Annotated in this window: 31 protein-coding genes and 2 pseudogenes (1 of these 33 running past the window's edge); 12 read left to right on the top strand and 21 right to left on the bottom strand. The window is 65.1% G+C overall.

Going from position 1 to position 41036, the window contains the following annotated elements; translation table 11 throughout:
* A pseudogene (locus JQ587_RS30355) lies at positions 1-1019 on the top strand (IS3 family transposase); the annotation flags it as partial.
* Between the two features lie 295 nt (positions 1020-1314).
* Here the strand turns inward: JQ587_RS30355 and JQ587_RS30350 are convergent.
* Positions 1315-5082, bottom strand: coding sequence for a vitamin B12-dependent ribonucleotide reductase (locus tag JQ587_RS30350; protein WP_212427789.1), 3768 nt, complete (start codon positions 5080-5082; stop codon positions 1315-1317).
* 763 nt (positions 5083-5845) lie between these two features.
* On the opposite strand from JQ587_RS30350, the gene JQ587_RS30345 reads away from it, so the two are divergent.
* Entirely contained in the window at positions 5846-6742 is an 897-nt protein-coding gene (locus tag JQ587_RS30345; RefSeq protein ID WP_212299606.1) for a DMT family transporter, read from the top strand.
* Here JQ587_RS30345 and JQ587_RS30340 read toward each other — a convergent pair.
* Positions 6739-7641, bottom strand: coding sequence for a LysR substrate-binding domain-containing protein (locus tag JQ587_RS30340; RefSeq protein ID WP_212427788.1), 903 nt, complete (start codon positions 7639-7641; stop codon positions 6739-6741). The two genes, JQ587_RS30345 and JQ587_RS30340, sit on opposite strands and share 4 nt — an antisense overlap.
* A 204-nt stretch (positions 7642-7845) precedes the next feature.
* Here JQ587_RS30340 and JQ587_RS30335 point away from each other — a divergent pair, with 204 nt between their 5' ends.
* Positions 7846-9027 carry an MFS transporter gene (locus tag JQ587_RS30335; protein WP_212299608.1) on the top strand — a complete coding sequence of 394 codons (1182 nt, stop codon included), beginning with the start codon at positions 7846-7848 and terminating at the stop codon, positions 9025-9027.
* Positions 9028-9088: 61 nt separating this feature from the next.
* On the opposite strand, the gene JQ587_RS30330 is transcribed toward JQ587_RS30335, so the two are convergent.
* From JQ587_RS30330 to JQ587_RS30320, 3 genes are all read right to left on the bottom strand, one after another.
* Positions 9089-11347 carry a CHASE3 domain-containing protein gene (locus JQ587_RS30330; RefSeq protein ID WP_212299609.1) on the bottom strand — a complete coding sequence of 753 codons (2259 nt, stop codon included), beginning with the start codon at positions 11345-11347 and terminating at the stop codon, positions 9089-9091.
* Complete coding sequence (locus JQ587_RS30325) at positions 11344-11757, bottom strand: response regulator (RefSeq protein ID WP_212299610.1); 414 nt, start codon at positions 11755-11757, stop codon at positions 11344-11346. Before JQ587_RS30325 ends, JQ587_RS30330 begins: the two co-directional genes overlap by 4 nt.
* A 408-nt stretch (positions 11758-12165) precedes the next feature.
* Complete coding sequence (locus JQ587_RS30320) at positions 12166-12792, bottom strand: BA14K family protein (RefSeq protein WP_212299611.1); 627 nt, start codon at positions 12790-12792, stop codon at positions 12166-12168.
* A 246-nt stretch (positions 12793-13038) separates the two neighbouring features.
* Between JQ587_RS30320 and JQ587_RS30315 the strand changes: the two genes are divergently transcribed.
* Positions 13039-13446, top strand: coding sequence for an NADH:ubiquinone oxidoreductase subunit NDUFA12 (locus tag JQ587_RS30315; protein WP_212299612.1), 408 nt, complete (start codon positions 13039-13041; stop codon positions 13444-13446).
* Between the two features lie 360 nt (positions 13447-13806).
* Here the strand turns inward: JQ587_RS30315 and JQ587_RS30310 are convergent, their stop codons facing one another.
* On the bottom strand, positions 13807-14493 hold the full coding sequence (locus JQ587_RS30310) for a DJ-1/PfpI family protein (protein WP_212299613.1): 687 nt from the start codon (positions 14491-14493) through the stop codon (positions 13807-13809).
* Positions 14494-14584: 91 nt separating this feature from the next.
* Here JQ587_RS30310 and JQ587_RS30305 point away from each other — a divergent pair, with 91 nt between their 5' ends.
* Entirely contained in the window at positions 14585-15523 is a 939-nt protein-coding gene (locus JQ587_RS30305) for a GlxA family transcriptional regulator (protein WP_212427787.1), read from the top strand.
* 323 nt (positions 15524-15846) lie between these two features.
* Here JQ587_RS30305 and JQ587_RS30300 read toward each other — a convergent pair whose 3' ends face one another.
* On the bottom strand, positions 15847-16851 hold the full coding sequence (locus JQ587_RS30300) for a bile acid:sodium symporter family protein (RefSeq protein ID WP_212427786.1): 1005 nt from the start codon (positions 16849-16851) through the stop codon (positions 15847-15849).
* Between the two features lie 213 nt (positions 16852-17064).
* On the opposite strand from JQ587_RS30300, the pseudogene JQ587_RS30295 reads away from it, so the two are divergent.
* Positions 17065-18116 (top strand): annotated as a pseudogene (locus JQ587_RS30295) (DUF2155 domain-containing protein).
* A 153-nt stretch (positions 18117-18269) separates the two neighbouring features.
* Here JQ587_RS30295 and aat read toward each other — a convergent pair.
* The 10 genes from aat to JQ587_RS30245 form a co-directional block, all read right to left on the bottom strand.
* Complete coding sequence (aat, locus tag JQ587_RS30290; RefSeq protein WP_212427784.1) at positions 18270-18950, bottom strand: leucyl/phenylalanyl-tRNA--protein transferase; 681 nt, start codon at positions 18948-18950, stop codon at positions 18270-18272.
* A gap of 62 nt (positions 18951-19012) precedes the next feature.
* Positions 19013-20128 carry a sensor histidine kinase gene (locus JQ587_RS30285; protein WP_212299618.1) on the bottom strand — a complete coding sequence of 372 codons (1116 nt, stop codon included), beginning with the start codon at positions 20126-20128 and terminating at the stop codon, positions 19013-19015.
* Positions 20125-20565 (bottom strand): response regulator, encoded by a 441-nt coding sequence (locus JQ587_RS30280; protein WP_212299619.1) that lies wholly within the window; start codon positions 20563-20565, stop codon positions 20125-20127. The genes JQ587_RS30285 and JQ587_RS30280 overlap by 4 nt, the downstream gene beginning before the upstream one ends.
* Positions 20562-22088, bottom strand: coding sequence for a sensor histidine kinase (locus JQ587_RS30275; protein ID WP_212427783.1), 1527 nt, complete (start codon positions 22086-22088; stop codon positions 20562-20564). Before JQ587_RS30275 ends, JQ587_RS30280 begins: the two co-directional genes overlap by 4 nt.
* A 106-nt stretch (positions 22089-22194) precedes the next feature.
* Complete coding sequence (gene accC / locus JQ587_RS30270) at positions 22195-23553, bottom strand: acetyl-CoA carboxylase biotin carboxylase subunit (RefSeq protein ID WP_212299621.1); 1359 nt, start codon at positions 23551-23553, stop codon at positions 22195-22197.
* 80 nt (positions 23554-23633) lie between these two features.
* Positions 23634-24122, bottom strand: coding sequence for an acetyl-CoA carboxylase biotin carboxyl carrier protein (gene accB / locus JQ587_RS30265; protein WP_212427782.1), 489 nt, complete (start codon positions 24120-24122; stop codon positions 23634-23636).
* 36 nt (positions 24123-24158) lie between these two features.
* Complete coding sequence (aroQ, locus tag JQ587_RS30260) at positions 24159-24626, bottom strand: type II 3-dehydroquinate dehydratase (RefSeq protein WP_212427781.1); 468 nt, start codon at positions 24624-24626, stop codon at positions 24159-24161.
* A 226-nt stretch (positions 24627-24852) separates the two neighbouring features.
* Positions 24853-25710 carry a DUF1236 domain-containing protein gene (locus JQ587_RS30255; protein WP_212427780.1) on the bottom strand — a complete coding sequence of 286 codons (858 nt, stop codon included), beginning with the start codon at positions 25708-25710 and terminating at the stop codon, positions 24853-24855.
* A gap of 220 nt (positions 25711-25930) precedes the next feature.
* Positions 25931-26698: a DsbA family protein gene (locus tag JQ587_RS30250; protein ID WP_212299625.1), complete on the bottom strand. Its 768-nt coding sequence runs from the start codon at positions 26696-26698 to the stop codon at positions 25931-25933.
* Between the two features lie 86 nt (positions 26699-26784).
* Complete coding sequence (locus tag JQ587_RS30245; RefSeq protein WP_212427779.1) at positions 26785-28185, bottom strand: M48 family metalloprotease; 1401 nt, start codon at positions 28183-28185, stop codon at positions 26785-26787.
* 188 nt (positions 28186-28373) lie between these two features.
* Between JQ587_RS30245 and JQ587_RS30240 the strand changes: the two genes are divergently transcribed.
* The 5 genes from JQ587_RS30240 to JQ587_RS30220 all read left to right on the top strand — a co-directional run bounded on the left by JQ587_RS30240 (position 28374) and on the right by JQ587_RS30220 (position 34014).
* A complete protein-coding gene (locus JQ587_RS30240; RefSeq protein ID WP_212427778.1) occupies positions 28374-29561 on the top strand; it encodes a pyridoxal phosphate-dependent aminotransferase in 1188 nt (395 codons plus the stop codon).
* Between the two features lie 91 nt (positions 29562-29652).
* Positions 29653-30210 (top strand): biotin transporter BioY, encoded by a 558-nt coding sequence (locus JQ587_RS30235; protein ID WP_212299827.1) that lies wholly within the window; start codon positions 29653-29655, stop codon positions 30208-30210.
* 84 nt (positions 30211-30294) lie between these two features.
* A complete protein-coding gene (locus JQ587_RS30230) occupies positions 30295-31629 on the top strand; it encodes a dicarboxylate/amino acid:cation symporter (RefSeq protein ID WP_212299628.1) in 1335 nt (444 codons plus the stop codon).
* A gap of 103 nt (positions 31630-31732) precedes the next feature.
* Positions 31733-31870, top strand: coding sequence for a hypothetical protein (locus JQ587_RS30225; protein ID WP_212427777.1), 138 nt, complete (start codon positions 31733-31735; stop codon positions 31868-31870).
* 38 nt (positions 31871-31908) lie between these two features.
* Positions 31909-34014 (top strand): tetratricopeptide repeat protein, encoded by a 2106-nt coding sequence (locus JQ587_RS30220; protein ID WP_212427776.1) that lies wholly within the window; start codon positions 31909-31911, stop codon positions 34012-34014.
* Here the strand turns inward: JQ587_RS30220 and JQ587_RS30215 are convergent.
* From JQ587_RS30215 to JQ587_RS30205, 3 genes are read right to left on the bottom strand one after another with little or no spacing between them, the layout of a single operon-like run.
* Positions 34011-35243: an NAD(P)/FAD-dependent oxidoreductase gene (locus JQ587_RS30215; protein WP_212299630.1), complete on the bottom strand. Its 1233-nt coding sequence runs from the start codon at positions 35241-35243 to the stop codon at positions 34011-34013. The two genes, JQ587_RS30220 and JQ587_RS30215, sit on opposite strands and share 4 nt — an antisense overlap.
* A 16-nt stretch (positions 35244-35259) precedes the next feature.
* Positions 35260-36474 carry an MFS transporter gene (locus tag JQ587_RS30210; RefSeq protein WP_212427775.1) on the bottom strand — a complete coding sequence of 405 codons (1215 nt, stop codon included), beginning with the start codon at positions 36472-36474 and terminating at the stop codon, positions 35260-35262.
* A gap of 59 nt (positions 36475-36533) precedes the next feature.
* Positions 36534-38030, bottom strand: a complete 1497-nt coding sequence (locus JQ587_RS30205; RefSeq protein ID WP_212427774.1) for an amidase — start codon at positions 38028-38030, stop codon at positions 36534-36536.
* Between the two features lie 210 nt (positions 38031-38240).
* Between JQ587_RS30205 and JQ587_RS30200 the strand changes: the two genes are divergently transcribed.
* Positions 38241-38921: a helix-turn-helix domain-containing protein gene (locus tag JQ587_RS30200; RefSeq protein WP_212427773.1), complete on the top strand. Its 681-nt coding sequence runs from the start codon at positions 38241-38243 to the stop codon at positions 38919-38921.
* A 71-nt stretch (positions 38922-38992) separates the two neighbouring features.
* Here JQ587_RS30200 and JQ587_RS30195 read toward each other — a convergent pair whose 3' ends face one another.
* Positions 38993-41036, bottom strand: the 3' portion of a protein-coding gene (locus JQ587_RS30195) for an Rne/Rng family ribonuclease (protein ID WP_212427772.1). It continues 1058 nt past the right edge of the window; the window shows 2044 of its 3102 coding nt (coding positions 1059-3102); its start codon lies off the right edge, out of view; it ends in the stop codon at positions 38993-38995.

Below are 41036 nucleotides of genomic sequence, written 5' to 3'. Positions count from 1 at the left end.
CAGCCGGCATCGGCGGCGTGGCGCCCCACCACGCAGGCGACGCCGATGTCGGCGGACCAGGCTTCGGAGATCGCCCGTCTGCGCCAGGAGAACGAACGGCTGCGCATGGAGCGCGACATTTTAAAAAAGTCGATCGCGATCTTCGCCGGAACCCGAACATGAGCTTCCGTTTCATCGAAGACCACCGCGACAGCTATCCGGTACGGCTGATGTGTGCCGTGCTCGAGGTCTCGCCGGCCGGCTATTATGCCTGGCGCGATCGCCCGGTGGGCGAACGGACAAAATCCAATGCCGCGCTCCTGGCCGAGATCCAGCAGGTCCATCGCGACAGCAGCGGACGCTACGGCAGTCCTCGCGTTCATGCCGCTCTGCGGACACAGGGACGCGGTGCCAGCCGCGGCCGGATCGAACGGCTAATGCGTCGATATGGCATTCGAGCGATCATGGCGCGACCCCGTCGGGTTCGCACCACTGACAGCCGTCACGACCTGCCGATCGCGCCGAACCTGATCGCGCGCGACTTCACGGCGGATGCCCCGAACCGGGTCTGGCTCGCTGATATCACCTACATCCCGACCGCGGAGGGCTGGCTGTATCTGGCGGCCGTTATGGATCTGTTCAGCCGAAAGATCGTCGGCTGGGCCATGCGGGATCATATGCAAATCGAACTCGCATCTGCGGCGCTGACGATGGCAATCCGCCAGCAACGCCCGCAGGCCGGATTGATCCACCACTCCGATCGCGGCGTGCAATATGCCTCACACGCCTATCGCAACGCTCTCACCGGCGCCGGCATCACCGCATCGATGAGCCGCAAGGCCGATTGCTACGACAATGCCCCGATGGAAAGCTTCTTTCATACCTTGAAGACCGAGCTGGTCCATCATCGCGACTACAACACCCGCGCCGAGGCCCAGCGCGATATCTTCGCCTTCATCGAGGGCTTCTACAACCGAACCAGGCTCCATTCCGCCATCGGATATATCGCCCCGATCGAAATGGAGCTAAAAGCAGCTTAAGCCCGTCCACTTTTTCGGGGGAAGATCAGAGAGATGATCCGACTAAGGGCATGCTGTCTTCGGAGGCCAGCCTTTGACCTAGTGGAGATCCTATCGCGATCCTTGGATGACGGATCATTGAGTTAAAGCGGATAAAGGTCCGGTAGAAACGAAAACCCCGCCGTCGCCGGCGGGGTTTTGTTTGTCTCGGACTAGGGGACCTACTTTGCCCGGATTAGGGACCAACTTATAGGGGACCAACTATGCCCGTCGCTGCAGTCTACTAACAACACAACACGCGCGGCGATCTACCGCCTCACGAACACCCCGTCGTGGAGCCGCAAGTATCGCACTTCATGCACGTGCCATTCCGCACCAGCGTGAAGTTGCCGCACTCGCTGCACATCTCGCCCTCGTAGCCCTTGGCCTTGGCTTCCGCGCGGCGCTCGGCCTTGGAGGGAGCCGCGACAGTTGCAGCGCTGCCGGCCTTGCTCCATTGGAGGGCCTCGAGCTTCTCCGTGGGGGAGAGGTCGTGGCTGGCTTCCTGCTTCAGGGCGACGGCGCCTTCGATGGCATCGCCGGCGCGGGCCGAGGCGCCATGGGAGGCGAGCGCGGTGACCTTGCTGCCGCCGGAGGGGGCGCTGTCGTTGCCTTGGGCGACCGCGGCGCTGCCGCCGCGCATCACGACGAGGTTGTCGGTGCGGGAGCGGGTGAGGCCGCGCGACACCAGCTTGGTCGCGTGGTTGGGCTCGTCCGGCTCCTTGCCTTCCTCGACGCCCTTGCCGAGCGCGTCGAAATTCGACTCGGTCGGATCGACATGGGCGAGATCGAAGCGCGACATGTAGCTGACCGCGAGCTCGCGGAAGACATAGTCGAGGATCGAGGTCGCGTACTTGATGCTGTCGTTGCCCTGCACGGGGCCCGCCGGCTCGAAGCGGGTGAAGGTGAAGGCGTCGACATATTCGTCCAGCGGCACGCCGTACTGGAGGCCCAGCGACACCGCGATGGCGAAGTTGTTGATGAAGGAGCGCAGCGCCGCGCCTTCCTTGTGCATGTCGATGAAGATCTCGCCGAGACGGCCGTCGTCATATTCGCCGGTGCGCAGATAGACCTTGTGGCCGCCGACGACCGCCTTCTGGGTGTAGCCCTTGCGGCGATCCGGCATCTTCTCGCGCTCACGCATCACGATGATGCGCTCGACCAGCTTCTCGACGATCTTCTCCGAGACCTGGGTCGCACGTGCGGCCATCGGCTTCTCGTAGAGCGTCTCGACCGCATCGTCCTCGTCCTCGTCATCGCTGATGAGCTGCGAGTTGAGCGGCTGGCTGAGCTTGGAGCCGTCGCGGTAGAGCGCGTTGGCCTTGAGCGCCAGCTTCCACGACAGCATGTAGGCGGACTTGCAGTCCTCCACCGTGGCGTCGTTCGGCATGTTGATGGTCTTGGAGATCGCACCCGAGATGAAGGGCTGCGCCGCCGCCATCATGCGGATGTGGCTCTCGACCGACAGATAACGCTTGCCGATCTTGCCGCAGGGGTTGGCGCAGTCGAACACCGAATAGTGTTCGGCCTTGAGGTGCGGGGCACCTTCCACCGTCATCGCGCCGCAGATGTGGACGTTGGCCGCCTCGATCTCGCGCTTGGTGAAGCCGACGGCCTGGAGCAGGTCGAAGCCCGGGGCCGCAATGGCTTCGGCGCCGATGCCGAGCTGGTCGCGGATGAAATCCTCGCCAAAGGTCCACTTGTTGAAGGCGAACTTGATGTCGAAGGCGGTCGGCAGCGCCTTTTCGACCTTGGCGATGGCTTCGTCGGTGAAGCCTTTGGCCTTCAGCGTCGAGGCGTTGATGCCGGGCGCGTTGGACAGCGAGCCGTGGCCGACGGCATAGGCCTCGATCTCCGCGATCTCGCTCTCGCGATAGCCGAGCGCGCGGAGCGCTGCGGGCACCGCACGGTTGATGATCTTGAAGTAGCCGCCGCCGGCCAGCTTCTTGAACTTCACCAGCGCGAAGTCCGGCTCGATGCCGGTGGTGTCGCAATCCATCACGAGGCCGATCGTGCCCGTGGGCGCGATGACCGTGGTCTGGGCGTTGCGATAGCCGTGCTTCTCGCCGAGCTCGAGCGCCGCATCCCAGGCCGCCTGCGCACGCGTGACGATGTCGGCTTGCGGGCAGGAGACGAGATCGAGCGGCACCGGGTTGACGCTGAGCGCCTCGTAGCCGCTGGCCTCGCCATGCGCGGCGCGGCGGTGGTTGCGGATGACGCGCAGCATGTGCGCGGCGTTCTTCTTGTAGCCGGGGAAGGTGCCCAGTTCGGCCGCCATCTCCGCCGAGGTCTTGTAGGTGATGCCGGTCATCACCGCGGTCAGCGCGCCGCAGAGCGCACGGCCTTCCTTCGAGTCATAAGAGAGACCCATGGTCATCAGGAGGCCGCCGATATTGGCGTAGCCGAGGCCGAGTGTGCGGAACTCGTAGGAGAGCTCGGCGATCGCGCGCGACGGGAACTGCGCCATCATCACGGAGATTTCGAGCACGATGGTCCAGAGCTGGCAGAGGTGCTCATAGCCGGCGACGTCGAACTGCTTCGTGGTCGTGTTGTAGAAGGTCAGCAGGTTCGCGGAGGCGAGGTTGCACGCCGTGTCGTCCAGGAACATGTATTCCGAGCACGGATTGGACGCGCGGATGTCGCCGGACGCCTTGCAGGTGTGCCAGTCGTTCATGGTGGTGTTGAAGTGCAGGCCCGGGTCGGCCGACGCCCAGGCGGCGTAGCCGATCTTTTCCCAGAGGTCGCGCGCCTTCAGCGTCTTCGTCACCTTCTTGGAGGTGCGGGCGTTCAGGTTCCAGTCGCCATCGGTCTCGACGGCGCGGAGGAAGTCGTCCTTCAGCGAGACCGAGTTGTTGGAGTTCTGGCCGGACACCGTGAGGTAGGCTTCGCTATCCCAGTCGGTGTCGTAGGTGTCGAACTGGATGTCCTTGTAGCCTTGCTTGGCGAACTGGATGACGCGCTTGATGTAATTGTCCGGCACGAGGCTGCGGCGCGCGAGCTTGATCTCGCGGCGGAGCGCCGGGTTCTTCTCGGGGTCGAAGCAGTCGTCGCCCGAGCCTTCGCAGTTCACGCAGGCCTTCAGCACCAGCTTGAGGTGCTTCTGGTTGATCTTCGATCCGGTGACGAGGGCGGCGACCTTCTGCTCCTCCTTCACCTTCCAGTCGATATAGGTCTCGATGTCGGGGTGATCGACGTCGACGACGACCATCTTGGCGGCGCGGCGCGTGGTGCCCCCCGACTTGATCGCGCCGGCGGCGCGGTCGCCGATCTTGAGGAAGCTCATCAGGCCGGACGAGCGGCCGCCGCCGGAGAGCTTCTCGCCTTCGCCGCGCAGGCGCGAGAAGTTGGAGCCGGTGCCGGAGCCGTATTTGAACAAGCGGGCTTCGCGGACCCAGAGGTCCATGATGCCGCCCTCGTTGACGAGGTCGTCACCGACGCCCTGGATGAAGCAGGCGTGCGGCTGCGGATGCTCGTAGGCCGATTTGGACTTGGTCAGCTTGCCGGTGAAGGGGTCGACGTAATAATGGCCCTGGCCGGGGCCGTCGATGCCATAGGCCCAGTGCAGGCCGGTGTTGAACCATTGCGGCGAGTTCGGCGCAACCATCTGCATGGCGAGCATGTAGCGGAGCTCGTCGTAGAACGCCTGGGCGTCCTCGTCCGAGGTGAAGTAGCCGCCCTTCCAGCCCCAATAGGTCCAGCAGCCGGCGAGGCGATCGAATACCTGCTTCGATGAGAGCTCGCTGACATAGCGCTCCTTCTCAGGCAGCGCGGCAAGGGCTTCAGTGTCGGGCACGGAGCGCCACAGGAAGGAGGGGACGGACTCTTCCTCGACCTTCTTCAGGCGGGCGGCCACGCCGGCCTTGCGGAAATACTTCTGGGCCAGCACGTCGGAGGCGACCTGCGACCATTCGGTCGGGACCTCGACGCCGTCCATTTTGAACACGACCGAGCCGTCGGGATTCCTGATCTCCGACGTGGTGAGGCGGAATTCGATTCCCGCGTAAGGTGACTGTCCCGAAGTGGTATGGCGCCGCTCAATCCGCATGGTCTTGCCCCGTCCTATTCTTTGACCGGACCACCTCGGTTCAGGCGTGCCGGTCGACATTTCGTTTCGCGTTGCCACCCAGGCCTATCGGCCCTTGGGCAACGCAGTTCAGCCGGTGGACCCGGCCCTGTTTCTTCCCGACGTGAGTGGTCGATGCGCGCACCGATCATCCGCCGGCACGTCCAGACCCATCCGCCCCAAGGGATGAGCCCGACATGCGTTCAAACGCCCCACCGTCACAACGTCTACCGATGCCATCCGAGCCTGTTGCCGGCCCGTTCTGGCGCCCGAAAAATCCGCTTCTCGCGGGCAGACAAGCCCTCATCCCGCGGCCTTTGGCTGGCTTGGCGGAGTGGAGATTTGCGAGACCCTTTGGGGGAGTGTCGGCGGGACGCAAACTCACTCGCGCCGAACGGACCGAAAGCTAGGACTCTCCGTTGCGCCCGTCAAGAACTAGTGCGGGTTCCTGAATCAAATACTAAATATGGTGGATTGCGGGGGATAACAGGGGGCAAGCCCGCGCCTGTTGTTGAGCCAAGTATCAGTGAGTCCTCAGGGATTCCCAACCGAAAAAATTTGCATCCCGTGATGATCCGGAGCCTTCATCCCGCTGTTCACAGGGCAGGTATATTTTTGGGCAATGGGATTGCGTCAGCCAGACTCACGTAATGGTACGGAAGGTGAGGGCAGGCATGCCCGCCGAGGTGGTGGTGGAGTACGCGAATCCGCGCCAAGCTGAGCGCGATTTTGCCGGATACCCCACATGCTTGATTCGACCAGGCCGGTGCAGCGACCGCGCATCGCCCCGGCCGGCCTGATGTTCCTCGCCATCACCTCGATCGGCTGGGGCTTCAATTGGCCGGTCACGAAATTCCTGCTCGGCGAGCTGCCGCCGCTCACCTTGCGCGGCGTGACCGGCGTGCTCGGCGCCGTGCTGCTGGCGGCGCTCGCGCTGGTCCGCGGCGACAGCCTGAGGGTCGACCCGGCGATCTGGCCGCGGCTGATGACGGCCGCCATGCTCAACGTCACCGGCTGGATGGTGCTGATGGGGCTGGCGCTGCTCTGGCTGCCGGCCAGCGAGGCGGCGCTGATCGCCTACACCATGCCGGTCTGGGCCTCGCTGATCGCCTGGCCCGTGCTCGGCGAGCGGCCGACGCTCCTGCGTACCATCGCGCTGCTGATGGCCTTTGCGGGCCTCGCCTCGATCATGGGCGGCAACGGCATTGCCGCGAGCGCGGAGAAGCTGCCCGGCATCATCATGGCGCTGTGCGGCGCGATCGGCTTTGCCGTCGGCACCGTGTTCTCCAAGAAGTACCCGATCCACCTGCCGCCGATCGCCGCCGCGGCGTGGCAGATCGGGATCGGCTGCCTGCCGATCTCGGTCGTCGGCCTGCTGATCGAGACCTCGCATCTGGACAAGGTGACGCCGGTCGGCTGGTGGCTGCTGATCTATTCGACCGTGGTGCAGTTCTGCATCGCCTATGTCAGCTGGTTTGCGGCGCTTGCCCGCTTACCAGCCTCGGTCGCCGCGATCGGCACCATGGCCGTGCCCGTGATCGGCGTTGTGGCCTCCGCGGTCGCCCTGCACGAGCCGCTGGGGCCGGGCCAGATCGCGTCGCTGATCTTCACGCTTGCGGCGGTGGTGCTGGCGACGCGCTAACCACGCTCGCGCGCCGCCTCCAGCTTCAGCCATTTGCTCACGCGCGCCACGTTCTTGCGTAGCGCGTGCGCTGCTGGAAACACGACATAGTACCCCAGCGTCTCGGAAAACTTGGCCTCGAACAGCTCGACGAGATGGCCGCGGGAAATGGCGGAGGCTGCGAGCGATGCGCGCGCCATCGCAATCCCTTGTTCATTGATGGCGGCCTCGACGATCACGCCGCTGTCGTCGTAGAGGATCGCGTTCCTCACATCGATATCGCCGCCGACAAAGCGGGCGTAGCGGGTCCAATAGCGGTGAACGCGATCCTCGATGATCGGGTGGTCCCCGATCTCGGCGAGGCCCCGCGGCTGTCGCCGCCCCTGCAGGATGCGCGGGCTGCAGACCGCGACGATGCGGTCCTTCATCAAGAGCTCGGCCTGCAGGCCTGGCCATTCTCCGTTGCCATGACGGATCGCCATGTCGACATTCTCGGCTTCGAAGTCGACGTAGTGCCGGGTGACGTTGAGCGACAGCTGGACGCTTCGCACCTCGCGATGAAACTTCGACAGCCGCTTGACGAGCCAGAGATGCACGAATGACGGCGATGCGCTCAGGCAGATCTGCTCGATCCTCTTCGTCCCCGGCGCAGCCTTGGCCAGTGCGGTCGCGATATCGATGCGCTCGAGGGCCTTGCTGACGACCCCAAAATACGCCTTGCCGACATCGGTCAGTTCGATCGTCGTCGTGCTGCGCCTGAACAAGGCGGCCCCGATGAAGGTTTCCAGATTGCGGATCTGTTGACTGACTGCGCTCTGCGTCAGGTGAAGCTCTTCGGCCGCGGAAGTGAAGCTTCCCTTCCGCGCGGCCGCTTCAAAATACCGAAGAGCGTTGAGAGGCGGGAGGTTCTGAAAGCTCATACCTTAGAATTTCTAATGTACATTAGAAATTGTCAATTGCTCCGATGCACTTAGTTTCACAAGAGTAAGCGCGGGGCTCTACCCTTATGCGGCAAACTTCTGTTTCGGCTGGTTGAGGTTTCAGACAGTGGTGTCCGATCTGGCGACCTGGGCTGCGATCTACGCCACCGGAATTCGGATGCTCGGGAGGGCGGTGCGATGAGAGTGGAGCCGTTCGGGCTTGCCTTCATCGTCTTCCGATTCTCGCGGAACAGCTATTTCCACGTGGCGTTCAGCGTCCTCTACTTCCAGAGCCTCGGGTTCTCGCTGGCCACGGCCCTCTCGCTGGAGAGCTTCTACTACGTGGCCAAGGCAGGACTTGAGGTTCCCAGCGGCGTATTCGCAGACCGTATCGGGAGGAAGATGACCCTGGTCCTCGGTTCGTTGATCGCTGCTTCCTGCTATCTCGGCCTCGGCCTGTGCGATCAATATTGGCAGATGATGTTGTTCGAGGCCGGTCTCGGTCTTTCGATGTCGATGGCGTCGGGCACCGACTCCGCGCTCGTCTACGATGAATACAGGGCGATCGGAAAGATCAGGGAATATGAACGTGTCGAGTCGGCGGGCTGGGGCATGCGCAATATCGCGCGCGGGCTGGCTTCGGCATTCGGATCGGTATTCGCGGCGTGGTACACGATGGGCAGTACGTTCATCCTGACATCCATCGCGATCTTCATTTCCGCGCCCGTCGCGGCTATTTTTCTCAGGGAAGGAAACCGCAAGAGCACCACATTGAAGGGCGTGGTTTTGTCGGCGGTATCCCTTGTTCAGAGGAATGGCGAATATCGGCGGGTTTTGCTTCAGTTCGCGATCATCACGATCGGCGTCAAAGCGGGCTTTTGGGCGTTCCAGCCGTTTTCAGATCTGCACCACATTCCCTTGCAATGGATCGGGGCGTGCTTCACGGCACTTCTGTTCGTGTCGCTGGTCGCGTCGTTCTTCGTCGAGCGCATCTGCGGCCTGTTCGGCTTGCTGCATACGCAGACCGCCCTGATCGTGGCCGCATTCGTGATCATGAGCCTGTCGTTTGCGTCCACCGGAGTTGCCGGCATCGTTATCGTCTCGATCGGGCTAGCGCTGCACGCCGTCGCTCAAGGCATTTCCGATCCGATCATGCGGATCCTGATCAACCGCTATGCCGAGTCCGAGAGCCGCGCGACGGCGATGTCGGTCGCGTCGATGGCGGGAGACGGGGCATTCTCGCTCGTCGCGCCGCTGTTCGGGTACCTCATCGACAAGCACGGGGGAGCGGCAGGCAGCTTGGCAATCGTGCTCGTCAGCTTATCCGCGCTCTATCCCGATCTGATCGGACGTCAGAAGATGCAGAGGAAGGCGTTGAGCTCGTAGCGACCCGTCTCGGTCGGCGTCAACCATCTCGCGCTGTCGGAAGCCGCGGCTCGGCGAAGCGTCAGGCCGGGATCGTCCCGCCGCCGTTCAGCGCCTTGCGGATCATCTCCGCGAGCTGGTTGCGGCGGTACGGCTTGGTCAGCAGCAGGACGCCGTCGTCGAGCTTGCCGTGGTGGACGATGGCGTTGTCGGTGTAGCCCGAGGTGTAGAGCACCTTGAGGCCGGGCCGGCGCTTGGCGATCTCTTCGGCGAGCTCGCGGCCGCTCATGCCGCCGGGGATGACGATATCGGTGAACAGCAGGTCGAAGGCCTGGCCGGCCTCGATCAATTGCAGCGCGGCCTTGCTGTCGCCGGCCGCGACCGTCTTGTAGCCGAGGCTCTGCAGCTGTGCCGTGACGAAGTTGCGTACCAGATTGTCGTCCTCGACGACAAAGATGGTTTCGGCGCCGCCTTCGGCCTGCGGTGCGATCGCGGCGGCCGCTTCCGCCGCGCCCTGACCCGGCGGCAAATAGAGCTTGATCGTGGTGCCGTGGCCTTCCTCGCTGTAGATCTTGATGTGGCCGCCGGACTGCTTGACGAAGCCGTAGACCATGGAGAGGCCGAGACCTGAGCCTTTACCGACCTCCTTGGTGGTGAAGAACGGCTCGAACGCCTTTTCCTGGACGCTCTGTGCCATGCCGGCACCGGTGTCGCTGACCGCGAGCATCACGTAAGGGCCGGGCCGTACTTCGGCGTTGGCTTGTGCATAGGCTTCGTCGAGCACGACCCGGTGGGTCTCGAGCAGGAGCTTGCCGCCGTTCGGCATGGCGTCGCGGGCGTTGATCGCCATGTTGAGGACGGCATTGGTCAGTCGGGACGGATCGATATGCGAGGTCATCGGTCCCTGTTCCAGAACCGTCTCGATCTGGATCTGCTCGCCGAGGGTGGGGCGCAGCAGCTTTGCGATGTCGGTGATGGCGGCGTTGATCTCGACGTCGTGCGGCTGCAGCGGCTGCTTGCGCGCGAATGCCAGCAGATGCTGGATCAGCTCGGCGCAGCGCTCGGCGGCATCGTCGATCAGGCGCGCCGTGCGCTGCAGTTCGGGCTGCTCCTTCAGGCTCGCCACCAACGTCTCGGTATTGCCCGATATCACGGTCAGCATGTTGTTGAAGTCGTGGGCGACGCCGCCGGTCAGCTTGCCGATGGCGTCGAGCTTCTGCGACTGCTGCAACTGCCGCTCGGTTTCGCGCGACGAGGTCGCGTCGTGATACACCAGCACGGCGCCGGAGATATTGCCTTGCCCGTCGCGCATTGGCCGGCCGCTGACCATCAGATGGCGCACGTTGTTGCCGCTGTGCGGGCGGACGATCATCTCCAGTTCTTCGAACTCGTCGCCGCCCAGCACGCGCACGGACGGCAGCTCGTCGGATTTGAGCGGCGTAACGCCGTCGCCGTGGAAGACGTCGGACAGTGCCCGCAGATTGCGCAGGTTCATGCCGGCGCGGTGCAACAGCACGCGCTCGGCGGCCGGGTTGGACAGCAGGACATTGCCCTCGCTGTCGATCACCAGCACCGCTTCCGCCATGCTGCGGAACGTGCTCTGGAGCACGTTGACCGACAGGCGCAGCTCGTCATGGGCGGCGACGAGATGTTCGGTGCGGTCGGCAACGGCGGCTTCGAGGGCTTCGTTGGCGGCCTGGGTCTCGTGCAGCGAACTCTTGAGCGCGACCTGGGCGCGCTGGCTTTCGCGCATCAACATCAGGACGAGCAGCAGGATCACCAGGGCGCCGATCACGTCGATCCCGAGCAGCACGATGCCGGTCCGGCGGGAGTCCGACGTGCGCGCGGTCAGCAGCCGCTGCTCCTCCGCGGCCAGGCGGTCGAGATTGACCATCACCGTATCCATGAGGCCGCGCCCTTCGGCCTTGCCCTGGAGCGCGGTGATGCCGGCCGGATCGTTGTCGGTGCGCAGCCGCATCGCCTCGGCGGCGATCTCGATCCGGCGCAGCGCCAGCGGTTCGGTGCCCTCCAGAAGCGCGACCTGGTCGGGATTGTCGCGGACGGCCCGTTTGAGGTCTGCCAGCGCGGGCGCAAGCTCGCCGCGCGCCGCCCGGAAGTCGTCGCCGAAGGTCGGGCTCCGATAGAGTTCGAAGCCGCGTGCCGCGCTCTCGGCCCGGCGCATCAGAACGCGCAGATCCGAGATCTTCCTCAGCACCTCGACCGTATGATTGACCCACGTCGTATCCGACCGCGACTTGACGTCGAGGCCGATCGAGGCGGCGGTGATGATCAGGAGGATTGCAAGTCCAGCACCGAGAATGACGCGCTGCGTTGGAATCAAGGTGCCTCTTTCTGGTCCTTCGGCGTCGCGCTCCCGCCGAGGCATTCCCGGATCGTCGCCAGCAGCGTCTCGGGCGTGAACGGCTTGCGCAGGCAGCGCGTCGCACCGAGTTCCAGCGCCATGCGGAGGAAGTCCGGAGAGGGCGAGGCGGACGAGGCGAAGGCGTAGCCCGACATGGCGATCAGTGGAATCGCCGGTGCACGCTCGTGAAAGATGCGGATGGATTCGAAACCGCGCATGTGCGGCATGAAGATATCGACCAGCATCACATCAAACGTCTGCGCTTCCAGCGCAGCAAGCCCCGTTTCGCCGCCATCAGTCAACGTGACGTCGAAGCCCTGACGCAGAAGGAGGACTTCGATGGTCGCGCCGACCATCGGATCGTCGTCTACCACGAGAATACGCGGCATGACCTTTCCCAGTAGATCGAAGTCCCCACGATACCTGCTGATATAGGCGAATCGTGCGCCGGGTCAATTTTGGATTGGGGCACGACGGATATGCACGGCGCGATGCATAGCGGCCCTGCGACTTCTGAGCATCGGTTGTCGCTGCGGGACGCGGGCAAGAGAATTTCCCCCAGTTTTCAATTACAGGTTGAGGTAAATCCGCGCGACCTGCGAAAGCTGTTCGCGGAAAGATACGCAAGACCTGAAAGACAACACTTGCAAGACACGAGCGAAGGCGATCGCAGGGTCCGTGCGTTCGTTCGCGCAGTTTGCTCATCGGCACCTGCAACACCGACAACACAAGGCGGCCAAACGAAAAGGGCGGTGCCGAAGCCGGCGCCGCCCTCGTCTGATGGACCTCAGGCCGCGTTACGGGCAGGGATGGCGCAGCCCGTCATAGCCGAGATACGTGCCGGACGCCGGGTCGTAGGACCGGTAGCGCTGAGCGCAATAGGCCGACGAATCGCCGCCAATGTCGGGCACCGCGGCGACGGTCGCACCGTCGTCATAATAGCCATCGTCGTAGTAGGAATCGCCGTAATACGGGCCGCCGTAATAGGCATAAGAGCCGAGGCCGCCGATCGCCGCGCCCGCCGCGAAGCCGGGCCAGAAGCCGCCGTGACGGTGGTGCCAGCCACCGTGCCAGTTGCCGCCGCCGCCATTCCAGGTGCCGCCGGTTGCGGCGAAGGTGCGGGTGCCGCCGCTGAATGTCGCACCGCTGCCCGGGCGCACGGCCGGGCCGGCCGCGAAATTGCCACCGCCGCCGCTAAAGGCCGGTCCAGCGCTCGGGCGCGCCATCGCGCCGGCAGCAAAACCGCCGCCGCCCACGTGGCCGCCACCGCCACCACCGATGTGAGCGCCGCCACCGCCGCCTGCGAAGTGGGCTCCACCGCCACCGCCGCCGTGCCCGCCAGGGCCTTGGGCAAAGCTCGGGGTCGCCATCGGAAGAACCAGTGCCAGCGCTGCGGCCGCACTCAAAACTCTGAGGTTGTTCATGTTCAAACTCCTTTCCCGGAAGCAAATCCCTCGAAAGGGCTGCAGTTCCCGGGATCACGCCGGTTTGCGCATGAGGGACAGCTTTCCTCAGCCACGCTGTACCGGGCATGAATGGATCGCGTCCGATTTGCGGCGGCCTGAGCTCATTCTGTCTCCGCGTCTGGGCTGGGCATGGCCGCGCTGGCCGAACTGGACATTTGGCCGTCCGGATGGCATCAGGACCGCACGAAGCAGGGCCCTTGCCGCATGAAACAATTCTTCCTGAAGCTCTTCACCTGGTGGAATGGCCAGACCTTTGGCACCCAACTCTGGACCTCCAGGTACGGGGAACTGGTCGGACAGGACGGGCAGGGCAACAGCTATTACCGCACGGCCGGCGGCAAGATCGACCCGACGCTCGGCTTCGAGCGGCGCTGGGTGATCTACAACGGCTATGCGGAAGCCAGCCGCATCCCGCCGGAGTGGCATGGCTGGATCCATCACGTCGTCGACACGCCGCCGACCGAACTCAACTACCAGCCGCGCGAGTGGGAAAAGCCGCACCAGCCGAATCTCACCGGCACGGCGAAGGCCTACCGTCCGTCCGGCTCGACGCTCGCCAGCGGCAAGCGGCCGAAGGCGACCGGCGACTACCAGCCCTGGACGCCTGGCTAGGCCCAAAATCGAGCCCAAGGGCAGGCCTAAGAGTCCTTTCCCTCTCTGGATTGGATGCACGCGCATCCGCATGACGTCGCTGTGGACAACGGGAACAGCGGGGACGCTTTCAGCGCGCCTGTTGCGCCTGCACGGGCGATGCGGCTCAATGAACCCATCTTACGGAGATGGGAAACCATCGCGTTCGGTTCGGGCAACAGTTCGCGACTGTCCCGAGATGCAGCGGCCGCCGAGGAAGGACTCGATCGGGAGATAGGCCCCCGGTCTGGAAGCTCCGACATCGCCCGATGAGAATGTGCGCCGCCGTGAGACAGGAAAGGCCGCTTGGGAAACCGAGCGGCCTTTTTCTGTTGGGGCGGGTCACATCAGCCGCGCCGACGCACGCGCCACCGCTTCGAGGCGACGGGCCTGTCTCGGCGCGCCACGCTCCCTGAGCAAGGCGAGCACGTCCGCGGACGCTGTGTCGGGCGAGCCCGAATTGAACGGCGGCGCCGGATTGTATTCGAGCTGCAGCTGGATCGCTTCCGCCGTCGTGCGGTCGCGCAGGATCGAAACCAGCGTCAGCGCGAAATCGATCCCTGCGGTGACGCCGCCGCCGGTGACGCGGTTGCGGTCGATGCAGACGCGCGTCTTCGTTGGCGTTGCCCCGAACTGACTGAGCATCTCCATCGCACTCCAATGGGTCGCAGCGCGATAGCCCTTCAGCAGGCCCGCGGCGCCCAGCGCCAGCGATCCCGTGCAAACCGATGTCACGTATTTGGCGCCCTCGGCCTGCCGGCGCAGGAAATCGAGCACCTCCTCGTCGTTGAGCAGGTCGTCGGTGCCGCCGCCCCCGGGCACGCAGATCACGTCGAGCTGCGGGCAGTCGGCAAACGTCGTGGTCGGCGTCAGCGTGAGAACGGAATCGCTCGGCACCGGCTCGATGCGCTTCCAGATCAGATGCAGTTTCGCGCCGGGGACGTTGGCAAACACCTGCAACGGACCGGTGAAGTCGAGCTGGGTGACGCGCGGAAACACCAGAAGTCCGATCTGGAGCGGTGCCGACATGAGAACCTCCGATGAAAAGCTTGACGGGCGCAAATTGGCATGATGCCCTCCTGTCCAAAATGGCGTATTTCCCTCACTTTCGGACATAGGCATGATCGGCATCCTGATCTTCCCGGATTTCCAACTGCTCGATGCGGCGGGCCCGATCTCGGTGTTCGAGATCGCGGCACGCGCCGGCGGCAAGCCGCTGGCGCTGCGGGTGCTGGCGGCGCAGGCCGGGCTCGTGCGCAGCTCGTCGGGCGTCGAGATGATGGCGCGTGATTTCAAGGCGACGAATGCGATCACGACGTTGGTCGTGGCAGGCGGCTCTGGCGTGGCCGAGGCGTCGCGCTGTCCAACGACGCTCGCCTTCGTGCAGCGGCTGGCGAAGCGCGGCGTGCGGATCGCCAGCGTCTGCTCGGGCGCCTATGTGCTTGCGGAGGCCGGCCTGCTCGACGGCCGCCGCGCCACCACGCATTGGGGCCGGACGCGGGAATTCGTCGCGCGCTTTCCGAAGGTGAAGTTCGAGCCCGACCAGATCTTCACCCGTGACGGCAATGTCTGGACGTCGGCGGGCATCAGCGCCGGCATCGACCTCGCGCTCGCGATGGTCACGGAAGATCATGGCGAGGACATCGCGCAGCAGACGGCGCGCCAGCTCGTGCTCTATCATCGCCGCAGCGGCGGCCAGTCGCAGTTCTCATCGCTGCTGGAGTTGAAGACGCCGAACGGCCGTTTCGGTGCGCTGTTGTCATGGGCGCGCGAAAATCTCGACGCGCCGCTGACGGTAGAAAATCTCGCCGATCGCGCCGGCATGAGCGCGCGGCACTTTGCGCGCGCCTTTGCCGCGGAGACCGGCACGACGCCATCGAAGGCGATCGAGCGGTTGCGGATCGAGGTCGCCCGCGAGCGCGTGCAGTCCTCGCGCGAGGCCATCGAGCGCGTTGCGGAGACGACCGGATTCGGTGATCCCGAACGCATGCGCCGCGCCTTCATCCGCGCCTTCGGCCAGCCCCCGCAGGCCCTGCGGCGCGCGGCGCGGGCGGGGTAGGGGACTCATCGCCATGGATGAGAGTGATCCCGAATATTGGCCTACCAGTTGCGGGACATTTTTGCCGCGGTCGGCGAGGCCATGGGTGATAGGCGATTAACGCCGGAGACACTCAAATCGGTTCGACTTCCGAATGACGAATTTGCGATCTGCTATGTCTCCGCTCAGGAGGCTGGATGGAAGCGTGGCCACTATCGAATATCGATGGCCGGGGGACAGTGGACTTTCAAGTCAACTGTCGCGCAGGGCTGCTAAAAAGCAATCTCCACTTTAGCATTCGGTTCCACCTTCGAAATCAGACATTCCATTCATGAGGGCTCGCCCTAGCTAGTGCTGTTCGCGGCTGCCGCTGATGTCTCCGCCCGCGCCGTCAGCCGCCGCGCGATCGGCGTCAGCATGTACGGCGAGAGGTGGATCGGAAACTGCGTCATCGCGAAATAGAGCCAGGTCGTTGCCGGCAGCGCGCCGGCGGTCGCGGCCAGCATCAGGCCGAGATTGCGCTGTGACACCATCAGCCCGAGCGCCAATGCGCGCTCATAGCCGATGCGGCGGAACAGCAAGGTTGTGACGGCGAGCAGCGTGAAATAGATCGCGAAGGACAGGGCTGCGAGGCTGATGGTGAAGATCGGCCGCGCCACCAGATCGCTGACGACATCGCCCATGATCGCGGACGCGAAGACCAAGAGGATGATGATGTTGAAGCCGTCGATCGGCTGCTTGTGGCGCTGGATCGCGTCAGCGCCGAAAACCCGGCGGATGATGGTGGCGGCCAGCAGCGATGCCGCGAGGATGCCGAGCAGCTTCAGGCCGAGCGTGAGCGGTGAGATGCTGAGCATGCCGCCGAGAAACAGGCTCGCGAACAGCGATGCGGTGAAGGGCACGATCGCGGTTGCGGTCACGAGCGTGACCAGCACCAGCGTGGCGTCGAGGCCCATCAAGGCTGCGAGGGCCGGAGAGGCCATCATCGGCGAGGCCATGCTCTGGAGCATCAGCGCGAGCGTCAGGCCGGGGGCGCGATCGCTGAGCCCGGTCGCGTGTGCGATCAGCCCGACGATCAGCGGCACGCCGATCGTGGTCCAGGCCGTGGCCGCCGCCACCAGCGCCGGCCGGCGCAGATGGCCGTACAGCGCCGCGAGATCCACCCGCATGAACGAGATGCAGAGCAGGACGAGGATCGCCTCGGTGACGTAGGGGCGCAGCAGCGCGCCGAGCGGCGGCACGGCGGCAGCAATGAACACGACGGATGCCACCGCGCGCGTCCCCTGGCCGCCGAGCCAGGTCAGGCCGCGGAGGGGAAGGGCGAAGATGGTTTGGAGAACGGAGGACATGCGTAAGAGGGCGTTGTTCAGCCCGGTCCTGGGCGGGGCGGCCAGTGTCCTGAAACGCCTTTGGGGGGAACATTGGCACTGAAGACCTCCGGACTATCCCACCCGTGGCCCTGTCTGGCCAGCGGGCGGCGGGCAGGGCGGGAATGCCGCCCTTTCCCCGCCGTATTCGCCGTGTTAACCGGAGGGCCTGCGAGCGGCGGTATCCCCTGTAGAATGTCCAACAAGCCCGATTCGCTGTTGAAGCCGCGCGAGATATGTTTCGAACCATTACCCTGACAGGTCTTGCGGCGCTTTTGGCCGCCACCGCTTTGACGGTGGCGACGCCAGCGCAGGCGCAGATCGGCACGATTTTCTCCGATCCGCCGCCGCTGCGGCCGCCGGGGACCATTCCCCGTGGCGGGCAGCCGCAACCGGCGCCGACCCCCGACGACGACGAAGAGGTGCCGGAGCTGCCGCCGCAGGGTCGCGTGCTGCCATCGCGCCCGATGCCGCCGCCGGGCCGTCAGGGCAATGTGATGCCCGGGCCGGTCGAGAGTCAGCCGCTGGCGCCGCCGCCGGGCAGCCCCGTCGCGCCGCCGAACCAGCCGCCCGCCGTCGCGGTTGCGCCGCCAGGCGCGCCGGCTCAGCCAGGCGCCGCTCCTGGCCGCCAGCCGCAGCAGAAAGGCGCCCCGCAGCAGGGCGCCGTGCCGCAGGCCCCGGCGAGCCTTCAGCCGGGCGACGAGGTCGTGACCGAGCCGCCGGCCCAGAAGATCGTGAACAAGAAGGCGACTTTCTCCGGCCTCGACAAGATCACCGGGCGCATCATCAATTTCGACGAGGATATCGGCGAGACCGTGCAGTTCGGCGCGCTGCGCGTGAAGACCGATGCCTGCTACACGCGGCCCGCGACCGAAGCGGCCAATACCGACGCTTTCGTCGAGGTCGACGAGATCACCTTGCAAGGCGAGGTGAAGCGGATCTTCTCCGGCTGGATGTACGCCGCGAGTCCCGGCCTGCACGGCGTCGAGCACCCGATCTACGACATCTGGCTCACCGACTGCAAAGAGCCGCAGCAGACCATTGCGACGGCGGCACCGGATCCCGCGACGAAGCCCGCGCCACCACCGCCGCCTGCCGCACAGAAGAAGGCCGCGCCCAAGCAGGCCGTGCAGCAGCGTCCGCCGCAGCCCTTGCCGCCACCGCAGCAGCCGCAGGCGGCTCCGCCACCACCTCCGCCGCCGGAGCAGCGGCCGGGTCTGTTCGGTATCCCGGGGTTTGGCCGCTAAAGCGGAATGTGTTTTGGTTGAATCGGTGCAATCCGCGAACTCCGAACACCTCTCCCTTAGGGAGAGGTCGGAGCGCATCGGAGATGCGGTCCGGGTGAGGGGTTCTGGTCTCACTGAGGGGGGGCGCGGCTCTTGGCAGCCGGTAAGCCTGATCTATTGCCGTGAGGCGATGATCTCGAGCGCGCGCGTGCCGGGGATCGCCTCACCATTGGACATCCGCAGGAAATCGCCTGGCTCGCCGGCGAGTGCCTTGTCGAGCAGCGCGGTGTAGCGCCGCCGCGAGATCTCGGCCGCACCGAAGCTCTTGAGATGTTCGGTGACGTATTGCGTGTCGAGCAGCTCGAAGCCGCCATGGATCAGACGCGCGACCAGATGCACCAGCGCCACCTTGGAGGCGTCGCGCGCGGTGTGGAACATGCTCTCACCGAAGAAGGCGCGGCCAAGGCTCACACCATAGAGGCCGCCGACGAGCTCGTCGCCCTGCCAGGCTTCGACGCTGTGGCAATGGCCGAGCTCGTGGAGCCCGCCATAGAGGTCGCGAATGCGCTTGTTGATCCAGGTGTCCTCGCGCCCCAGCTGCGGCGCGGCGCAGCCGGCGATAGTCGCCTTGAACGCGGTGTTGACGGTGACGCGAAACGCATCCGAGCGCACCGTGCGTGCGAGGCGCGAGGCGACGCGAAAGCCATCGAGCGGGATCACGCCGCGCATTTCCGGCTCGACCCAGAACAGGGTCGGGTCGTCGGCGCTCTCGGCCATTGGAAAGATGCCGCAGGCATAGGCGCGCAGCAGCACGGCCGGGGTAATTTCAGACGAAGCGGAGTCGCGCGAAGTCATGGCATCCGATCATAGCAGGATCGCGCTGCGCGTGCGATGGGGGCGAATTCCGGCTGCGGAGATCAACCCGCTGCCGCGCTGCTCGCCTTGCCGGGAACGGCGGGGGTTCGGGGGAACTGCAGGATGATGCGGGTTCCGGAATGCGTGGGATCGCGCTCGACGGTGGCTTCGAGCTTGGAGGCCATGGCCGCGACGATGCGCTGACCCATGCCGGTGGAGCGCGGATCGGCCTTGACGTTGTCGCCGACGCCGTTGTCGGTGATCGACAGCAGCAGGTCGTCCCCTTTCGAGATCAGCTCGACATGAATGGGGCCGGCTCCGTCCGGATAGGCGTATTTCACCGCGTTCATCACCAGCTCGTTGACGATGATGCCGACGGCGACGGCACGGTCCGGGTCGATCTCGATCGGCTCGGCCTTCACCGTCAGGCGCGACATCCGGTTGCCTTCGGCGGAGCGGCGGAGATCCTCGAGCAGGGAGTCCAGATACTGGTTGAGCACCACGCTCTTCAGGTCCTGCGAGGTGTAGAGACGGCGGTGCACCTGGGCGACGGCTGCGACGCGGCCCATCGCGTTGGTCAACGCGGCCTTGACCTCGTCTTGAGCTGCAGAGTTCGCCTGCAGATGCAGGAGCGACGCGATGATCTGGAGCGAATTGCCGACGCGGTGATTGACCTCGCGCAGCAGCAGCTCGCGCTCGGCGGCGAGCGCCGCGTAGCGGTCGCGCGAGGCATGGATCTCGGCCTCGGCTTCCTCGCGCGCCCGCTGCAATTCGGCCTGGCGCAGCGCGCCTTCGGCCGCGACGTGCAGCAGCGGGATGAAGTCGCCCTTGACGTCCTTGACCAGATAGTCGGCCGCGCCGGCCTTCAGCGCGGTGACGGCGATGCTGGAATCCTGCGAGGCCGTGACGAAGACCACCGGCGGGGCGTCCGGGATCGCCATGATCTGCTCGAGGGTCTCGAGCCCGTCGAGGCCCGGCATGTACTGGTCGAGCGCCACGACATCGATGCCGCCATCGCTGCCACCCTGGCCGATTGCACTACGGATGCGCTCGAGGCCTTCCTCGCCGCTCGCGGCATGGACGACCTTGTAGCCGCGCCGCGTCAGGCCGCGATCGACCAGGCGCGCCAGCGCATCGTCATCGTCGATATACAGCAGTGTTGGCGTGCGCTGGTTCATGGTGCGGCGGGGGGGACCTGGATGACCGAGAAGAACAGGCCGAGCTGCCGGATGGCATTGGCGAAATTCTCGTAGTTGACGGGCTTGGTGATGTAGACGTTGCAGCCGAGCTCGTAGCAGCGCTTGATCTCCTGGCTGTCGTCGGTCGTGGTCAGTACCACCACCGGCGAGGCCTTGAGATATTTGTTCTCCTTGATCTGCTTCAGGATATCGATCCCGCTCATGTCGGGCAAGTTGAGGTCGAGCAGGATCAGGAGCGCGTTGCCCTTCTGGGCGATCCCGCTGCCGTCGGCGCCAAACAGATGCTTCATCGCCTCGGTGCCGTTGGCGAAGGAGATGATTTCGTTGTTCACGCCGGATCGGCGGATATTGCGCTCGATCAGCCGGGCGTGCCCTTCGTCGTCCTCGATCATGATGATGTTGACAGGCTGGGTCATTTATCGGCGTTCCGTTTGGTGGCGTTCCAGGCGATGGGCAGCGTGATCGTGAAGGTGCTGCCCGCGTTCAGTTCCGACGATACCGACATTGTGCCGCCGAGGCGGCGCACAAGTGCACGCACGTGGGCAAGACCGATGCCCTGACCGGGCTTGTCCTGGGTTCCCGCGCGGCGGAACAGGTCGAAAATCCGCTGATGATCCTTCGCGTCGATGCCGCGGCCGTTGTCGCTGATTTCGAAGATAGCGTAGCCGAGCTTGGTGCGCCCGCGAATTCTGATTTCGCCGGGTATCCCGCTCTTGAGATATTTGATCGCGTTATCGATCAGATTGGAGAAGATCTGCTCCAGCGCAAGGCGGTCGCTGACGATATTCGGCAGCGCCTCGATATGGATTTCGGCCTGGGCCTCGACGGCCTGATGCGCCAGCGTCGACACGATGGTCTCGACGAAATCACGGGTGTTGATCTTCTCCGGCTGGAACTCGCGTCGACCCTCGCGGGTGAGGTTGAGGATCGCCGAGATCAGACGGTCCATCTTGGCGATCGACGACTTGATGAAGCCGAGCGCCTCGGAAAAATCCGCCGAGAGCTGCTGGTCGGGGCCGTCGAGCGCGAATTCGCCGGTGCTGCCGGGGACCAGAGGCGGCCCGTCGGCCGGGATATGGGTGAGACTACTGACGCGGCGGAAGATGTCGCCGCCGAGCTCCTCGAGTTCGCTGGTGAAGCCCATGATGTTGACGAGTGGCGAGCGCAAATCGTGGCTCACAATGTAAGCAAAGCGCTGGATCTCGTCGTTGGCCTCGCGCAGATCGGCGGTGCGCTCATCGACGATGGTCTCGAGGTTGACGTTGGCGTCGCGCAGCCGCGCCTCGGCCTCGTCACGAAGGCGTGCCGAGCGCTGCATGAGCCAGATCGAGATCAGGGCCAGCACCACCACGAGGCCCGAGCCGATGCCGGTGAGGGAGGCGGCCAGCGTCTGGCTCTGGTCGGAATTGGCGCTGCGAACCCGGAACAGTCGTTCCTCCTCCCGGATCATCGCGTTGGCCAGATTGCCGATCGTCGTCGTGATGTCGCCGCCGGAGGCCTCGCGGACGAGCGCGGTGGCCATGTCCGGTTGCCCCTGCTTGACGAAGTTCATCTCGCGCGAGAACTGGTCGAGCCGAGTCTCGATCGCCGCGCTGAGCTTCTCGATGCTGTCGCGTTGCGCCGGGTTGTCGCCGATCTGGCGCGTGAGCTTGTCGAGCGCCGGAACGATTGCCGCGACAGCCTTCTCATGATCCGACTGGAAATCCGGTTTCTGCGTCAGGAGAAAGCCGCGGGCGCTGCTCTCAGCGCGCCGGACTTCGAGCAGCAAGGCGTTGATCTGGTTTTCCGCCTCGATGGTGTGGACGACCCATTTGCTGTCATCCCGTGCCTTGTTGACGAGGTAGACGGAGCCGGCGCTGATCGCGGTCAGCACGACCAAACCCGCTGCAAACAGCAGGATCTGCCAAAATACGCGCCGTCGCTGCGACTCGCTCGTCACGACGGTCTCGCGTTGTCAGGCTGAGTGGAATTCAAAACGCCCCCTTGGAACTGGCCCCAACGTCCAGAACGTGATTGGGGCCAAAGGGTTCCATGAGGCGAGCCGATTATTTCGCGGCGGGTTCCGCCTTGCCGGCCAGATATTGTTCCAGCCAGTGGATGTGGTAGTCGCCGTTGATGATGTCGTCCTGACGCACCAGGTCGCGGAACAGCGGCAGGGTGGTTTCGATGCCTTCGACCACCATCTCGTCCAGCGCCCGGCGCAGCCGCATCAGGCATTCGGCGCGGGTCTTGCCGTGGACGATCAGCTTGCCGACCAGGGAATCGTAATAGGGCGGGATCTGGTAGCCTTGGTAGACCGCCGAATCGATGCGCACGCCAAGCCCGCCCGGCGGGTGGTATTGCGAGATCCGGCCGGGTGAGGGGCGGAAGGTCTGCGGGTTCTCCGCATTGATGCGGCACTCGATGGCGTGGCCGATGATCTGGATCTCGCTCTGCTTGGCCGGCAATTCGCCGCCGGCGGCGATGCGGATCTGCTCCAGCACCAGATCGATGTCGGTGATGCTCTCGGTGACGGGATGCTCCACCTGGATGCGCGTGTTCATCTCGATGAAGTAGAACTCGCCGTCCTCAAAGAGGAATTCGATGGTGCCGACGCCGAGATATTTCATCTCGCGCATCGCCTTCGCACAGGTCTCGCCGATCTTGGCGCGCGCAGCGGCGGCCAGCACGGGCGAGGGGCCTTCTTCCCAGACCTTCTGGTGGCGGCGCTGCAGCGAGCAGTCGCGCTCGCCGAGATGGATCGCGCCGCCGCGGCCGTCGCCAAGGATCTGGATTTCGATGTGGCGCGGTTTCTGGAGGTATTTTTCCAGGTAGACGGAGGCGTCGCCGAAGGCGGATTTCGCCTCATTGGCCGCCGTCGACAGCGCCAGTTGGAGATCCGCCTCGCTCTGCGCGACCTTCATGCCGCGGCCACCGCCGCCGGCAGCCGCCTTCACCAGCACGGGAAAGCCGATCTTCTTCGCGATCGCCAGCGCGTCGTCGTTGGGCCCGACCGCGCCGTCGGAGCCGGGCACCACGGGGATACCGAGCCGCTTGGCGGTCTTCTTGGCCTCGATCTTGTCGCCCATCAGGCGGATGTGCTCGGCCTTGGGGCCGATGAATTGCAGATTGTGCTCACCGAGGATCTCGGCGAAGCGCGCGTTCTCCGACAGGAAGCCGTAGCCGGGATGAACGGCGTCCGCGCCGGTGATCTCGCAGGCCGCGAGCAGCGCGGGGATGTTGAGGTAGCTGTCCTTCGACGGCGGCGGCCCGATGCAGACGCTCTCGTCCGACAGGCGCACATGCATGGCGTCGGCGTCGGCGGTAGAGTGAACGGCGACGGTCGCGATGCCGAGCTCCTTGCAGGCCCGCAGGATGCGAAGGGCGATCTCGCCGCGATTGGCTATGAGGATCTTGTCGAACATGTTGTCCTAGCGAATGGCGAGTGGCGAACGGCGAATAGGGAACGGCGACTCCATTCGCTACTCGCTATTCCCCATTCGCGTTACTCGATAATCACCAGCGGCTCGCCGAACTCGACCGGCTGGCCGTCTTCGACCAGGATCTGCGTCACCGTGCCGGCGCGCGGCGAGGGGATCTGGTTCATGGTCTTCATCGCTTCGATGATCAGCAGGGTCTGCCCGACCGAGACCTTCGAGCCGACCTCGACGAACGGCTTGGCGCCGGGCTCCGGCGCCCAATAGGCGGTGCCGACCATCGGCGAGGTCACCGCGCCCGGGTGCTTGGAGACGTCCGCGGCGGCCGCGGGGGCGGCGGCCGGCGCCGCGACGAGCGCGGGCGCAGCGGCTGCGACCGGCATCGGCATGGTCGCGGCGACGCTGATATTGCGGGCGACGCGCAGGCGCAGACCGGCGCGCTCGATCTCGATCTCGGTGAGGCTGGTCTCATCGAGCAGCAAAGCGAGTTCGCGGACGAGCGCGGAATCGTCGCTGGAAAACTTTGCGGCTGCTTTGTCGTCTGGCTGGCGCGCCATGTTCTTTGATCCGAATGTTCTGTGTGAGAGGGAGCGTCAGGCTTTGGGCTTGATGCCGACCTTGGCGGCAAGGCCCTGGATGGCGAGGCGGTAACCCTCGATGCCGAAACCGCAGAGCGAGGCGAAGGCCGCGCGCGCGGTGTAGGAGTGGTGACGGAAGCTCTCGCGGGCGTGAATATTGGTCACGTGCACTTCGACCGTCGGGATCTGCACCGCGAGCAGCGCGTCGTGCAGCGCGATCGAGGTATGCGAATAGCCGCCGGCGTTGATGATGATGCCCTTCATCTTGCGGGCATGGGCCTCGTGGATGAAGTCGATCAGCTCGCCTTCGCGGTTGGACTGCCGGCAGTCGGCCTTGAGGCCGAAGGTCGCCGCCGTCTCCCGGCACAGCGCCTCGACGTCGGCCAGCGTCGCATGGCCATACTTCTCGGGCTCGCGCGTCCCCAACATGTTGAGGTTCGGCCCGTTGAGAACGAGGATCGTGTCGGTTGCTGGTTCGGCCATTCCTGTCCCGGAAAGGTGTTTCGGCGTGGCGGGGGTTATAGGTAACAAAGCGCGTGAGGGGAAGCCTTGAAGGGCCTCCCGGACCGGTTAAGGCACCTCATCCGGTGTGCAAAAACCTGTGCGGAAGCTACGGAAATTGCTTGTTAACCAGTCAAAAGCATGGCTGCCGGCCGAACGCAAAGGGGCGGGCATCGCTGCCCGCCCCTGAGGTTGCCGTCATCCGGCCTTAGACGTTCAGGACCGCCACGATCTCGTAGGTGTCCGGATTGATGATCACGATCTCTTCCTTGACCAGGACGTACTTGTAGGTCCGCCACTCCGGATAGATCGTCACGACCCGCGACGGCAGGGCGTGCAGCTCGATACCCTCACGCGGAATACGGGTACCAACCGAGATCGAGAAGTTCACGTTGGTCACCGGACGCACGCGCTCCTCGCGGATCACCGAGGTGATCTGCGTGCGCTGCTCGGTCGAGAGCTTGGCGCCGGCGCCGGCCTGGCCGACCGTCGTGTTGGTGCTGCTCTGACCCTGCGCATTCTGGTTGGTGCTGGTGCCGGTCTGGCCCTGTGCGTTCTGGTTGGTGCGCGTCTCGGTGCCCTTCTGGTTCTCGGCATTGTTGGTCGAGGTGCCGCTCTTGCTGCCCTCAGCCTTCATGTCCTTTTGCTCCTTGGCGCCGGACTTGCCGGTGTCCTGGCTCATGCTCTTGGACTTGTCCTGCTGGCCCTGCGCATGTTCGTCAGTGCGCTGGCTCTTGGTGGCGCCGGATTTCTCCTCGGCCGCGTTCTTGTTCATCTCGCGGCCGGAGTGCTCGTCCTTGGCCGCGCCTGAGGACTTCTCCTCGGCCGTTGTGCCGGACTTCATGGTGCTGGAGCCGCCAGCCTGGCCGACGGTGCCCTTCTCGTGGGTGGATTCCTTGCCCATCGAGTTGCCGCGCTCGGCGGCGCCGCCCGAAGACTGCGAGTGCTGCATCGGCTGCGCGCCGGCGCCGCCACTCTCGTTCTTCGTCGTGCCTTGTGCGTTCGCCAGACCGGTGCCTGCGATGAGTGCGAGTGCGGCAACCGAAATCATAAAGCGGTTCGACATCGTATTCTCCTCACGTGTTTCTTTGCGTCATTGCCCGCGCCACCAACGAAAGGAGATTTGAGTTGTTCCGGAACATCTGATGTTCCGCGGTATTTGTTTCCTAAACGCGCGATGAACGCGCGCGCCGGATTTGCGCCAGGATTTGTGCAGAGCTTCGGCCAACGAAAAAGGCCGGCTTTTCAGCCGGCCTCGTTGCGAGCGTGAGTTGTAGGATGCGCGATCAGCAGGTCGCTTTGCCGCAGCGGGCAACGCCGATCTTTTCCTTGAGGCCGTCGAGGCCGACGGCGCCGACCACGATCTGCTTGCCGATCACGTAGCTCGGCGTGCCGTTCATGCCCATCGCTTCGGCGAGCTTGAAGTTCTCCTCGATGGTGGCGCGCACTTCGGGGCTGGCGATGTCCTTCTCGATCTTGGCGACGTCGAGGCCGGCTTCCTTGGCCGCCTGGAGCGCGCGCGCCTTGTCGGCGGCGCCACGACCGCCGAGCAGCTTCTGGTGGAAGTCGAGATATTTCTTGCCGGAGGGATCCTGCATGCGCACCGCGACCGCAACCTGGGCTGCCTCGACCGAGCCCTGGCTCAGCACCGGAAACTCCTTCAGCACGACCTTCAGCTTCGAATCGGACTTCATCAGGTCGAGCATGTCGCTCATCGCGCGCTTGCAGTAGCCGCAATTGTAGTCGAAGAACTCGACGAAGGTGACGTCGCCGTCCTTGTTGCCGAGCACGACCTGGCGCGGCGAATTGAAGATCGCATCCGAGTTCTGCGCAATGCTGGCCTCGTGCTTCTTCGCTTCCGCGTCAGCCTGGCGCTTGCTGAGCTCGGTCATGGCCTCCTCGAGCACCTCGGGATGGCTGACGAGGTAGTTCTTGATGATCGCCTCGATGTCGGTGCGCTGGGCATCGGAGAAGCTCTCGGCCGAAGCCGGTCCCGTCGCGCCGAAGATGGCGAGCGCAAACAGCGCGGGAGCAAGCAGGCGCAGCGAAGGCATTGGCAAATCCTCTTATCCAGAGCAGGTTTCAAAAAACGTCCCGGCGGACTTAAGCTGGTGTCGTGACGTCAAAGTGGCGGACAGGTCTAGTTGCGCGGCGGTTTCGACGCCACGATGTCGTCGGCCTTGACCCATCCGGGCGTGCCGACGGCGAAACGGGTTTTCGCGCGCGTGGCGAGCTCGCGAGCGGTCTTGTTGTCGCCGCGCAGATATGCGGCCTGGGCGGAGGCGAGATCCGCCTCGGCATAGTTTCCCTTCCGGCCATAGGCCATCGCGAGCTGGGTGTAGCCGATCGGCGCCTCGGGCTCGCGTGCCACCGCGGCACGGAGAATCCGAATGGCGTCGTCCGTGTAGGCCTTATTATCGGTTCCAACCAGGGCCTGCCCAAGTAACATCTCGATGAGGGCCGCATTGTTTGAGAGTGCGACAGCCTTACGCAGGGGAGCGATCGCCTCGGCCGGCTTGCCGCTCTCCAGCAGGGCCTGGCCACGGACCTCGTAAAAATACGGATTGTTCGGCTGTGCCGCGATCAACGCGTCGATCTGGGTCAGCGCGCTGCGCAAATCGCCGTGCAGATAGGTGCTGATGGCGCGGGCATAGCGCGCCGGCATGCTGTCATTGGTCAGGGGATAGCGGCGATACACCAGCTCCGGCCGCTCCAGGAAGGCGGAGATCTTGGCGCGCACCATGTCGTGGCGGAGCTGCAGCGCGGGATCGTCCTTCTTGTCCCAATACGGGCTGCTGCTGGCGAATTCCTGGAGCGCTGCGACGCGCTCGGCGGGCATCGGGTGCGACTGCAGATAGGGATCGGCGCCGCGCGCTGCGAACAGGCTCTCGCTGGTGAAGCGCTTGAAGGTCTCGTACATGCCCTTCGGGGACTGTTGGGTCGCGGTCAGGAATTTCACGCCGGCGCGGTCGGCGTTTTCCTCCTGCTGGCGCTGGTAGGACAACAGCGAGCGGCGGATCATCTCCTGCGGTCCGGCGATTGCGGCCGCGCCGGCATTGGCGAGCCCGTTATTGCCGCTGCCGCCGCGGCTGGCACCCGCCGCGAGCGCGCCGGCGCCGAGCAGCATGGCGATGATCATCTGGGTCTGGGCACTGGCGAGCTGCTCGCGCAGCTTGGACAGATGGCCGCCGGCCAGATGCCCGGTTTCGTGCGCGAGCACGCCGATCAGCTGGTTCGGCGTCTCCGACTGCAGGATCGCGCCGAAATTGACGAAGATGCGGCGGCCATCGGCGACGAACGCGTTGAACGAGCCGTCGTTGATGATCACCATCTGGATGTTCTGCTTCTCCAGACCGGCAACCCTCAGGATCGGGCGCGTATATTCGCGCAACAGCTGCTCGGTTTCGGTATCGCGCAGCACCGGCGGCCCGCGGCCCTCCTGGGCTTGCGTTGCCGGGACCGGCAGCAGCGCGATCGCAGCCGCCGTGACGAGGGCGGTCAGCGCCGAGGCCTTCTTGCGCAATGCGATCTGGAGCAACATCAAACGGTCTGGATCAAACGGACATACAAAGCGGAGTTGGAAGCAGTTTCGTGCTTGGTTTTGGCGATTGGCGGCCGACCGGATACGCGATATGCCCTTATGAGCCGTATAATGCGGCTAGTCTGGGGCGCAAGCGCCCTGTTTTCCGGACCGAACGGACCGGTCCGCCAGCGAAATAGCAGAAATCGATGCACGATGCGACATTGAGGAACCGGGTGGGGCAGTGGCTCGAGCCGTCCCGCCGCAGTGATGTTCCCCCGTTCATGGTGATGGACGTAATGGCGGCTGCGGCCCGAATCGAGGCGGCTGGCGGTCATGTCATCCATATGGAGGTCGGTCAGCCTGCGGCCGGCGCGCCGAAGACCGCAATTGCGGCGGCGCAGGCCGCGCTTTCTGCGGGGCGGATCGACTACACCTCGGCGCTCGGCATCCCCAGTCTACGCGAGCGCATCGCGCGGCATTATCGCGATGCCTATGGCTGCACCGTCAGCCCCGACAGGATCGTGGTGACCACCGGCTCCTCGGGCGGGTTCATCCTGGCGTTCCTGTCGATGTTCGAGCCCGGCGATCGCGTCGCCGTCACGGTGCCGGGCTATCCGCCATACCGTCACATCCTCACAGCGCTCGGCTGCGAGCCGGTGCTGATCGAGACCACCAACGAGACGCGCCACGCGCTGACGGGCGAGGCGCTGCTCGCTGCCCATCGCAAGGCGCCGCTGAAAGGCGTGCTGGTCGGGAGCCCCGCCAATCCGACGGGAACGATGATGTCCCGTGAGGCGCTCGCCGGCCTCATTGCGGCTTCCGAGGATGCCGGCATCCGCTTCATCTCCGACGAAATCTATCACGGGCTCGATTATGCCTTTCCGGCAGTTACGGCGGCAGAGCTGTCTCCGCACGCCCTCGTGATCAACTCCTTCTCGAAGTATTTTTGCATGACGGGCTGGCGCGTCGGCTGGATGGTCGTGCCCGAGATACTGGTGCGGCCGATCGAGCGGCTGCAGCAGAACCTCTCGATCTCGGTGCCGTCGCTGTCGCAAATCGCGGCGGAGGCTGCCTTCGACGGTGCGGCCGAGATGGAGGAGATCAAGCACGGTTATCAGGAGAACCGGCGCATCTTGATCGAGGGACTGCCGAAGGCGGGCCTCAGCAAGTTCCTGCCGGCGGACGGCGCGTTCTATCTCTATGCCGACGTCTCGGACTTCACCTCCGACAGCTTCGACTTCGCCAAGCAGATGCTGGAGCAGGCCCAGGTTGCGGCGACACCGGGCGTCGATTTCGATCCGATCCATGGCCGCTCGTTCATCCGATTCTCTTATGCGCGCTCGGCCACGGAGATGCAGGAGGCAGTTGACCGGATCGCCCACTGGCTTAAATAGCCGCCAGTTTTCGCGACATCTCCGGAGTGCAATCTTGTCTGACCGAACCGTCCAGTCCGCCGCCACGTCACGTTCTCCTCTTGCCGCAGTGATGTGGCCGACCCGACCGGGCGAAGCCGTCGGGCACTTGCGTGCCGTCGTGCTGATCGCGCTCGGTTCCGCACTGATGGCGCTATCAGCCAAGGTGAACCTGCCGCTGCCTTATGTGCCCATGACGTTGCAGACGCTGGTCGTGCTGGTGATCGGTGCGGCCTATGGCTGGCGCCTTGGCAGCGCAACCATGATTGCCTACCTCGCCGAGGGCGCGATGGGACTGCCGGTGTTCGCCGGCCCTGTTGGTGGAATTGCGCCGCTGGTCGGCCCGACCGCGGGCTATCTCTATGGCTTCGTGGCTGCTGCCTTCATCACCGGCTGGCTGGCCGAGCGCGGCTGGGATCGCAACGTGGTGGTGCTGTTTGCGGCTATGGCGGTCGGCCATGTCGTCATTTTCATCGCCGGCTTCGGCTGGCTCGCCTATGGCATCGGCCTTGGCGCAACCAAGGCCTGGATGGTCGGCGTCGTGCCGTTCCTCGCGGCCTCCGTCATCAAGAACGCCCTCGGCGCCGCGCTGATGCCGGCGGCGCGCCGGATCGTCGACCGCCGCGGCTAGATTTCGCCATACGGAATGTTCCAATTGACAGGGCCGGCCAAGTTGATCTTGGCTGGCTCTGAGTTTTTGAGGGGGAGTGAAACAATGACAACGACAACGATGGCTGGTGCGCCGGCTGCACCGAGCGCGGCCAAGCCGTGGTATAAAATTCTCTACGTCCAGGTGCTCATCGCCATCGTGCTTGGCGCGATCGTCGGCTGGTTGTGGCCGTCCGTCGCCACCAACGACTGGATCAAGGCGATGGGCGACGGCTTCATCAAGCTGATCAAGATGGTGATCGCGCCGATCATCTTCTGCACCGTCGTCTCCGGTATCGCCCACATCCAGGACGCCAAGAAGGTCGGACGCATCGGCGTCAAGGCGCTGGTCTATTTCGAAGTCGTCTCCACCTTCGCGCTCGTCATCGGCCTCATCATCGGCAACCTCGTGAAGCCGGGCGCCGGCTTCGGCAATGCAGCGGCAAACGAAGCAGCCGTCGCCAACTACGCCAAGCAGGCCGCGGGCCAGAAGTCGGTCGACTTCATCCTGCACATCATTCCCGACACCGTGGTTGGCGCCTTTGCGCAGGGCGAGATCCTGCAAGTGCTGCTGTTCTCGGTGCTGTTCGGCTTCGCCATCATGGGGCTCGGCGAGCGCGGTCATACCATCCGCAGCTTCATCGACGATGCCGCGCATGCGGTGTTCGGCGTGATCTCGATCGTGATGCGCGCGGCGCCGATCGGTGCGTTCGGCGCGATGGCCTACACCATCGGCAAGTTCGGCACCGGCGCGATCCTCAATCTGATGGGCCTGATTGCCACGTTCTATCTCACCGCGGCGCTGTTCGTGTTCGTCGTGCTCGGCATCATCGCGCGGCTGGCCGGCTTCTCGATCTTCAAGTTCCTGGCTTACATCAAGGACGAGCTGCTGATCGTGCTCGGCACCTCCTCGTCGGAAAGTGCACTGCCGTCCTTGATGGAGAAGCTGGAACGGCTCGGCTGCTCGAAGTCGGTGGTCGGCCTCGTGGTGCCCACGGGCTATTCGTTCAACCTCGACGGCACCAACATCTACATGACGCTGGCGACGCTCTTCATCGCCCAGGCGCTGGGCTTCGATCTCACCTTCGGCCAGCAGCTCACGATCCTGGTCGTGGCGATGCTGACCTCGAAGGGCGCCTCCGGCATCACCGGTGCGGGCTTCATCACGCTGGCGGCAACGCTCGCGGTGGTCGATCCGCGCCTCGTGCCGGGCATGGCGATCGTGCTCGGCATCGACAAGTTCATGAGCGAGTGCCGCGCGCTGACCAATCTCTGCGGCAACGGCGTGGCCTGCGTGATCGTCGCCTGGTGGGAGGGCGAGCTCGATCGCGACAAGCTCACCGCGCGGCTGAGCCAGCAGATCGATCCGACCGACATGGAAACCGCTGTCACGACGGACTGACCCGACCGAACGGCGCGGTGCGCCGGCAGGTCTTGAAGTAAGAGGGCTGATCGAGATCCTCGATCAGCCCTTTCTCCTTTGGCGAAACCGTGGTCGCTACCCCGTGCTCGGCCCGATCTCGTTCGAATATTCGGCCTTCGCCGTCGACGGCCGGCCCGAGTTCGGCATGGTCGTCTACAATCCGGCGACGCCGGAGGATGCCCAGTGCATCAAAGCCGTCCTCGACGCGCATATCGACTGACGGAATTGGCCGCCTCGCGCGTTTAACCGGCATCTCTGATGTCGGGGGGCGGTGGTATCGTGGGCGAGGCGGCAGTTAATCGGATTGTGCTGGAGGCGGCGGAGCATTTTGCGGCGGGCCGGCCGGATCGGGCAGGGCACCTCTGCACGGAGGTTCTGAAGGCGGCGCCAGATCATGTGCCGGCGCTGCATCTGGCCGCGGTCGCCGCCTTCGTCACCGACCGCGCCACCGAAGGGGCTGCGCTGCTGAGCCGCGTCTTCACGATCGATCCCGATCATGCGCCGGCGCTGATCACGCTGGGCGATGCGCTCGCTGTGAAAGGCGAGCACGAAGGTGCCGTGGCCGCGTTCCAGCGCGCGCTACGCGGGCGGCCTGATGATGCCGGCCTGCACAACAAGCTCGGCGTGGCTTTGGGCGAGCTTGCGCGCTTCGGCGAGGCGGAGACGGCCTATCGCCGTGCGATCGCGCTCGATACGCATCTGACGCGCGCGTGCTTCAACCTTGCCGTCGCGCTCGCCGAGCAGGGACGGCTGATCGAGGCGGAGGACGCCTATCGCGCCGTGATCGCGCGCGAGCCTGCTTACCGTGGCGCCTGGCTCAATCTCGGCAACGTCCTTGCGGACCAGAACCGGCTTGCTGACGCTGTGGCTGCGTATCGTTGCGCACTCCGGGCCGATCCTGATGATATCGGGTTGCTGTGCAATCTCGGCGCGGCGCTCTATCGGCAGGATTTGCTCGATGACGCCATCGTCCAGTACCGCCGCGCCGTCGCGCTCGCGTCCGACAATGTCGCGGCGTTGCGCCTGCTTGGCCTTGTCCTGCATGAAGCCCGTCATTTGCAGGAAGCCGCCGGGATCTATCGGCAGACATTCGCGCTTGATCCCAATGATCACATGATCGCCACCAATCTGGGCGCCTGCCTCTCCGATCTCGGCGACCTCGACGACGCGGTTGCGGCCTGCGAGCACGCGCTGCGGCTGAAGCCCGATCACGCGCCGGCCTATACCAATCTCGGTATCATTTTCGAGAAGCAGCAGCGCGTCGCCGATGCGGTCGCCGCGCACCGCTGCGCGGTGGCGTCCGATCCATCCTATGCCAAGGGCCACGCCAATCTCGCAGTCGCGCTGCGTAATGCGGGCGAGCTCGACGAGGCGCTAGCGGTCTCCGCCCGCGCCGTCGCGCTCGATCCGGAGCAGCCGCTTGCGCAATACAACCACGCGCATTTCCTGCTGATGAACGGTCATTTCGCCGAGGGCTTCGAGGCTTATCGCTGGCGCCGCAGGTGCAAGGCGCTGTCCGACGGCGATCCCCATTTCAGCGAGCCGGAATGGCAGGGCGAGCCGCTCAAGGGGCGCACCTTGCTGGTATTCGCTGAATATGGCTTGGGCGATGCCCTGCATTTCGTGCGCTATCTGCCGCTGGTGACCGCAAGCGGCGGCAAGATCATCCTGCAGGTGCAGCCGGCGCTGGCCTCGCTGCTGCGGCAGCTGCCCGACGTCACGGTGATCCCCCGCGGTGAAGCACTGCCGCCATTCGATCTGCAGGTGCCGCTGATGAGCCTGCCGCGCCTGTTCGGCACGACGCTGGATAATGTGCCTGCCGATGGTCCGTATCTGCACGCCGATCCCGGGAAGCTGTCGCGCTGGCGGACTGTGCTTGGTTGCGAGGCGCGGCTGAAGGTCGGCGTGGTCTGGGCCGGCAATCCCAGGCACAAGGGCGACCGGCAGCGTTCGCTGCCGGCCGCGGCCGTCTTGCCGCGGCTCGTGATGCCGGGCGTGCAGCTCTATAGCTTGCAAAAGGAGCCGCGCGCCGAAGACGTCTCGGTGCTGGCCGCGCTCGGCGGCGACATCATCGATCTCGCGCCTGCGCTCGGCGATTTCGCCGATACAGCGGCGGCAGTGGCGGCGCTCGATCTCGTCATCGCCGTCGACACGTCGGTGGCGCATCTGGCGGGCGCGCTCGGCCGCCCGGTGTGGATGCTGACGCCTTACGCGCTCGACTGGCGCTGGCTGCGCGATCGCGAAGACAGCCCGTGGTATCCGACCATGCGGCTGTTCCGCCAGCGTCGCCCGCGCGAATGGGATGATCCGTTGATGCGCTTGGCGGCGGCGCTTGCGGTGCTCGCCGCGAAGGCTGAGTGCTAGAACCGCTCCGGCCGGTACGGTGTCGGATCGATTGATGGCGTCTCGCCGTTCATCATCTCGGCGAGCAATCGTCCGGTCGCGGGTCCCAGCGTAAAGCCCTGATGGCCGTGGCCGAAGTTCATCCAGAGTCCGGGGTGACGTGGGGCGCGACCGAGCACCGGCACCATGTCGGGCGTGCAGGGACGGGTGCCGAACCACGGCTCCGGTTCGGCACGCTTGCCGAGATCGATCAACTCGCGTGCCGATGCTTCGGCACTGGCGAGTTGCACCGGCGTCGCCAGCGCATCCGGCCCGGTCAGCTCCGCGCCCGTGGTGATGCGGATGCCCTTGGCCATCGGGCCCATGGCGTAACCGCCCCCCTTGTCGACCAGCGGCAGGTCGAGCGAGGCGCCGCCGCTGTAATGCATGTGGTAACCGCGCTTGCGCACCAGCGGAATCCGGTAACCGAACTTGTGCAGGAGATCCGGCGACCACGGGCCCAGCGTCACGACGGCGTTGGCGGCATCGACGCGGCCATTGTCAGTCTCGACCGACCATCCGGTCCCTGTCTGCTGCAGCGACTGCGCATTGCCGAGCACGATGGCGCCACCGAGACGCTCGAACAGATCGGCGTAGGCCGTGACCAGGGCGCCGGGATCGGATGCGGTCCAGGTGTCGAGCCAATGGATCGCGCCGGGGAGGTCGTCGCGCAGGATCGGCTCGGCCCTGGTCAACTCGCTGCCCGAGAGCACGCGAAAATTCACGCCGAACTCGCGGCGATCTTCCTCCGCCGACTTGATCGCCTGGTCGAATGATGCGGCGTCACGATGCAGCACACGGTAGCCGGCGCGGCGGATCAGATTGTCGGCATGGGCCTCGCGGATGAGGATGTCGTGCTCGGGCGTCGCATAGGCGATCAGGCGAGCCCAGGCCTCGATCGCTTCGCGGTGTCGCTTCGGCGCGGAGTGCCACCAGTAGCGAAGCAGCGGTTCGACGTGGCGATGCAGCGACGAAAAGCTGTAGCGCACGTCGTTGGTGCGCCCGGTTGCGATATTCAGGAGTGAAGTGAGGTCGCGCGGCATCGGATAGGGCCGCACCGCCTCCGCCTGGATCATCCCGGCATTGCCGTAACTGGTCTCGCGGCCCGGCTCGCGGCGGTCGACGAGCGTGACGGTCCAGCCGCGTTGCTTCAGATGCAAGGCGGCACTCACGCCTACCATGCCGCCGCCAAGAACGATTGCGCTTTGCATCGGCAGACCTCTCTCGTCAGGCCGGCTCTGGCGCGAGCCTGGGCTGCGCCGTGTTGATGGTCGTAGCGACGACGACGGACAGCGCCGTCATCGCGACCAGGAAGCCGAAGGCCGCGTCGAATGATCCGGTTCCGGTCACGATGAAACCCATGATGGCCGGCGCAACGAAGCCCGCGCTCTGGCCGCCAAGGTTGACCATGCCGACGCCCGATCCGATCTGATCGTCCCGGAGCAGCTTGGTCGGGAGCGCGACCACCGCCGCCAGCACGAAGGACTTGAAGAAGTAGACCAGCGACTGAAACACGATCAGCACCGTGATCGTCTCCGACTTGTACATGGCGTAGAGGAAGATGCCGGTCAACGTGGAGCTGCCGATCAGGAGATATTTTTCGCGCTCGGCAAAGAACGTGGTCATGACCCAGCCACCGATCGCGGTCGCGATCGTCGCCATCACGAACGGGATCGGTGCCACGATGCCGACCGTCTTGAGATCCAGCCCGCGGTGCTGAAGCAGATAGAGCGGCATCCAGGAATCCAGGCCCTTGTTGACGCAGCTGAGGCCGAACCACACCACCATCAACTGCCAGAGCAGCGGATTCTTCATCAGCTCGCGCATCGGAGCCCGGGGCTTCGCCGTCACGGGCCCCACGCCGATACGCGCAAGATGTGGAACGAAGACGAAATAAATCAGCGCGAACAGGACGCCGGCGAAGCCGATGGCATTGAAGGCATGACGCCAGCCCAGCCAGAGGATCAGCGGCGCCATGATGAGCGGCGCGATCATGCTGCCGGCATAGTTCGACGACAGCAGCAGCGCCGACATTTTTGGCCGGCTGTCCTTCTTGAACAACTCCGCTATGGCGCGGATGCTCGCCGGCGGAAATCCGCCCTCGGCGATGCCGAAGATGAAGCGGATCGCGATCAGCGAGGTCAGCGACCAGGCCAGGCTCGTGAAGGCCGTGAAGATCGACCACATCACGATCGTGACGATCACCACATATTTGGAACCGAAGCGATCGGAGAGCCATCCGCCCGGCACTTGCATCGCGGCATAGCCGAGAAAGAACGCGCTGATGACGATGCCGAGGTCGGCGGCCTGGAGATTGAAGTCCTTACCGATCTGCGCCAGCGCCAGCGAGATCGCCGCACGGTCGATGTAGGAGATGCAATAGGCAATGTAGAGCAGGACGAACGCGACGATTCCGGTTTTCCGCTGCGACAGTTCGGTCATGCTGATCTCCGTTTCGCCGGCGATCCGGCGGCCATGCCTGCTTGGTCGATTGCCAGGTTCTATTCCCAGGTGAGGAAGCCGGGTGCCGACGAGAGCGGCGGTGCCGTTGCAAGCCGCGCCAGGTCGGGCACCGGCCGGCACAGTTGCGGGTCGCCCGCGAATGCAGCCTCGAGGCTCGCTGCGACGGAGAGCACGATCGCGTCGCCGCCGCGCGGGCCGACGATCTGCAGGCCGAAGGGCAGGCCGGCTTCGTCGCGGCCGAGTGGAATGCTGATCGCGGGATGGCCGGGGAGCGTCACCGCGTAGGCAAGCGCGAGCCAGTGGAAGTAGGATTTTGTCGGCGCGCCGTCGATCTCGGCGGGATAGAGCTCGGACCACGGCCGGGGACTGAGCGTGATGGTCGGGCTGACCAGGACGTCGCAGGTTTCGAAGAAGCTTTGATAGGCACGGTAGATCCGCGTCTGCGTCGTCGCGGCGCGTCCATGATCTTCGAGCGTATAGCTCAGGCCTTCCTCGACATTGGCGCGAACATTGGGGCCGAGCATCTCCGCCCGCTCTTTGTAATTCTTGCCGTGCATCGCCAGGAACAGCCCGGCGCGCAGCACGGCGAAGGCATCGTCCGCGCCGGTGCAGTCCGGCGTCGCCTCGCGGCATTCGGCGAACAGCGGCGCAAGCGTCTTGACGCGATTGCGGAAGACGCGGCGGATGGCCTGCTCGGTCGGCGCAAAGCCGAAGTCTTCGGTGAAGGCGAGGCGCAGCTTGCCAAGGTCAGCGGGGCGCGGCGCGGCCCAGCGCTCGGCGCGTCCGCGCAGGGGCTCGCCGGGCAGCGTGTAGGCGAGCGGATCGCGGGCATCGTCGCTCGCCATCACTGACAGCATCAGCGCGGTATCGGCGACATTGCGCGCCATCGGTCCGTCGGTCGACAGGTTGGACCAGCCGAAGGCGCGCTTCTCGCTGGCCACGAGACCGTAGGAGGGACGCATGCCGACGATGCCGGCGTAGCCCGCGGGATTGCGCAAGGATCCGCCGGTGTCGGAGCCCGAGGCAAGCGGCGCCATGCTGCAAGCAAGCGCGACCGCGGAGCCGCCGGAGGAGCCGGCTGCCGAACGCATGGGATCGAAGGGATTGCCGGTCGCGCCGAACACGGGATTGCGGGTGTTGCCGCCTGCCGCCCATTCCGGCGTGTTGGTCTTGCCGAAGATGATGGCGCCGGCCGCGCGCAATCGTGCGACCGAGCCCTGGTCGGCGGTTGGCACATTCTCGCTCAGCAGCGGGCTGCCATAGGTGGAGCGCATCCCGGCGGTGTCTTGCGTATCCTTGATCAGAACCGGGAGGCCGTGCAGCGCGCCATGATCCTCACCGCGCAGGAGCGCGGCCTCGGCCTGCTTCGCGGCAGCCCGTGCACCCGGCTCGTCGAGCGTCACGACCGCGTTGACGGCGGCATTCGTCGTGGCGATGCGGGACAGGCAGGCGTCAAGCAACTCGACTGGCGAGATCGCCCGCGCGGCCAGCAGGCGGCGCAACTCAACGGCACTCGTGTCGCAAAGTTCGGGCAACGCCAGCTCCATTTCAGAATATGAAAACAATTTAGCATATCGGAAAGTAGGTTCGACGCATCAATATTCGTCAAATCCGGCGAGATCGTGCACAAATCCTGGTTGGTTTGCCCAGGAAGCTACCAAAAGAGGTAACTGGGTATTCGAACCGTTGAAGAGATTAGGTCGATCGGCCAATATTTTTTCTCGTGGCCGTGTTAGAGATGCTGCATGAGCGAGATTACGACGCCCGAAGGTGCCAGTTCCCAGCTCGGCCAGTGTCTCAAGGCTGCGCGCCAGGCGCGTGGGCTGACGCTCAAGCAGGTCGCGGAGCGGACCGGAATGGCGCTGTCGACGCTTTCGAAGGTCGAGAACGGGTTGATGTCGCTGACCTACGACAAGCTGCTCCAGCTCACCTCAGGCCTGAAGATGGAGATCGCCGAGCTGTTCAATCCGGCGGTGGCGGCGCCTGCACAAGGCAGGCCGGTCACGGCGCGGCGGAGCATCAGCCGGGCCGGGCAGGGCCAGCTGATCAACACGAAATTCTACACCTACACCTATCAATGCACGGATCTGATCGGCAAGCGCATGGTGCCGATCGTGGCTGAGGTCCGCGCGCGCTCGCTGGACGAGTTCGGCCCGCTGCTGCGCCATGCCGGCGAAGAGTATTTTCTGGTGACCAGCGGACGCGTCGCGGTTCACACCGAGTTCTACGCGCCGGAGATCCTCGGCGAAGGCGACGGCATCTATCTCGACAGCACCATGGGCCACGCCTACCTCAATGCCGGCGAGGCGTCGTCCGCCAAGGGAGTCTGTCTCTGCACCAGCGAGGCGCCAGATCTCTACGATCAGCTCCGTCAGATCGCATCGCGCGACGTGGCGCCGCTCGCCGATGACGAGTTGCCGTCCTAGCACTTCGGCGAGGCATGAAACGAAAAACGCCCGGCCGGGCCGGGCGTTTTTTTTACTTTGGATGTTTCTTTCTATTCGCCGCCGCCGAAGCGGCGCGACCACCAGCCGGCGCGGCGCGGGGCGGCCGGCGTCTCGGTGGCCACTTCCGGCGCGGGCGCGGGCTCAGGCGCGGGCGAAGCAACCGGTTCGGGCGCTGCCGCAACCGGGGCTACCGGCTCGCTCGGGCTGCTCGACAGGAAGCTCACCTTCTCGCGAACCGTGGAGCGGCGTCGGGCGGCCTTGTCGTCGGCTGAGGGGTCTTCCTCAGCAACGGCAGCAGAAGGCGCGGGCTGCACCGGCGATTCAACAGGTGCCTGGAGCTGAAACTCGGGCTGAGACGCCTCAACCGGGGCGATATGCTCCGAATGCGCAATCGACGGTGCCGACTCGCTGCCGGAGCTGTCGAAATCAGCGACCGCTTCGGTTGCTTCCGACGGTGGATTGCCGCCGAGCTCGTCGCCGATGGAGCCGGCGAGGCCTTCCTCGCCGTTACCGCGCCGACGACGTCCACCCCTGCGACCACGCCGGCGACGGCGCTCGCCGCTGCCCTGCTGCTCGCCGCGGGCGGCCTGCTCCTCGCCTTCCTCGCCGTCCTGTTCGGCCTCGGCGTCCTCTTCGCCTTCGACTGCGACCGCTGCGGCCCCTTCAGCAGAAGCGGGAGCGCCATCCTCGCGCGCCTCGCCGTCGCGCTGACCACCGCGGCCACGCCGGCGGCGGCGGCGCTTGCGGCGCTGGCCGTCCTGCTCGGGCGAAGCGTCGCCTGCAGCTTGTTCTTCCGCGAGACCCTCGGTCTCCTCGGTCTCGACTTCGGATTCCAGCTCCGGATCGAACTCCTCGTCGTCATAGGCTTCTTCGGCCAGCGGCGGCGGGCTTGCGGCGGCCTGAGCTGCAAGCAGCGCCTTGGCGGCTTCCAGCGTATGCACCTGCTCGCCACGGTCGATGAGATAGGCCTGCGGTCCGCTGACGCTTGCATCGGCGATGACCGACAGCGTGACCTTGAAGCCGTTCTCGAGGTCGCGCAGATGACCGCGCTTGTGATTCAGCACATAGAGCGCGACGTCGGTGCGGGTGCGGACCACCAGGTTGTGGGTCGCGCCCTTCATCAGGATTTCTTCGAGGCCGCGCAGCAGTTGCAGCGCCACCGAGGACACCGACCGGACATGGCCGGTGCCGCCGCAATGCGGGCAGGGATCGGTCGAGCTCTCCAGCACGCTGGCGCGGATGCGCTGGCGCGACATTTCAAGCAGGCCGAAATGCGAGATACGCCCGACCTGGATGCGCGCGCGATCCTGCCGCAGGCAATCGGACAGCTTGCGCTCGACCGCACGGTTGTTGCGCTTCTCGTCCATATCGATGAAGTCGATGACGATCAGGCCGGCGAGGTCGCGCAGGCGGAGCTGGCGGGCGACCTCTTCGGCCGCCTCCAGATTGGTCTTGAGCGCGGTGTCCTCGATATGATGCTCGCGGGTCGATCGCCCGGAGTTGACGTCGATCGAGACCAGCGCCTCGGTCTGGTTGATCACGATGTAGCCGCCGGAGCGTAGCTGCACGGTCGGCGAGAACATCGCATCGAGCTGGCTCTCGACGCCCATGCGCGAGAACAGCGGCTGGCCGTCGCGATACTGCCGCACCGCGCTGACATTGGCGGGCATGAGCATCTTCATGAAATCGCGCGCTTCGCGGTAGCCGGCCTCGCCGGCGACCTGAATCTCGTCGATCTCCTTGTTGTAGAGGTCGCGCAGCGAGCGCTTGATCAGCGAGCCTTCCTCGTAGACCAGCGTCGGGGCCTGCGACTTCAGCGTCAGGTCGCGCACCGTCTCCCACATCCGGATCAGGTATTCGAAATCGCGCTTGATCTCGGGCTTGGTGCGGGCGGCACCCGCTGTGCGCAGGATGATTCCCATGCCCTCGGGCACGTCGAGATCCTGCACCACTTCCTTCAGGCGCGAACGGTCCTGGGCCGAGGTGATCTTGCGGCTGATGCCGCCGCCACGCGCGGTGTTCGGCATCAACACGGCATAGCGGCCGGCGAGCGACAGATAGGTCGTCAGCGCCGCGCCCTTGTTGCCGCGCTCT

This window comes from Bradyrhizobium manausense, assembly GCF_018130615.1.
GTDB classification, from domain to species: Bacteria; Pseudomonadota; Alphaproteobacteria; order Rhizobiales; family Xanthobacteraceae; genus Bradyrhizobium; species Bradyrhizobium manausense_A.
The sequence above is the reverse complement of the archived record's forward strand: the minus strand, read 5'-3'. Positions and strand labels throughout refer to the sequence as shown.

Bases quoted from the DNA above. Each gene is read 5' to 3' on its own strand.
- JQ587_RS30350 (WP_212427789.1), bottom strand. From the start codon at position 5,082: ATGCGGATTGAGCGGCGCCATACCACTTCGGGACAGTCACCTTACGCG.
- JQ587_RS30345 (WP_212299606.1), top strand. From the start codon at position 5,846: ATGCTTGATTCGACCAGGCCGGTGCAGCGACCGCGCATCGCCCCGGCC.
- JQ587_RS30340 (WP_212427788.1), bottom strand. From the start codon at position 7,641: ATGAGCTTTCAGAACCTCCCGCCTCTCAACGCTCTTCGGTATTTTGAA.
- JQ587_RS30325 (WP_212299610.1), bottom strand. From the start codon at position 11,757: ATGCCGCGTATTCTCGTGGTAGACGACGATCCGATGGTCGGCGCGACC.
- JQ587_RS30320 (WP_212299611.1), bottom strand. From the start codon at position 12,792: ATGAACAACCTCAGAGTTTTGAGTGCGGCCGCAGCGCTGGCACTGGTT.
- JQ587_RS30315 (WP_212299612.1), top strand. From the start codon at position 13,039: ATGAAACAATTCTTCCTGAAGCTCTTCACCTGGTGGAATGGCCAGACC.
- JQ587_RS30310 (WP_212299613.1), bottom strand. From the start codon at position 14,493: ATGTCGGCACCGCTCCAGATCGGACTTCTGGTGTTTCCGCGCGTCACC.
- JQ587_RS30305 (WP_212427787.1), top strand. From the start codon at position 14,585: ATGATCGGCATCCTGATCTTCCCGGATTTCCAACTGCTCGATGCGGCG.
- JQ587_RS30300 (WP_212427786.1), bottom strand. From the start codon at position 16,851: ATGTCCTCCGTTCTCCAAACCATCTTCGCCCTTCCCCTCCGCGGCCTG.
- aat (WP_212427784.1), bottom strand. From the start codon at position 18,950: ATGACTTCGCGCGACTCCGCTTCGTCTGAAATTACCCCGGCCGTGCTG.
- JQ587_RS30285 (WP_212299618.1), bottom strand. From the start codon at position 20,128: ATGAACCAGCGCACGCCAACACTGCTGTATATCGACGATGACGATGCG.
- JQ587_RS30280 (WP_212299619.1), bottom strand. From the start codon at position 20,565: ATGACCCAGCCTGTCAACATCATCATGATCGAGGACGACGAAGGGCAC.
- accC (WP_212299621.1), bottom strand. From the start codon at position 23,553: ATGTTCGACAAGATCCTCATAGCCAATCGCGGCGAGATCGCCCTTCGC.
- accB (WP_212427782.1), bottom strand. From the start codon at position 24,122: ATGGCGCGCCAGCCAGACGACAAAGCAGCCGCAAAGTTTTCCAGCGAC.
- aroQ (WP_212427781.1), bottom strand. From the start codon at position 24,626: ATGGCCGAACCAGCAACCGACACGATCCTCGTTCTCAACGGGCCGAAC.
- JQ587_RS30255 (WP_212427780.1), bottom strand. From the start codon at position 25,710: ATGTCGAACCGCTTTATGATTTCGGTTGCCGCACTCGCACTCATCGCA.
- JQ587_RS30250 (WP_212299625.1), bottom strand. From the start codon at position 26,698: ATGCCTTCGCTGCGCCTGCTTGCTCCCGCGCTGTTTGCGCTCGCCATC.
- JQ587_RS30245 (WP_212427779.1), bottom strand. From the start codon at position 28,185: ATGTTGCTCCAGATCGCATTGCGCAAGAAGGCCTCGGCGCTGACCGCC.
- JQ587_RS30240 (WP_212427778.1), top strand. From the start codon at position 28,374: ATGCACGATGCGACATTGAGGAACCGGGTGGGGCAGTGGCTCGAGCCG.
- JQ587_RS30235 (WP_212299827.1), top strand. From the start codon at position 29,653: ATGTGGCCGACCCGACCGGGCGAAGCCGTCGGGCACTTGCGTGCCGTC.
- JQ587_RS30230 (WP_212299628.1), top strand. From the start codon at position 30,295: ATGACAACGACAACGATGGCTGGTGCGCCGGCTGCACCGAGCGCGGCC.
- JQ587_RS30220 (WP_212427776.1), top strand. From the start codon at position 31,909: ATGTCGGGGGGCGGTGGTATCGTGGGCGAGGCGGCAGTTAATCGGATT.
- JQ587_RS30215 (WP_212299630.1), bottom strand. From the start codon at position 35,243: ATGCAAAGCGCAATCGTTCTTGGCGGCGGCATGGTAGGCGTGAGTGCC.
- JQ587_RS30210 (WP_212427775.1), bottom strand. From the start codon at position 36,474: ATGACCGAACTGTCGCAGCGGAAAACCGGAATCGTCGCGTTCGTCCTG.
- JQ587_RS30200 (WP_212427773.1), top strand. From the start codon at position 38,241: ATGAGCGAGATTACGACGCCCGAAGGTGCCAGTTCCCAGCTCGGCCAG.